The sequence below is a fragment of the Humibacter antri genome (genome assembly GCF_054777235.1).
Map to the genome: position 1 here is coordinate 1 of NZ_BAAHAW010000020.1, position 57671 is coordinate 57671.

Consider the following 57671-nt stretch of genomic DNA (forward strand, 5'->3'; position numbering starts at 1 on the left):
TGCCGGACGCGACAGGCCACTACCCCTCAGAGCCTGCCCCAAGGAGCACGAACAACGTAACGGGCAAAACCATCCTGAAACGCAGGAACGGCGGCCATGCAATGGCCGCCGTTCCCAGTGTTTTCTAGGTGAGTAGCGGGAGCGGGACTTGAACCCGCGACACCACGATTATGAGCCGTGTGCTCTAACCACCTGAGCTATCCCGCCGCAGACTCCGTGCCGACTGAGACAGCCGTTGCACCGAGCTGGAGCCCCGAGTCAGGATTGAACTGACGACCCCTTCCTTACCATGGAAGTGCTCTACCACTGAGCTATCGGGGCGCACCGAAAGACGCGAGGTCCGATCGGCAACCGTTCGAGAATACCATCATCGGGCAGCCGGTTCGGCCACGTGCGGGTCCGTGGTAGCGGCGTCGATCACGCGGTGCAACGCGGCACGAAGCGCCTCCAACTCGGACAGCTCGAGGCCGAGACGCTCCACGATCTGCGGCGGAACATCCAGTGCCTTCTCCCGCAGTCGGCGCCCCTTGTCTGTGAGGGTGACGCGCAGCATCCGCTCGTCATTCGGGTCGCGCTCGCGCTTCACCAGACCGGATGCCTCCAGCCGCTTGAGCAACGGAGACAACGTCGCCGGCTCCAGTTGCAGGGCACGACCGATCGCACCGACGGTGCGCGGGCTCTCCTCCCACAAGGCCAGCATCACGAGGTATTGCGGATGCGTCAGCCCGAGCGGCTCCAGCACCGGCCGATACAGCGCGATAACGCTACGGGATGCCACGGCGAGCGCGAAGCACACCTGGTTGCCGAGCTTCAACAGGTCGTCGGGAGCGAGCACGACGTCGGGCGCGACGGATGCCTCGGCATCTACCCAGTGGCTCGCTTCGCTTGCACCTTTTGCCATACAGCACCTCCGGCACCCCATGTTACGCTTACCCTAATTGTTAGTACCCTAATGATTAGGCAATGCTGAGTGAAGAGAGTGTCATGGCACGCGGGTTCTGGGGCTGGTACGAGCGGTTCAATGCCGTCGTCCGCACGTTCACCGGCCCCGCGCAGCTCGGCGCCGGGCATCCGGAGGGTCCCGACGTGCGGCGCGCAGACTCGCCCTGCCCGCTGTGCGGGGCGCCCATGACGGCGCACTCGGTGCTGCGATCGCACGACCAGCGCACGGCCAGCCGACTGGTGTGTCCGGCGGCCGGCGCGGCCTGAGACGGAGAGGGCGGGTTTCGACACGCGCCTTCGACGCTGCTCAACCCGCGGGAGTGATCCAGCGCGGCTCAACCGACGGGAACGGTCCAGCGCTGCCCAACCGACGGGGACGGTCCAGCGCTGCCCAACCGACGGGAACGGTCCAGCGCTGCCCAACCGACGGGAATGATCCAGCGCTGCCCAACCGACGGGAATGGACCAGCGCGGCTCAACCGGTGAGTTGGGCTGGCGATGCGGAGATCGGGACGCGGATGCCCGGCAGCACGATCGCCGCGAACTGCGGGCCCGAGACACGCACTCGTACTCCCCCGTCGTCCTCCTCGGCGGGCGCATCCACCTCGAGTGCGACATCGCCGAATACGACCCGCGCCTGTTCCCAGCCTGCTGCCGACTCGTAAGACAGCCGTACATCCGCCGAGGCGCGCGCCGCGACGACGAGCACCGATTCGTCGGCGTGTTCGCGCACGAACACCAGCACGTCGTCGCCGACATGCAGCCAGCGGAACCCGCCGTCGTTCAGTGCCGGGTGCTCTCGCCGCAGCCGGATCAGCTCGCGGTACAGCCGGTGCGCTTCCTGCGCGTGCGCCGCCGTCGCACCCGTCGCGGCGTCGACGCGCGGATCGCGGGCCGCGTCGTCGAGCAGCTGCCACGGCATGGGCATCCTGGATGCCTCGCCGTCCTCCGCGGTCAGGCCGAACTCGTCACCGGCCCACACCACCGGGATGCCGGGCATCGTCATCGACAGGCCCAACGCGACCGGCACCGCACCGGGCAACGCGTGCGTGCGGAAGCGCGGCACATCGTGAGTGTCCAACGCGTTCATCGTGGCCAGTCGCACGCGCCACGGGAAGGCCGCCGCGTACCGGGTGTGGGCATCCACCAGCTCGTGCCCCGTGTAAGAAGGGATGACCCCGACCGGCTGCCCGAAGTACGTCGATGCACTGTTCGGCTTCGACAGCCAGCCCCACACCGGCCGCGTGAAGTTGGTGTACGTCATGGCACCATGCCAGGCATCTCCCTGGAAGTCCGGCGCGGCGTCGTTCGACGACTCGCCCAGCAGAATCGTGTCGGGGTTCACCTCGACCATCGTGCGACGGATGATGCGCCGCACCTCCCCGTTGAAGTCGTCTTGCCGGTACCGGCCCGTCATGTTCGCGACATCGATGCGCCAGCCGTCGAGCGAGAACGGCGGCTTCAGCCAGTGCGCCACGACCGAGTCCGCCCCCTCGATGAACCGGCGGCGCAGCTCCTGCGACCCCCAGTTCAGCTTGGGCAGGCTGGGCACGCCGAGCCACGACACGTACGCGGTGTGCTCGTCGTTCAGCCAGTAGAAGAAGTCGCTCTCGGGAGCATCCGGATGCCCGTGAGCCGCCCTGAACCACTCGTGCCCGTCTCCGCAGTGATTGGTGGTGAGGTCCCCGATCACCTTCAGCCCGCGTGCGTGCGCCGCGGCGGTGAATCGCACGAGGGCCTCGTCGCCGCCGAGGAGCGGGTCCACATGGTCGAAGGACGCCGCGTCGTAGCGGTGATTCGACCGCCCGGGGAACACGGGCGTGAGGTAGACGAGCGTGACGCCGAGGTCGGCGAGGTAGTCGAGCCGCCCTGCCGCACCGTCGAGGTCGCCACCGTAGAACTGCTGGGAGCGGCCGGGCGGAACGTCGTCCACCGGATCCGCCCAGCGCGCCGGGATGGCCCAGTCGGGTGCCTGGCGCAACCCGGCTGCCGCCGAGCGGGCGAAGCGGTCCGGGAACACCTGATAGAGCACACTGGAGCGCGCCCAGTCCGGCGGTGCGTCGTAGGCGACCAGACGGAAGTCGTCGACGTCCAGCGTCTCGGTGGTCCACAGGCCGGTGGCGTTCAGCCACACGCTCGAGCCATCGCCGCGAGTGATGAGGAATCGGTAGCCGTGCACCGGATTCTCCACGTCGATCGGCGCTTCCCACCAGTCCCAGCCGGAGCCGCCGCCGACGCGTGCAGCCGTGCGCTCAGCGCCGCCCAGCAGCGCGGCATCCGTGAACCGCGGCTCATGATCGGGATTCGATCGCGTGCGCACCGCTCGCACCGGTCCGAACGCGTGCGGGATGCGCACCCGCACCCGTATGGTGTCGCCGAGGTGCGGCGCCGGATTCGAGACGTACAACGGCGATCCGTCGTGGTGGGGCTGCATGGCTCGACAGTACTGTGCGCGGGCACCTGCCTCTGCTCTGCAGCGAGCCGCGTCACCGCGCCCGCGAACCGAGGATCCGAACACGAAGCGGAGCGCGCGGTCAGGGCCGGCCGGGCCCCGTAGAGCCTCGCACGATAAGCCTCGTGGCCAGTTCCTCACGTGGCGCATGGCCGTCGGAGCCGCTGCCCATCCGCCCGATCCTCAGCAGCATCCGCAACGCCGATGCCGCCATCTCGGCGATCGGCTGCTGCACCGTGGTCATCGGCGGAGATGCCCAGCCCGCTTCGGGCAAGTCGTCGAAACCGACGACGCTCAGATCGTCGGGTATCGAGAGCCGCAGCTCGGCGGCTGCGTCGTACACACCGAGCGCCAGCGTCTCCGTGCAGGCGAACACCGCCGTCGGGCGGTCGGATGCGGACAACATCTGCAGTGCGGCCGCTCTGCCCGATGAGCGTTCCCACCCCGCATGCATGTGATGGGATGGCGCGAGGTCCAGGCCGGCTGCAGCCAGCACGGATCGAAAGCCATCGAGGCGCGCCCTGCTGTACTCGAACGAGTCGGAGACGTCGATGACCGCGATTCGGATATGGCCAAGTGCGAGGAGGTGCTCGGCCGCTGAGCGCCCGCCCTGCCAGTTCATCGCACCCACGCTGCCAACCCCGGGTGGAGGCGATGACATCGGATCGAGCAGAACCACCGGCCGACCGGCATCCGACAGTCGCCGCCACTGGTCGCGCGTCGGTTCGACGACCGCCAGAATCGCCCCGTACGACGAACGGCGCAGCACCCTGTCGACCCAATCGGACTCGTCACGCACCAGGGTGATCACGACGTCGAGATCCGCTTCACTGGCGGCACCCTCCACACCGGTCAGGGCGCGGTTCGTCCAGGAGCTCTCCCCCGATGCCAGCACGAAATCGACGAGTCCGGAGTCGTGCCTTGAGATCGGACCCGAGGCTGCGCTCTTGGGGTGCGTGTAACCGAGCTCCTCAGCGACGCGCAGTATGCGCTGCCTGGTCGCCGGTGCGACATCCGTACCTCCGCGCAGCGCCTTCGAAGCCGTCGGGATGCTCGTACCCGCTCGCTCGGCGATTGCGGACAACGTCGGCCGTTTCGCGTCGTCATCAACGGCGACGACGGATCTCTTGGCAGCCACGATGCCATCGTAGAGCACTGTTTGCGCAAATCTTCAGTATCCGAATATGTTGCATTCCCACACATATCGCGGCATGCTTCGGTAAGCACCGAAAACTGCGCGCCCGAATTGCGCAAACTTCTGCAAGCCCGAACGGCAACGTTCAACGACGAACACGCGGCGCGTGCCGCAAGGAGGAACCATGTCGACGTCGACACCCGCGAGCGCCTTCAGCCGGCGCGCATTTCTCTCTCTGGCCGGCGCAGGCGTCGCCACCGCAGCGCTCGCCGCGTGCAGCTCTGGCGGCTCCGGCTCATCCGGCGGAACGCTCAAGTTCTGGAACATGCCGTGGGGCGGTACGAAGTTCAACCCGCTGGACAAGAAGATCACGCTCGCGTACAAGCCGGCAAAGGGCCTGCCCTCCGCGACCTACCAGGAGATCCAGTGGTCGAACTTCAACCAGACCTTCTCGTCGGCGGTCGCCGCGAACACGGGCCCTGCTGTGAGCTCCGGCGGCGGCACGCAGGCGTTCCAGTTCGCGAAGCAGGGCAAGATCGCCTACGCCGACAACCTCATCGAGAGCTGGAAGTCCAACGGCCTCTACGACGACTTCCTGCCTGGACTGCTCGACGCGATGAAGACCGACAAGGGCTACGTCGCCATTCCGTACAACCTCGACATGCGGGTGCTCTGGTACAACAAGACGCTGCTCGACAAAGCCGGCGCCGAGGCACCGACCGATTGGCAGAGCTATCTGGATGCGGCAGCCGCGCTCAAGAAGATCGGGGTGTACGGGTTCAGCCTGAGCAGCAATTCGAGCGGTGGAAACAGCTTCCAAACCCTCACGGGCGTCATGATCAACAACGGAGGAGGCCTCTTCGACGAGGAGCAGAAGCCGAACTGCGTCACGAGCGCCAACATCGAAGCCCTCGACTGGGTGGTCGAGATGGTTCAGAAGGGGTACGTGGACCCGGGCAACCTCGGATACTCCAGCACCAACACCAACACGCAGTGGAGCAACCGCACGTGCGCGATGGGCATCGATGTGCCTGGCCTTCCGCAGAACGTGACAGGAGCCGTTCAGCAGGAGCTCGTGCTCGGTGACCCGCTGGTGAGCGCTGCGGGCAAGAAGGGGGCGCTCTACTTCCCGAACAACATCATGATGTACAAGAACACCCCCAGCCAGAAGGGCTCGGAGGCGTTCCTGACCTATTACTTCAAGCACATGTCCGAGCTGTGGACCCAGAACACGGGTATCGGCCTGCCTCCGCTGAAGTCGATCGCGCAGACCAGTGAATTCAAGTCGAACGCGTCCAACGTCAAGCTCGTGGATGTCTGGCAGCCGATCTGCAAGACGTGGGCGGCGCCCGGCGGCACGGCTCTGTTCGCGAACGTGACGCTCGTGGACAGCACGCCCGCGATGACCACGTTCGCGCAGTCCGTGCTCTCGCAGAAGTCCACGCCGAAGGAGGCGCTCAGCACACTGCAGTCGACCCTCATGTCGCAGCTGAAGAAGTGAGCGCATCCGGCCAACCGGCCAACCCGGTGCTCCCGGGGTTCTACCCGGACCCGTCGATCTGCCGGGTCGGCGACCGGTATCTGCTGGCGAACTCCACGTTCGAGTATCTGCCGGGCATCCCGATCCACGAGAGCACCGATCTTCTGTCGTGGCGGGCGATCGGATCCGCCGTCGTGCATCCGGAAGCCTTCGCTCTCGAGACGGCGAGCGATTCCGGCGGTCTCTACGCCCCGACGATCCGATTTCACGATGGCGTCTACTATCTGGTGGGCACCCAGGTCGACCGCGACCCTGATTCGCAGTTCATCCTCACCGCTATCGACCCCGCGGGCCCGTGGTCGGAGCCGTTGTGGGTGCGCGGCGCAGACGGGTTCGACCCATCCATCCTCTTCCACGGCGACACCGCATACTGGTCTGCCGCACGTCCCTCGCAACCGGCGGAGCACGAGGGCCAGACGGAGATCTGGCTGCGCCAGATCGACGTCGCAACCGGCCACCTGCTCGGCGACGAAACGGTGATCTGGCGGGGGTCGGCACGCAACGCAGTGTGGTCCGAGGGCCCCCACCTGTTCGAGCACGAGGGCTGGTTCTACCTGCTGACGGCCGAGGGCGGCACATACCGCGATCATGCGGTCGTCATCGCACGCTCCGAGACCATCACGGGACCGTACGAGGGATGCCCGCGCAACCCGATCCTCACGCACCGCCATCTCGGCAGCGCCTATCCAGTGCAGAACGTCGGCCACGCCGACTTCGTCGAACGGCTCGATGGAACCTGGGCGGCCGTCGTGCTGGGCGTGCGGGTCGACGAAGGCAGGCACCTGCTCGGACGTGAGACCTTCGTCGTCGACGTGACCTGGGAGGAGGGCTGGCCAGTGGTCAGCCCCGGCGCGGGCGTGCTCTGCGACGTCGGGGACCGAGCGGATGCCTGGACGCAGCATCCTGCCCGCATCGGCACGGCCCTCACCGTGCGCGGCGCGGCGGACTTCGCCGACGAGACGGCAGATGGAGTCATACTCGCCGTCACCACGGAAGAACCCGGGACAGCGCGGCGCCCGTCTGCGCTGTTCCATCGGCTGAAGCACCGGGCAGCACAGTTGAACGTGAAGTTCGGCGAGATCACGTCGGGCGCTGTCGCGGGACTGGCGCTACGCCAAAGCGACGCATACTCGATCCGCCTCGAGTCGGACGGCGCCTCGGTTCGGGTCGTCGAACGCATCGCCGGCGCGGAAGTCGAGCACGACTGCTGGACGCTCGCCGGTGCGGGCGAGCTGGACGTCGTCGCCGAGCTCGAACCGTCGCGTGTTCACTTTCGCGTCGGAGCACGCTCGTCGGCCGTTGTCGGCACCGCCGTACTCAGTTCCGAGGTTGCTGGCGGGTTCGTCGGCACCGTGTGGGGGCCATATGTGTCAGGCCCTCCGGGCGCCCGCGCTCTCGTGACCGGACTGAGCTACACCGGACGGGGCCATGGCGCCCCGCGCTCGACCGCGCCCGAGACATCCTGAACCGGCGGCTCGGTCCGGCAATCCGATGCCAGCCAGACCGAGCCGCCGTCATACGGTGGAACCATGACGGAGACCCTGGCACCGGCGGCGACGACAGAGACGGCACGGTCGGCGGGCAGCACCGGGCTCGAATGGTGGCGCACCGCCGTGATCTACCAGGTGTACCCGCGGTCGTTCGCCGACAGCAACGGAGACGGAGTCGGCGACCTGCCCGGCATCACCGCACACCTGCCGGCCCTGCACGATCTCGGCGTCGACGCGGTCTGGCTCTCCCCCTTCATGACCTCCCCGCAACGCGACGCCGGCTACGACGTCGCCGACTACTGCGACGTGGATCCCCTCTTCGGAACCCTCGACGACTTCGATCGGTTGCTCACGGCCGCACACGACCTCGGCCTGCGCGTCATCGTCGACCTGGTGCCCAACCACACGTCGTCCGACCACCGCTGGTTCCAGGAGGCGCTGGCATCCGCTCCCGGCGGCGAGGCGTGCAGTCGCTACTGGTTCCGCGACGGCGAAGGCGAAAACGGTGATCTCCCGCCGAACAACTGGGAGTCGGTCTTCGGCGGTCCCGCCTGGAGCCGCACCACGAACGCCGACGGAACGCCCGGCCAGTGGTACCTGCATCTGTTCGACGCGTCACAGCCCGACCTCAACTGGGAGAGCCCGTGGGTGTGGGAGCAGTTCCGCGGCATCCTGAGGTTCTGGCTGGATCGCGGCGTCGACGGGTTTCGCATCGACGTCGCGCACGGCATGGTCAAAGCGAAGGGCCTGCCCGACTACACGCCGGAGCAGCGCGGCGGATCGCTGAGCGGCGCAGGTGTCACGCTCGGGCCCGGCATCGACGACGAGGCAGCTGGTTCACCGATGTGGGCTCAGGAGGGCGGCCACGACATCTTCCGCGACTGGCACGAAGTGCTCGCGGAGTACGACGGTGATCGTGCACTGTGCGGAGAGGCATGGGTGAGCCCGCCCGCGAAGCTCGCGAGGTACGTGCGCCCCGATGAGATGCAGCAGACATTCAACTTCACCTACCTCGAGACGCCGTGGAATCCGGATGCCCTTCGCGAAGTGATCGCGGACTCTCTCGCGGCGTTCAATGGTGTCGGCGCACCGAGCACGTGGGTGCTCTCGAATCACGACGTGATCCGCCATCCCACTCGCTTCGGCCTCACCGAGGAGATCCCGCAGGGTTATGGAATCGGACCCGAGACGCCGTTCCGGCCCGATGAGAGGCTCGGTCTACAGCGCGCACGTGCCGCGACGACCGTGATGCTGGCATTGCCCGGTTCGGCGTACGTCTACCAGGGCGAGGAGCTGGGGCTCCCCGAGGTGATCGACCTGCCCGACTCCGCCAGACAGGACCCCACGTGGTTCCGCTCCGGCGGCGAGCACTATGGACGTGACGGATGCCGAGTGCCGATCCCGTGGACCGCCTCCGGGCTCTCGTACGGCTTCAGCGACAACGGGAAGAGCTGGCTGCCGCAGCCCGCCGAGTGGGCGACGATGGCGCGCGACGTCGAGAATGGCGAGCCCGACTCCACGCTCTCGCTGTACAAACTGCTGCTCGCCGAGCGCGAGCGACGCTCGCTCGGCAGCGGGAGCCTGGAATGGCTGGAGGGCTACGGCGACGACGTCGTGGCGTTCCGCAACGGAGACGTCACGGTTCTGGGCAACCTGGGGCAGGCATCCGTTCCGCTCCCGGTCGGCGAGGTGATCGTCGCGAGCAAACGGCTCGACGGTGCGGAGCTGCCCGCCGACACGGCAGTCTGGGTCGTGGGCCGAACCGCATCCGCCGGTTGAGTTCGGGTCCCAGACGCCGGTGCCGGCGAGACGCGCAGCGAGGGGACGGCAATGCGGCCGGGAGCGAAACCGATTGCGGGTTTCGACAAGCTCAACCCACGGGAATGGCCGAAGCCACGGGAGCGGCTCAACCTGCGGGAGTGGCTCAACCCACGCGAGCGGCTCAACCTGCGCGAGCGGCTCAACCCACGCGAGCGGCTCAACCTGCGCGAGCGGCTCAAGCTGCGGAGTGGCTCAAGCCACGGGAATGGCCGAAGCCACGGGAGCGGCTCAAGCTGCCGGAGCGGCTCAGCCGCCTGCGGACCGCTCAGCGGTCGACGACGCCGAGCTCGTCGAGAATCGGCTCGAGCTGCGCGAAGAGACCCGGCTCCGCCGCGATGGTCAGCGCGCGGCTCGCGGCCGCACCGTGCAGGCCGGCGACCTTCGCGCCCGCCTCCGTCGCGACCAGCGCACCGCCCGCGTGGTCCCAGGGCTTGAGGCCCTTCTCGTAGTAGGCATCCAACCGCCCGGCCGCGACGTTGCACAGGTCGAGGGAGGCCGCACCGATCCGGCGAATGTCGCGCACCCTCGGAATGAGCATGCTCACCGCCTCGGCCTGCAGCCCCCGCCGGCGGGAGTCGTACGAGAACCCGGTGCCCAGCAGGGCGAGTGACAACTGTTTTCCGGTGGCCACCTGCAGCCGCTTGCTCCCGAGGTAGGCGCCGCCGCCCGCGCTCGCCGTGTACACCTCGCCGTTGGCGGGATTGACGACAGCGGATGCCAGCGAGCGCCACGTATTCGGATCAGGGTCGCCCTCCACCGCGGCGATCGAGACGGCGTAGGCCGGAATGCCATAGAGGTAGTTGACCGTGCCGTCGATCGGGTCGACGATCCACGTCAGCCCGCTGGTGCTCGCGCTCGCGTCGCTCTCCTCGCCGAAGAAGCCATCGCCGGGGCGGGCGTCAGCTATGCGTCCCCTGATGAGGTCTTCGGACTCGCGGTCGGCCGCCGTGACGATGTCTTCGGGGGCCGTCTTCGTCGCTGCAACCTCGACCCCTTCCTCACGCCTGGCGCGGACGAGGTCGCCCGCCTCGCAGGCGATCGTGCGGGCAAGGTTCAGGAGCTCATAGATCGGGGAGGGCACCCTCCGATGCTAGATGGCGTCGCGAGCTGCGGCTTCTCAGACGGTTCAGCGCGGCCGCTCGGCCCTCGACCGGAGGATCCCTTTGGCGTGTCGCGCGCATCTGATCTATTCTCCTTTCGTCGAAGCTTTGTTCGACATATCCGTGAGGAGGTCTGCCGTGAGCATCACTCATACCACCGACATCGTCACCGTCTGGATCAATGAAGACGGCGTTCCGAGACGGATGTTCTGGGCCGGCCGCCGCTACCGGGTCACCGACACTCCCACTCGGCTCGGGCCCGAGCCCGGCGTTCCCCTGAGCCCGGCGATCACGCATCCGCCCACACCGCTGAAGGGGTGGCGCTTTCAGGGCACCAGCGACGACGACGACACCCGCGTGTTCGACGTGCGACTGGCTGATCCCGGCGTGTGGGAGCTGATCCGCGTCATCGATTGAGTGCGCACGGTCGCTCGGCGGCACGCATATGCTCGTCGCTGCTCGACGCCGCACCTCTGCACGTCTCCGCACCTCTGCACGTCTCCGCACCTCTGCACGTCTCCGCACCTCCGCACGTCTCCACACCTCTGCGCATCTCCGCGCCTCTGCACGTCTCCGCACGACTCGACATGCTCGGTCGACTCGGCCAGTCAGGCAAGCTCGGCCCTCGGCTCGGTCGCATCTATGTCAGCATGTGTTCGTGAGCACCGGGGCTGATGACTTCGCGCAGGATGCGGTCGACGCGGCGGAAATCGCCGCGTCGAGGCATCCGTCGGACAAGCCGATCTACCGAGCGACGCCGCAGGAGGCCATCGCCCGATACTTCACGAAGTACGCGGTGTTCCACGGCCGGGCGAGCCGCAGCGAGTTCTGGTGGGCCTACGCGCTGAACGTCGTGCTGTTCCTGCTCGCGGGCATCGGTGTCGAGATGGCGAACAGTCTGGCGGGACCATCCGCGCCCCGACCCACGACGGGGAGCACGGTCATCGGCATCGTGTTCGGGCTGTACGCGCTCGCCGTGATCGTGCCGACCATCGCAGTGATCGTGCGCCGGCTGCACGATGCGAACCTGGCTGGATGGTGGTTCCTGCTCACGCTCATTCCGTTCGCCGGGTCTGTGATCGGCGTGATCTTCGGCATCCTGCCGAAGCAAGGTAACGGCACGCGGTTCGACCGGGCCTGATCGGTCGCGGTGCGCCTGATCGATCTGGTGCTGGCTTGATCGGTCGCGGTACGGGCCTGATCGGCCACGGTGCAGGCCTGATCGGCCACGGTGCAGGCCTGAATGCTGACCCTGTCCGCCGCCGCTTCGTGCCGGAAGGTGCAGACCGCCGCACCGCCCCGAGTGCTATTGTCCCGAGCGTTTGCCGGTCTGCTGTTCCCACAGCTCGAGCTCGCGCGTCAGCGCCTTCGCCAGTTCGAAGACCTGCTCGGGCGGAATGCGAACTCGGGTCACGACTCGCGCGTTCACCGACCGCTGCGGTTCGCCGTCTTCGTCGAGGGTCTCGGTGGCCGGACCGCGCAGCGACGCGAAGTCGAGCACGAACACGCTGTCGGTGTGCCAGATGCTCGCGAAGTCCGCGAAACTGCCTGCTTCGACCTCGGCTGCGATGTCGAAGTTGATCTGCGTCGGAACGTTCCGCTGCTCGTCGGGCATGCCGCCCCCCTCACGATCCGTCGACCGCCGTTCGACCGTCGCTTGCGAGCCTATCCGGACATCCGGTCTGCATCGCTCGCGACGACCGTTGCCCCAGTCGGACGTCGGCGGTGCGCGTCATGACGGATACGTGACCGGGAACGCCGCATCATCGCCGCTGTGCTGCACGCGATTCTGCGCATCCACCATGATCACCTTCGGTCGCACCGCGGAGGCCTTCGAGAGCTTCACCGACCCGTACGCCATCACGATCACCCGGTCACCCACGCTCACAAGGCGTGCCGCCGCGCCGTTCGCGCCGATCACGCCAGAGCCGGGTTCGCCCTCGATGACGTACGTCTCGAACCGCGCTCCGTTGTCGATGTTGACCACGCTGACCTTCTCGCCCACGAGAATGCCGGATCCCGCAAGCAGGTCGGCATCCACCGTCAACGAACCGACGTAGTGCAGATCGGCCCTGGTCACCGTCGCGCGGTGAATCTTGGCACGGAGCACGGTGACTCGCACGGAGGGACTCCTCAGCGGTAGGGGGCGGGGTGCGTCAGTTTATCGGTTCGGTCGATCGGTGCCCCGTGTCCCCCGTTGTGGAGCAGGATGAGGCGAGCCCGACCTGCTGTGACTGCGCTCCGGGAGTCATACAGTCAAGACTGCAGACTGCAATGGCTGCGCCGGTGATGAGCGGAGGCATCGTGCTAGGTGCGGTTTCGAGTGGGACGAGACGATCTCCCCGAAGAGCAGTGATCGGATGTGCCACCGTCGTCGCACTGGCGGTGGCCGCGGGACTCAACGGCTGCACGACATCGCCGACACCGACGGCATCACCCCGATCCTCTGCGGCGGCCGAATCGACGCAGGCGAAGGGCATCGCCTCCATCGTGCGGACAGCCATGACGCAGCAGCACCTGAAGGCCGTGATCGTGCGGGTCACGGTGGGCGGCAAGGTGGTCACCACGCAGGCGTTCGGCGACTCCATGACCGGCGTGCCCGCGAAGACCGACATGCAGTTCCGCAATGGTGCCGTCGCCTTCGAATACGTGAGCAATCTGCTGCTGCAGTATGTCGACGAGCACAAGGTGACCCTGGACGACACGATCGACAAGTGGATGCCGCAGCTCCCGGATGCCGACAAGGTCACCCTCAAGATGCTCGCGAACCAGACATCCGGCTATCCCGACTTCGAGACGGACCCGGGGTGGACTGCGGCGTACAACACGAACCCGTTCCACCTCTTCACGTTCGACGAACGGATCAAGTACGCCTTCGACCGACCGTTGGAATTCGCGCCGGGGACCAACTGGAGCTACTCGCACACCAACTTCATGATCCTCGGTCACATCCTCGCCATGATCGGCGAGAAGCCGCTGGATCAGCTGCTCGAGCAGAAGGTGCTCGCCCCGATGGGTTTGAAGCACACCGTCGCGAACTCGACCGCGGTCTTCCCCGGTCCGACCCTGCACGCCTACAGCTCCGAGCGGCGGGTGCAACTGGGGGTACCGGCGGGCACACCGTTCTATGAGGAGTCGACGTACTGGAACCCCGCATGGGGGACGCCGGACGGGGCGGCCGAGACCACCGACATCACCGATATGACCACTACTGCTGTGGCGATCGGCACGGGCAAGCTGCTGTCGAAGAACAGCTTCCACGCCATGACCGACTCCAAGCTGATCGGTTTCGGTACGCACCTGCCGGTGTGCGGCGGCTCATGCTTCACGCAGGTCGACGGATACAACTACGGCCTCGGAGTGGTGCGCTCCGGACCGTGGATGCTGCAGAATCCGCTGCTCAGCGGGTATAGCGCCGCCGAGGCGTATCTGCCGTCGAAGAAGATCGCCATCGCCGTCGCCTGCACGTTCACGCCCGCCGCCTTCGACGATCAGGGGAACTATGCGAATGCCGCCGACACACTGTTCCGGCAGATCGGCGGGTACCTCGCACCGAACGATGCGCCGCCGATGAAGAAGTGATGGTGTTCCCGCCACGTGTTCGCAGCTGAGGGTCGACGACGGGGTCGGCAATCCGACGGCGGTCGCTCGCGGTCATCTAACGCTTCGGGCTTCTGACCTCCAGCCGGCTCGCGAGCTCGACGGTCGAGTCGCCGCCGACGCCGAGGTCGATCGTCGTGGCATCCTGCACCCAGTCGCGGGTTGCGGCGCTCCAGTAGCGCAGTTCGGCGGGGCCGAGGTTGAAGGAGACGGTGCGGGTTTCGCCCGCGTCGAGGGTGAGTCGCTGGAAGCCCCTGAGCTCGCGCACCGGTCGCGACGAAGTGCCGTGGCGCTGGTGGATGTAGAGCTGAACGACTTCGTCGGCGCGGCGATCGGAGGCGTTGGTGACCTCGACCGCCACGGTCACGGTGTCGCCGAGGGAGATCTCCGTGCGGTCGAGGCGGGGGGCGGAGTACGAGAAGTCGGCGTAACCGAGTCCATGACCGAACGGGTAGAGCGGCGTGGACGTTTCGTCCCAGTACCGCTTGTCCTGATCGTCGGGCGCGAACGTGCGCAGGTGCGCCGAGATCATCGGCACCTGACCGACGTGGCGCGGCCAGCTGAAGGGCAGGCGTGCGGCGGGCGAGACATCCCCGAAGAGAATGCGCGCGACGGCGTCGCCGCCCCGGGTTCCCGGGTACCAGACCTGTGCGATCGCCGGGATGTTCGCATCCGCCCAGCGCAGGTCGAGCGGGCGACCCGACATCACCAGCAGCACGATAGGGGTGCCGGTGGCGGCGATGCGCTGCAGCTGTTCCAGCTGCATGCCGGGCAGGTCCAGCGTCGACCGCGACGCGTTCTCGCCGATCTGGTTCTGCCGCTCCCCCGCGACCACGACGGCCACGTCGGCGGATGCCGCCAGGGCGACCGCGCGCTCGATCTCGGCATCGTCGTCGTAGTCGGCCGGGGTGGCCACCACCGTCGGATCCTGACGGTCGAACATCGACGGGAACACTCTCGCCGGGATGCCCGCGCCCGGCGCATGCTCGACCCGAATGCCGTCACCGACCCGATCGCGGATGCCCTCGAGGATGCTCACGGTCTCCTCGGTCTCGTGCACGAACACCCACGGGCCGAGGGTGTCGCGCTTGCTGTCGGCGAGCTGCCCGATCACCGCGATCGAGGCGAGCGCACGTTCGTCGAGCGGGAGCGCGGCATCCTCGTTCTTCAGCAGCACGATGCTGCGTTCGGCGACGACCTGCGCGAGGTCGCGATGAGCGGCATCCGACAGCACGGACTCGACAGCTGCTTCGTCGGCATACGGGCTCTCGAACAGCCCCAGCCGGAACTTCGCCGTGAGTACCCGGCGCACCGCGTCGTCGATCGCGGACTCCTCGACCAGGCCCTGCGCGACGGCGTCGGGCAGGGTGTCGAATGCCGGGTCGAACATGGTCATCTCCATGTCGAGACCGGCGGTGACGGCGCGTGCGGCGGCATCCGTCTGCGACGCCGCGAAGTGCTGTGTCGCAAGCGAGTTGACGGCGTTCGCGTCGGAGACCACGAACCCGTCGAACCCGAACTCGCCGCGCAGCACCTCGGTGAGCAGCCAGCGATTGCCGCTGGCCGGTACGCCGTTGAGGTCCATGTAGGCGCTCATGATGTTGGCTGCGCCGGCCTCGACAGCCGCCCGGAACGGCGGCAAGTACACGTTGTGCAGCTCGGAATCCGAGATCTCCGCATCGTCGTAGTCGCGCCCGCCGCGAGCGGCGCCGTATCCGGCGAAGTGCTTCGGGCCGGCGAGGATGCTCTCGGGCCCACGATCGCCCTGGAACCCCCGCACGTGCGCGGCAGCGACGGCCGCCCCGAGGAACGGGTCTTCGCCGGCGCCCTCGATGATGCGCCCCCATCGCGGGTCGCGTGCGATGTCGACCATGGGTGCGAACGCCCAGTGGATGCCGCTGGCCCGCGACTCGCGCGCCGCCACCGACTCCGCCTGCTCGATTCCATGCGGATCCCACGACGCCGCCTGCGCGATCGGCACCGGGAAGATCGTGCGCAGGCCGTGGATCACGTCGAATCCGAAGATCAGCGGGATGCCCAACCTGGTCTGCTCGACGGCCAGCCTCTGCAGCCGATTCGCCACCTCCGCCTTCGTCACGAACAACGCCGAGCCGGCCCGGCCCGCCGCGATCGCGGCCTCGACCAGCTGCGGCTGGCGCACGAATGCCTGGTGCTCGGCAGGTAGCGAGTCGATGTCGAAGTCGGCCGGCAGCTCGCCCAGCCCGCCGAAGTAGAAGTACTGGCTCAGCTGTCCGGCCTTCTCTTTGACGGTCATCCGCGCGACCAGGTCTTCGACCCGATCGTGGATGGGTGCTGCCGGGTCGAGGTAGAGCGGGTCCGTCATCGTCAGTACTCCTCGGTGAGTCGCGTCGGGTGCGAGCGCTGCTGGTTCCTGCGCCACGCATAGGGAAGTATCGCGTGATATCAGACGCTATCATCCATCCTGGCTGTCCATGCTTCTGTCCCGCTGGACGTCCGATTTACGGGCAGCCCTCGCGGACCATCGGTTCAAGGTGGGCGCCCTGCATTCTGGCGACGGGACACGGAGCGCGCCCCAGTGAGGTGCCCTGGGACGCATCAAGCCCAAGCTTCCATGCTGTGACCGACGGCGGCGCCGCGCGAACGCTGAACCGGTCAGCGCGCCTGGCTGTACGAATGAGTATGAGTGCCGCTGTTCAGTTCGACGGCCTCGCCGTGCGGCAGCCGGAGTTCGCCCGTGGTGTTCGGCGGAATCGACACGACGACCGTGACGACGTCACCGTCGCGCTGCCAGCCGCTCATCACCTCTCCGAACACGCTGCGATACCTCGCCTCGGCGTAGGTCAGTGTTCCGCCCGGCACTGGTGCGACGACAAACCGATTCTCTGAATCGACGCGGATGCCCGCGACGGTGTCGAACAACCACTGGCAGACGGAACCGGGCGAGTAGTGGTTGTGGCTCTCCTTGCCCTCCCAGTCCTCCCAGACCGTGGTCGCGCCGGCCTTCACCTCGGCGAGCCAGCTCGGCGCCTCGGTGTTCTCGAGCATCCGATAGGCGACATCCGAGCGTCCTGCCTCGGTGAGAACGGGGAGCACGAACGGCGTCGACAGAAAGCCCGTGCCGATCGTGAAGTGGCGATTCTCGACCGCCTGAACCAGCCGTGCCTCGAGCTGCTGACGAACTACGCCGTCGACGAGGCCGAGCGCCAGCGGACGCACGAGCTTCGCCTGGCGGTCGGTGTCGATCGTTCCGTCGGCGAGGAAGAGGTGGGCGTAGGCGTGCTTGGCACCGTCGGCGTACTCCATGAACAGCGCCGCGTCATCCGTCTTACCCAATGCGGTGGCGATCTCGGCAAGGTGCGCCATCGTGTAGTGCAGGTAGGCGGTGGCCTCCTCGGGCCGCGCCGGCTGGGAACGTGCGGTCACGGGGTCGTGGAACTCGGCGGGTTCGAGCCATTCGCCGAGGTGCAGGCCCTTCTCGTAGACGTAGCGGTTGTACGGGTTGGCTCGCGCCGCCTTCGCGTCCTTGTGGCCGGTGTGCTCGATCAGAAAGGTCGCATACGCGCGCATCATCGGGTAGAACTCGCGGAGGGCCTCCTCGTCTCCGTATCGCTTCCAGAACCGATACGGCACCAGCACGACGGCATCCGCCCACCCGACCGACCCACCCGATGCGTCGTACATCATTGCGACGCCGTTGTACGGCACAACGGCCGAGACCTTGCCGGAGACCGACTGGTTGTCGTGCAGGTCGCGCAGCCACTTGCGGTAGAAGCTCGCAACATCCATCAGGTAGGCGGCGGTGTCGAAGAACACCTGGGCGTCGCCGGTCCAGCCCAGCCGCTCACGGGTCGGACAGTCGGTGGGCACGTCGAGAAAGTTGCCCTTCATGCTCCACCGGGTGTTTTCGAGAAACCGATTCACGTCGGCGTTCGAGCATTCGAAGTCGCCGGTCTGCTCCATGTCGGAGTACACGGCGATGGCACGAAACTGCGACGGGTCGAACTGAACGTCGGTCTCGACGAGGGCGTAGCGGAAGCCGAAGACCGCGAACTCGGTCTTGTAGTGGTTCTCACCCTCGGCGCACGTGTAGACGACCTCCTGCTTCGGAGTCGGCTGAAGCTTTCCCCGGATGAGACGGGTCTGGTCGGTCAACAGCAACAGCTCGGTGGGGCGCCCGAATTCTCTCCCCGGCTTCTGCAACTGCATGTTCGACTGCGTGAACTCACCGGCCTCGTCGAGGATCTCGCCGAGCCGGAGCCTGATCTGCTGACCACGCGGCGCGGTGACGGTGAAGCCGACGAATCCCGCTATGTTCTGGCCGAAGTCCAGCACTCGCCTTCCCGAGGGCGTCGTGATCAAGACCGGGGTGAACACCTCCTGCTCGCGGGGCGTGACGTTGTCTGGCGCGGTCGGTACGAGCCCAGGGTCGGCCAAGCGCGCACGGCCCGAGTAGCTGGGCTCGAGGTTCGCGTCGTAGATCTCGCCGTCTTTGAGATCGGCGAATCGGACCGGCCCGTCGTTGCTCCACTCGAAGGAGTCGTCGCTGGCCACGACATCCCGGGAACCGTCCGCGTAGCTGATCTCGAGCTGGGCAAGCAGTTTGGTCCGCCGCCCGAAGACGTTGGTGGGACCGTAGGCGCCCACCGATCCGCGGTACCAGCCGTCGGCGAGCCGAAGCTCGAGGCGATTGTCGTCGGCCAGCAGGTCGGTCACGTCGTACGCCTGATACTGCAGCCGCTTGCGGTAGTCCGTGCTTCCCGGCGTGAGCCGGGCCTCCCCCACACGGTGCCCGTTGAGATGCGCGTCGTACAGTCCGCACGCGGTCACGTAGAGGCGGGCCCGACTGACGGATCCGCGAACATGGAACACGTTCCGAAAGCAGTCAACGGGATGCCGTCTGTTGCGCTTGAGCTCCACGTCACCGGCGATCCACCGGGCGGTCCAGTCGGCCGCCTCCAGAAGGCCGAGCTCGAACCACGAACCGGCCGGCTCGCCCTCGGCATCCACTTCGTCCCAGAGGATGACGACCCAGTCGACCCGATCGCGACTGGTCAGTTCGGCGCCTTCGTACGGGATGTGCACCATGGCGTGCGAGGGCACCTTCCCGGTGTCCCATACGGTCTCGCCATCCCGCATCGCCTGAAGGCGATAAGCGGTCTGAGTGATTCCCCCCTCGCAGTTCCACGACAGTCGCGGCCTCGCAATGCCGAGCCCGAGCGGGCGATCGAGGTAGTCGGTGCGGAGTCGGATGGCTCTCACGCGCATTGGTCCTTCGTCTCGATGCGGAGTCGCTCGCTCATGCGTAGTCTTCGATCCGCCATTCGTCGAGCCATTGAATGACCGGGGTGTCGCCGTCGAAACGGATCGGCAGCCAGACGTAGTCGGCCACTGCCGTGTTCTCGCCGTTCGCCAACGTCATGACGTCTGCGAGGTTCTCGCCGCCGGGCGGGCGAGGAGTGCCCTGCATTCTCGCGGCGATGGCGTCGAAGACGTTCGGCAGGCCGTCCGGCAGCTGAGGCAGCCAGCGGTCGGCGAGGGCGATGTACAGATCGTGCTTGTGGGGATGTTTGAACACCGAACTGATCTGCGATCGGAACGACGTTCGCGAGGGGTCGGACGGATGCGCGTCGCGGAGGACCGTCCACGGGCCGTTGAAGGTCTCGGCTGTCGCGAACTCCGACGGATTCGGGAAATACCCCGTCGTGCTCGAGGTCACCAGATAGTGCGATCCGTTGCGCGTGAAGTAGGCGGGCGCCTCGCGATTGAAGGGCGGGCCCGAGTGCGGGAAGTGGCTGCTGAACACACCCGTCACATCGGTGTAGTCGTCCGTGAGCTCGGCGCAGACGACCTCCGTGTGCACCTTCTCGAAGTAGTAGTAGGCCTTCTTGGTTCGCGGGTCGACGACGAGGTCGAAGTCGCCGGCATCCATTCCGAGCGGGCGAAGACCCGAGCGCACGATCTCGTACGGGCCCAGCAGCGAATCGGCGGTGAGCACCGTCGACGCCTGCGTCTGCTTGCCGTCGTCCATGATCTTGAGCCAGCACACGTACTTGTTCGTCATCTCGTTGAAGACGATGTGCGGCCGGTCCATCTTCTGTGCGGGATGCAGCGGTGAGGCGGGGTCATCGAGCGCGGGAGGGATGATCAGTCCGCGATCCTCCCAGTTGTAGAGGTCGGTCGAGGAGTACGCGCGAACTCCCCAGTGCCAGTTGCCGCTGCCGGGCGTCGTCTTCTCTTTGTTCTCGCCGTACCAATAGAACGCGCCGTCGTCGCCGACGATGATCGAGCCGCCGTGGGCGTGGATGCGGTTGCCGTTCGTGTCCAACCAGGTCTGCCCCGGGCGGATGGCCGTCTGGGGACGCACTTCGGTGGTCGTCATGACTCTTCCTTCGCTCGCTCTCACGCGTATTCGGGCACGGCGGCCGGGCTGACGACGATCGTGCGTTCGACATCCTCGAGTCCCTCGCATCGCGCGCGCACCGTCACCTCCCCGGCTCCGGTCGGCCGGATGATCGCCAGCGCACGCCCGTCGAACGTCTCGCACTCCGTCGCCGCGAACGGCTCCGCGCTGTCGGGGCGGGCACTGCCGAGAGCCTGCAGCACCCCTGCACCCTCCACTTCCACGCCGACGAGACGGTCGGCGTCGGTGACGAGCACACCCGCGGCATCCCGCAGCTCCACGGTCACGAAGGCGAGGTCGCCCGTGTCGTCGGAGACGGTGGTGCGATCCACCTCGACGCTCAACGATGCCGCGCCGGATGCCGACACAAGCGTCGTGCGCGCCACCTCTACGCCCGCGGTGCGCGCGATCGCGACCAGTTCGCCGGGCTCGTACGCGACATGGAAGCGCGCCTGAAAGGCACGCTCGTCGCCGTCGGTCACCCGGCCGACCGCGGCCCGGCCGACCGCGGCCCCGTTCAGCACCAGCTCTATCTCTTCGGTGTCGCTGTAGACATCCACCGTGACGTGTGTGCCATCCTCCACGCTCCACGTCCACGAGCCCAGCGAGTCGGTCCACGCCCAGCCGCTCACCGGCGCCGTGCGCCCGTAGGTCTCCGGCCGGTGCACGGCGATATACGGCTCGTGCCGCAGACCGTAGACCGTTTCGCGGTAGTACGAGATCGTGCGGCGGTTTCCGGTGATGTCGATGTCGCCGCACCACGCGGTGCGCCAGGGGTAGGGCGCCTCGAATTCGGCGGGCGCGTCGGCGTACCGGGGCCGGCCGATGCCGACCTCGCCGAGGTAGTCCCATCCCGTCCAGGTGAAGTCGCCGATGACGTGTCCGTTGCGGGTTACCAGATCCCAGAGCACGTCGATGTGCTGCGCGTAGGTCTCGGTGCCGACGATGACCTGATTCGGGAAGAGCTCGCGATCGGACTCGTAACGTGCGTCACCGTAGTTGAGGCCGACGACGTCGAGCACGCCGAACGACTCCGCGAGCTTCGCCGTCACCAGAGGCGACACCGTGACGCGATTCATCAGGTCGGCCGCCGCACCCATCGCATCGTTCACGCCGCCGCTCACGCTCTGGGCGCCGCGTTCGCGCATCATCGCCATGACATCCGTGATCGTGGCGACGAATCCGTTGAGCGCGTTCGTCACGAAGCGAGTGCGGTCAAGGCTGCGGATCTTCTCCGCGATCCGCCGGCCGATCTGCGAGCCGAGCGGGTTGCCGACCTCGGGAATCTCGTTTCCTATCGAATAGAACACGACGCTCGGATGGTTGTAGTCGCGTGCCACCATCGCCTCGACGTCGCGCTCCCACCAGTCCTCGAACGCCAGCGAATAGTCGAACGACGACTTGCTCTCGGTCCAGATGTCGAACGTCTCGTCCATGACGAGCATGCCCAGCCGGTCGCAGGCATCCAGCATCGCGCCGCTGATCGGGTTGTGCGCACTGCGGATGGCGTTGAACCCCGCCTGTTTCAGCAGCTCGACGCGCCGTTCGTCGGCGCGCGAGAACGCGGCAGCGCCGAGCGGTCCGTTGTCGTGGTGGATGCACGCGCCGCGCAGCTTCACGCTCGCTCCGTTGATGCGCAGCCCGTGCACGGGGTCGAGGCGCAGCGTGCGGATGCCGAACCTCTGCTCCCGCTCCTGAAGCGTTTCGCCGCTCTCCGTCAGGCGAAGACGCACGGTGTACAGAGTGGGTGCGTCGACGTTCCAGAGGTCGGGCGACGGCACATAGGTGCGCACGCGGGCGAGTTCGGTGCCACCGGAACGCAGTGTCACGGGCGCCGAGCCCACGGCGACGACCGTGCCGTCGGCATCCGTCACCTCCGCCTCCACCGACACGGTCCGCCGGCCGATGGATGCGTTCGCGACCTCGACCGCGATCTCGACGACGGCGCGTTCGTCGTCCACGTCGGGAGTGGAGACCCTGACGCCGTACGGAGTGATGTGCACGAGCTCATCGACGATGAGCGTCGCGCCACGGGTGATGCCGACGCCGGTGTACCAGCGGGAGTCGTCGTGCGCTCGTACCTCGACCCGCAGCACGTTGTCGGCGTCGTAGTCGAGGTGATCGTCCAGGGAGAGCACGAACGGCGTGTATCCGTACGGACGCTGGCCGACGCGCGCGTTGTTCACGAACACGACGGCATCGCGATAGGCGCCGTCGAGCTCGAGGGAAACGCGCTTGCCCGACCACTCGGCCGGAACGCGGAACTCCTTCGAGTACTCGAACGCCGCCGACCGCGGGTAGTACGCCGACTTGCCGAGACCGTCGACCGTGCGCTCCATGCCGATCAGGGCGTCGTGCGGCAGTCGCACCTTTACCGGAGTCTCCTGCGGCCCACCGAGCTGAGCGAAGATGCTGGTCTTCGGCCGCAGTGTCCAGTCGTCGTCGAATGCGATGCGTGTCACCGTTCTCCTTGCCTTTCATCCAGCGCCGCACCTGAACTGCGTGCCACCGATCCGAGCCATGCGAGGCTCGGCTTCGGTGCGCGCACGAACGTCTGGCGGTCGACGGCGACAAGGCCGAACGTCGGCTCCCAGTGGCCCCACTCGAAGTTGTCGAGCAGGCTCCAGTGCAGATAGCCCCGAACGTCGATCCCCTCGTCGATCGTGTTCGCGAGCTGACGCAGCGCCTCCGACGTGTAGGCGATGCGCCGCGTGTCGTCGCCGGTGGCGATGCCGTTCTCGGTCACCAGAATCGGCAGCCCGGTGACCGCCCACGCATGACGCACCGCGATACCGAGCGCATCAGGCCGATACGCGGCACCCGTAAGCGTGTTGTCGGGATGTTTCGGGTGCGGCACGACCCCGTTCGCGTCCACCTTCTGCGAGCTGTACGACTGCACACCGACGAAGTGGTCGCCGTCGGATGCCGCGAGATAGACATCCTCACCGCCCCACTGCACTTCGGCGAGCTTCGCCTCGTTGCCGGGCGTCGCCTCCAGTGCCTGGTTCGCGATCGACCACCCGACCTTCGCCGACGTGTTGCGACGCAGCACCTCGCGCGCTGCGTGGTGAGCCGCGATGAAGGGTGCCGCGAATTCCGGCCCGGGGATCGGCATGTTGGCGACGAGACCCTCGTTGATGTTCTCGTCGCCCTCGACGGTCGGGCTCACCCACTGGTCGAGCTTTCCCTCTCGTGCCGCCTTCTGCAGCATGTCCATCAGCGCGAGCATGTTCGGCTCGTTGATGGTGACCACCCATTCGACGCCATCGAGAATGGAGCAGACACGCTCGACGTATGCCGCGAACCGTTCGGTGGCATCCTGAGCGCCCCAGCCGCCGGCGGCGGCGAACCAGGCCGGCACGGAGAAGTGGTGAAGCGTCACGACCGGGGTCAATCCGAACTCGAACGCGGTGTCGATCATCCGTCGGTAGTGTGCGAGTTCCGCCAGAGAGAACTGGCCGGGTCGTGGTTCGATGCGTGCCCACTCGATGCTGAAGCGATACGCCGTGAGGCCGGCATCCGCGAGCAGCTTCATGTCTTCGCGATAGCGGTGGTAGCTGTCGACGGCGTCGCCACTGAAGTCGGATCCGGGGATGCTCCCCTCACGCGCCCACCAGTCGCTGTTGGTGTTGTTGCCCTCGGTCTGGTGCGCGGAGGTGGCCGCTCCCCAGAGGAAGTCTTCGCTGAATCGAGGCATTCGTCATTCCTTGAGTCGTCAACACACCGGTTGCCGATGCATCAGCCGTCCGTGCATCAGTTGTCATCGCACTTGTTGTCATCGCACCGACTTCACCGTGAAGAAGATGATGTTGCCGCCGATGAGCGCTGCGCCGGCGGCGACCAGGTAGAGCAGAAAGTAGTTGCCGACCGCTGCCGTGCCTCCGATCAGCAGGATGGACGGCGCGAGCAGCGGCGCGATGGTCTGCGGAATCGACGTCGAAAACTGGTTGATCGCGACGTACCGGCCCGACTGGGTCTGCCGTTCGGGAAGCACGCTCAGGTAGATGGCCTGGTCCACAGCACTGAAGACGCCCAGGCCGAGATTCGCCAGCGCACTGCCCACCAGGATCACTGTGAGGCCGGGCGCGAAGGCCATCAGCACCCCGCCCGCAGCGAACAGCAGCGCCGAGATGAGGAGCGGCATCCTCCGGCGTGCGATCTTGTCACTCAACCAGCCGCCGGCGGCAGCACCGCCCGCGGTGGCGATGACACCGAGAAGGCCCGCGATCACCACGATGCCGCCCAGCTTGTCTGGGGCGAGGCCCAGCTTGCTGCCGAAGAAGTACGTGGTGAACGTCGTGGCCAGCGTCAGACCGAAGTTGAACATGAACCGACCGAGCCAGTTCCACGAGAAGTCGGCGTACTTGCGCACGTTGTAGCCGTAGCTTTTCAGCAACTCGATCGCTCGCGTCTTCGGGGCCGGCTCCGTCGTGCGGGTGTCGGGCTCTTTGATGACGATGACGAACACGAAGATCAGTGCCGCGCCGATCACCCCAGGCACGAGGAACAGCAGAATCGAGTTGAACGCGAGAGCGGCGGCGATGGCCGTTCCCATGACCGAGGCGATCATCGTCGCGACTCCGCTGAGCCCTGACACTTTGCCTCGTTGCGAGTCGGGGAGCCGGTCGGCAAGAGAATTCGTCAATTGCAGACCGCCGACGCCGAGCCCGATCGTCACGATGATCCAGCCGATGAACAGCATGGCGAAGCTCGAGGAGAATGCGCACACCGCGAGTCCGACCAGGCCGACGATGGTCAGCGCGATCAGCCAGGGCCGCCTGCGACCGATCCGGGTGCGGGTGCGGTCGCTGAGCATGCCGGCGATCGGCCCGAGCAACACCACCATGAGCGCGCCAATCCCGGTGATGTAGCCGAGCGACGTCTCGTTGCCCGGGGCGACGCGGGTGAGTTGCACCGAAAGCGAGTAGCCGAGCGGGGCGACGAGCGCGAGGAACGATCCGAACTGTGCCAGCACGATCAGCCAGATGTACTGGGCGCTGACCTTCTCGAGGTCGTCGCCGTTCGCTTGGGCACCCGCGGTCGTGTCGTGCGCGAGGTGCCCCGCGGTCGCGTCGTTCTCATCGAACGCGTCGCCGATCGCGGACGCGGTGTTCATCTCGGCCGAGGTCGCAGACTCTGTCGGGGCGGGGTTGTCTGTCATCGGGACTCCTTCGTCGCGGATGCTGGGTGCCGGCTCCCGCAGGCTGCTGATGTCGCCGGGGTAACAGGTTGTGGAACGGGGGATTGGGCGAGTGATCCAACAGGTACTGCGTGATACCTGAGCACAACGTAGCAGATATCGCGTGATACTAGAAGCTGAGCCTGCGATGGCTTGAGACGGTGACATGGGAGCATGGCGAAATGGCGAAACCAGGACGACCCGCTACGGCTGCCGACGTCGCGGCGCATGCAGGGGTCTCCCGTGCCACGGTGAGTCACATCCTGAACGGCCGCGATGCGCGGTTCCCTCAGACGACTCGGGACAAGGTGCGCGCGTCGGCCGAGGCGCTCGACTACCGCCCGTCTCCCGCAGGGCGCAGCCTCGTGACCGGCCGCGGCGACACGATCGTCTTCCTCATGCCGAACACGACGATGGAATCCAACATTCAGGATGCCGTCGAGCGGCTCGCGCAGGTCACCGCGCACGTCGGGTCGAACGTGGTGCTGCGCTTGGCGGATGCCGACCCTGACACGACGGTGACGGCCATCCTTCGCCTGCGACCCCTCGGCGTCGTCGACCTCGGCTTCCTGCCGCGTGCGGCGCGGGAGCGTCTCGCACGGCAGGGCGTGCCGACGGTCCCCCGCTTGTCCTCCCATCTCGGCGAGGAGGACCCCGACGGGGTGATCGCTCGTCTTCAGGTACAGGAGCTGGTGAGAGAAGGCCCGCGACGAGTCGTCTACGCCGGCATCGCCGACAACCGCTCCGACCCGTTCGGTCCGCGTCGCTTCAACCTGGTCACGCAGATCTGTCGCGACCTCGCGCTCGAGCCACCCGAGTACCTGCACATCCCGCTCAACGTCGAGGGTGCGACCGCGGTGCTCGAGCCGCGCTGGGCCGAGGGGCCGCTCGGCGTCGCGTGCTACAACGACTCGGTGGCCATCAGCGTGCTGACCGCAGCGGCGGATCGAGGGCTGTCCGTACCGGAAGAGGTGTCGGCGGTCGGCAATGACGACACCGCTATCGGCCAGCTCTGGCGCCCTCGGCTGACCACGATCCGGGTAGACATCCGAGCCATCATCGATCGCGCCGCCGAGCAACTCCTCGGTGAGCTCGACCTCCCGGTGTCGCCGCTAGAGACAACGGGAAGCCCGCAGATCGAACTCGTCAGAGGAGACTCGACGTAAGCTGCGCGGCGGTCGTTCGTGCGCGCCCTTTGTGCCGCTGCGCTTCGGTTCTGTAATCACGTACGGCACACGCCGAGGCCCGGTTCGTTCGAGTTCTCGGCACTGATGTGGCAGGTGAGGGATTCGAACCCCCGAATGCTGAGCAGTCTGATTTACAGTCAGATCCCTTTGGCCGCTTGGGTAACCTGCCGGGGCGCTCCCGACCACGTGTGATCACCTGACCGAAGGCGCGAACTCAAGGATACCCACGCTCTCGCATCCGGTGAAATCGTCGGGGCCGTCCGCGTCAGGGCTTCGGTGTGTCTTCGGCCGCCCCGGTGTCGTCGGGGTCGACCGAGTCACCGGGAGGGGGAGTGTCTCGTGCCGGCAGCGGCGCGGGCGGCAGGGTGCCGGCATCCTTCGCACCCAACTCGGTGGCCTCCTGGATGACCGTCTCGGCAGAGTCGGATGCATCAGGGTCCGGTTCCGGAAGCGTGCCCCCGGCATCCGCGACCGCAGCCGCCGCGTCTTCGACCTGACGCTCGGCCCGACGGGAGCGCACGATGCCGGCGATGATGAGCGCGATCACACCAAGCAGCACGATGATGCCGGCCACGATCAGCCAGGGCGTCACGTCGGATCCGGTTGCGGCGAGGCCGCCGAAGTGTTCGGTCACGCCGCCAGCCTATGGGCGATTGAGGCGAGAGCCATGCAAGCTCGCTTGCACGGCCGACCCGATTGAGCCCGTGAACGGCAACGCCGCGATATGGGCGATTGAGGTGAGAGCTGTGCAAGCTCGCTTGCACAGCCGAACCGATTGAGCCCGCGCAGCCGACACTCCTCTCCATCGCGCTCCTCCCTTAAACTCGCAGGGACACGGAATCGATCGCGTGAGGAGCTTCAGGTCATGGCAGATTCGTCGTTCGACGTCGTCAGCAAGGTCGACAAGATGGAGGCCGACAACGCAGTCAACCAGGCGAGGAAAGAGGTCGACCAGCGCTACGACTTCAAGAACATCGGGGCATCGCTCGAGTGGAGCGGGGAGAAGATCCTGCTCAAGGCCAACTCCGAGGAGCGCGTCAAGGCCATTCTCGACGTGCTCGAGTCGAAGTTCATCAAGCGCGGGGTGTCGTTGAAGAGCCTGGATGCCGGTGAGCCCTACGCCAGCGGCAAGGAGTTCCGGCTCGAGGTGGCGCTGAAGCAGGGCATCGATCAGGATGCCGGCAAGAAGATCAACAAGCTGATCCGCGACGAGGCGCCGAAGTCGGTCAAGAGTCAGATCCAGGGCGACGAGGTGCGCGTCTCGTCGAAGAGCCGCGACGACCTGCAGGCCACGATCGCGCTGCTCAAGGCGGCCGACGTGGACGTCGACCTGCAGTTCGTGAACTTCCGCTGAGGCGAGCATCCGTGCCGCTGCCTTCCACGGACACCACCGTTCTGTACGCCTCCGCGGGGCCGGAAGCGCTGCGCGCCGGGGCCGTCGTTCTGCACCTTCAGCCATACGGCGATCAGCAGGAACTCGTGCTCCTCGACCGCACCCCGGCGCATCCGGTCGACCGCGCGTGGCCCGATCAGGGGCCTGACACCGGCTCGATCCTCGTCGGCGACCGTGAGGTGCCGCTCGTCGATGTGGTGGTCGGCGCGACCGACGGCACGACCCTGTTCGTCGGCGACGACGTTCCGGCGCGGCGCGGCGCGGCGGGCTGGGCGTTCGTCGTCGTGCACGTTCTGCAGGCGCCGAGCCGCATCGCAGTCGGCGACGAGGTTGTCGTGAGTGTGGATGCCGCGCATCGCCGCGAACTCTCCGTCGGACACACGTTGTGCCATCTGGCGTCCCTGGCGCTGAACGCCGCCCTCGCCGAGCGGTGGTCGAAACCCGTCAGAGCGGATGCCTTGGGCCGCCCGGACTTCGACCACGAGGCCATCCAGTCGTCGACGATCGTTCCGAACGGATCGGTCGACGTTTTCCGGCTCAACAAGTCGCTACGTCGTAAGGGGTTCGCGACCGACGGCCTCGCGGATGCGCTCGAGGCCGCCGAGGCGACAGCTTCGGAGGCGCTCCGGGCGTGGATCGCAACGGATGCACCGGTGCGGATCGAGCGGGACGGCGACGGCCTCGGCGATCCGCGATTCTGGGTATGCGACCTGCCGGTGGTGACCGGGGGTGCTCTTGCCGCCCCGGCCACGACGGCGCGGATCGCGTGCGGCGGCACCCATGTGGCGTCGCTGAGGGAGCTGGGCGAGGCATCCGTCGTGCTGGAGCAGGGCGACGATGCCGGCACGCCGACGCTGACCATGAGGTGCGCTGCGCGGCCGAGCTGAAAGCGATCTCGTGACGTGTACGCCCGGCACCGCCGCGGCTACTGCGGGGTGCACGTATGAGTCGTCCCGGCCACAGCGCTCACGGCAAGAGCCGTTGCATACGGCGACGTCCACGTACCCAGTTGGGAACGGACCCCCACCGTGTAGGTGGCTCCGAGCAGCCCTCCCAGGATCGACCCCTGGTACGTCGAGGTGTAGACCGTGCCCGTGCCCATGGTCGGAGTGGTGGTGACCGTGACACCGGTGAGCAGTGTTCCGAGCACGGAACCGGACGACGCTCCGTAGCCTGCGGCCGACGAGGCCGGTGTACCGGAGGCGAACTGCCAGGTGACGGTGATGACGGGTGTCACGCCGAGGAGCCCGGGGTTGTACGTGCAGCCTGTGATCGTCGGCTTCTGCAGAGTCATCGCCGTGAACGCGGCGCTCGCGTTCTCGGATGCCCGCCAGCTCTCGTCCGTCTGAGTGGGCTGCAGCGCAGCGCCGCACAGCACCGCGGTAAGCGCAAGGAACGCGGCGACGGCCCGGCCGACCGGCCCGCGAGCCACCCGCATCCGCTCAGCCATGACGACGCCTCCGCGCGAGCCCCACCACAGCGAAACCCCCCGCCACCGCAGCGGCGCCGAGCAGTGCAGCACCAAGCGGGGAACGACCGCCGGTGGCCGCGAGCTCGCTGCTGCCGGCCTCATCCGCTCCCGAGGCGTCGACCGTGAGACGCAGCCGCACTTGCCCCGACGTGGCCGCAGGCGTGTCCGCCGCCAGAGTGACCCTGGCCTGCACCCACACGTTCGCGGGAATCGGATGCGACGGGTCGGTCAACGCGCCCGCCTCGCCTCTCAGCGCATCCGTCGGGGTGGTCGGCAGGATGACGCGCTCCGCGCCTGCGCAGGCCGTGCCAGCCCACCCCACACTGCAACCGACCAGCTCCACGTCAACGGGTATTCGTGTGGCACCCGAGCCCAGTGAGCCGCTCGCCGTGAGAACGCCCACGAGCCGGCCAACGGGCATCCGGCGCAGGGTGACGCCGACGTTCCACAGCGCGGTCGCACCGGGCGTCAGGGTGTGTATGGTGCCGGGCGGGTCGCTGGTCAGCACCAGAGGCGGAAGGTCTCCCGCCGCGGACTCGCCGATGGCGGGTTCGGGTCGCAACAGCCCGAAGCCCACCACGGCGACGATGACGGCAGCGGCGAGCACGACACAGTACGACGCCGCTCCGATGACCCTGGGCGTTGCCGTCATCGCTCAGGGACCATCCACGTCAGGGCGATCCTCGGCCGCGTCATCACGCGGCCAGAGCACCCACACGACCAGCGCGGCGACGGCCATCGTGATGCCGCCGAGCACGAACGGATTGCCGAGCCAGACGACGACGTAGGCGAGCCCCGGCATCGACCACAGCACCAGCTTCACGGTGCGCACGACATAGGGTTCAGCGTCGGGCTGCCGATTCGCGTCGCCCTTGAGCACCAGCTCCGTCGTGCCACCAGGACCGGGTCGTGCGCTGACGATCCGGTGCGTGATGGGGAGTTCGCCGCGTCTGGCGACCGTGACAACCTGGCCGACAAGGGCATCCTGTGCCGGAATCTGCTTGACGACGGCGAGGGATCCGGTAGGGATCTGCGGCGCCATCGACCCCGTCTTGAACATGATCAGGCTGACGTTGAAGACCAGCGCGATCACCACGAGAAGGATGCACAACGACCCGAGCACGGCGGCGATGTTCAGCAGCGTCGTGCGCACGATGGCGACGACTCGGGCCGTGCCCGACGGCCGTGCCGATCGTGTTCGATCGGCTGTGATCGTCAACTCGACTGGGCGGCGAACTGCCACGTCGCTGCGCCGGTCTGGCCCTGTTGCAGCCCCGAGCCGGCGGTCACGATCACGCACACCTGTACGGCCGTTCCCGCGCTCGTGGTCGGACTGCCGACCGCAAGCGGAAAGGTGACGGATGCCGGCACGGTGCCCACCGCGGTTCCCGCCGCGACGAGTGTCGTTCCGGTGGCCGAGGCGTTGCACGTTCCGGCCGCGGCCAGCTGCACCATGCTGTACGTCAGGCTCGTGACAGTGCCCGTGGTTCCGCCGGACTGCACGGTCACTGTGGCGCCCGACGTCGTGCCGGCCCCGAGCCGCACCCAGTACGCGGCATAGGTCGTGTCGTTCGGCGACAGGTTGGAGACGCCGGCGCTGAACGCCAGCGTCGCGCCCGGCGCGCTCGGATGCGCCGCATACGTGGTGCCGTCGGCCGAGCCTTCGACCTTGAACGTGCCCGCCTGGAACGTTCCGGTGGCGTACTCCGACGCGTTCCATGCCGCGAGGGTGACCGCCGCCCCGACGCCGAGTACGACGCCGCCGGCCAGAATCGCCCGAATGATCCCCTTGCGCTTACGTGTCACAGCCATGCGTGGACACTCCCCCCGAAGTGCGCATCACCCGGATCACCGGCCGCCCCGAACGGCCACCGGGCGCTGCATCCACACCCTTTCTACCCCATCGCGGAAGCTCTTGTCAGCCCGCAGTCCGAAGCCAGCGGGAGAGCCTCGCGTATGCTGCCTGCCGAATCGGACGCCGGGAGAGCAGGATGTCGTGCAGCGCACCCTCGAAGCGGGCGATGGTCACAAGAGCCCCCAGCTTCGTCACCCGCTCGGCGACCCGATCGACGTCGAGCACCGTGTCGGCGCCGCACATCGCATCGCTCCACACCGGCGAGATCAGGGATCGAGCGGACAGTAAGGTGAGCACCGGGATGTCGAGCCCCAGCCCGCGCGCCACCTGCGCATGCCCGGCGAGCACCGCCCGCAGCCACGCTGGGTGCAGGGGGAACCCGCGCTGCGGTCGCCACCTCTTGTCGTAGGTCCACTCGCCCAGCTCGTCCGCAGCGACCGATCGCGTGTAGAAGCCGAGGTCGACGACCGGCAGCCGTCCCTCAGGTGCGACACGGGCCTGAAGCTCGATGAGCGGTTGCAGCAGGCCGCGCCCTGCGGATCCGGTCTGGAACTCCAGCCACGGACTGTTCAGCACGAGCGCTGCCGCCGCGTCAGGGTGGCGGGCCGCCCACAGGCTGAGCGTGAGTCCGCCGGTCGAGTGCCCCATCAATATCAGGGGGCGCGACGGATGCCCGCCACCGGCATCCGTGCGCCCCATCACAGCCAGCGCCGCCGCGATGTCTTCGTCGTACGTCTGCAGATCGGTGACGAATCCCGGCGCCTGCCCCGGCCTCAGGCTTCGTCCGTATCTGCGCAGGTCGAGCGCGTAGAACCGCGCGCCCTGCCGCCACCAGAACTCTGCGAGCTCGGTCTGGAAGAAGTAGTCCGACCATCCGTGCAGATAGAGCACGTCCGTACCCGCGGCCGGAAGCCACGGCTCGAGTCGGGGCGCGCGACGGTACCGCACCACTGTCGCCACCACATCGGAGCCGGCCTCGGCACCGAGCGGAAGGGTGCGCTGCTCGAACCTCCGGCCGAGCACGTCCGGCTGCCAGTCCCCCATGGCGCCAGCCTATGGGCGACTGAGGCGAGAGCAGCGCGCGCTCGCGCGCGGGGCCGAGCCGATGGAGCCCGTGAGCGGCAACGCCGCGATATGGGCGATTGAGGTGAGAGCCATGCAAGCCCGCTTGCATGGCCGAGCCGATTGAGCCCGTGAGCGGCAAAGCCGCGATATGGCGCCCTTCCGACCGCCCTCCATACCATTGCGCCACGTACGTGCGATCGCGCCGCTTCTGGTGGCGCGACCACGGTGATCTGGCGCAGTACCTGGTGTGCGGCTACGGCCGGGGCTGGTTGGAGACGCGCACCATCTCTTCGCGGGGCACGACCTTGATGCGGGCGCGGCCCTGCGGCGCGCCGAGCGCCTGCTCGAATGCGTCGAGGTTGTGCCAGCCGTCGAGATTCGTGAACTCGACACCGCGGGCAGCCATCAGGTCGATGATCGACTCCTCCGACGGATCGGCCGGCGTCCACCAATTGCCGAGGTCGTTGATGAGGTGCGACACCGTCTCCATCGCATCGGACTTGGTGTGCCCGATGAGGCCGACCGGCCCGCGCTTGATCCAGCCTGTCGCGTAGACGCCGTAGAACTGGGTGTTGTCCTTCGCGTGGAGCACCTGGCCCTCGTGGTTCGGAATGACGCCGTGTCGCTTGTCGAACGGAACGCCCGGCAGCGGCGACCCGAAATACCCGACAGCACGGTATGCGGCCTGCACCGGCACGTCACGGAGCTCGCCCGTGCCCACGACACCGCCCTGCCCGTCTGGCGCGGTGCGCTCGTAGCGCAGAGCCGCCACCCGGCCGTTCCCGTCGTCGACGAGTTCGACCGGCCGGGCGTAGAAGTGCAGGTGAAGCCGGCGGGATGCCTGCCCCACCTCGCGCTGACGCCATTGCTGCAGCACCCGGTCGATCACCAGCACCTGCTTGTTGCCGGCGATCGCCTCGCGGTCGTGATCGTCGTAGTCGAAGTCCTCGTCGTACAGGATCATGTCGACATCGCGCAGCTCGCCCAGCTCGCGCAGCTCCAGCGGCGTGAACTTCACCGATGTGGGTCCGCGACGACCGAACACGTGCACGTCGGTGACGGGCGAGGCAGTCAGGCCCTCGTAGACATTGGCGGGGATCTCGGTGGGGAGCAGGTCGTCGGGATGTTTCGCCAGGATGCGCGAGACATCCAGAGCCACGTTGCCGTTGCCGACAACGGCCACCGACGGCGCGTCCAGCGGCCAGGTGCGCGGGTAGTCGGGGTGCCCGTCGTACCAGCTGACGAACTCGGCCGCTCCGTACGATCCCTCGAGATCGATGCCGGGGATGTTCAGGTCGGCGTCGTGCACCGCTCCGGTGGCGAAGATGACGGCGTTGTAGTGCTGCTTGAGGTCGTCGAGCGTGATGTCGGTGCCGAATCGCACATTGCCGAAGATGCGGATGTCGCCGCGGTCGAGCACCTCGCGGAGCGCCGTGATGATGCCCTTGATGCGCGGGTGATCGGGGGCGACGCCGTAGCGCACCAGGCCGTACGGGGCGGGCAGCTGGTCGAAAAGATCGATCGACACGTCGAACTCGCGCTCCGCCTTCAGCAGGATGTCGGCGGCGTAGATTCCGGCCGGTCCCGCGCCGACGATCGCCAGCCGGAGTTTGGTCATGGCGTGCTGCCTTTCTGCCGTGCGGAGCTTGTCTGCGTGGAGGGCGCTACTGGCGTGCATGGGACGCATCCGTTCCGCGTGAGTCGAGAGCGCTCTGCCCTAGCTGGACCGCTCGACGATCGTATCGGCGAAGCGGGTGAGCGCCCGCTTCACCGGGCCCTGTGGCAGCGGGGCGATCGCCTCGACCGCCTCGCGCGCCCAGCGGTGAGCCTCGTCGAGCGTCTCCTGCGTGACCTGATGCCCGCGCAGTGCCGCGACCGCCTCGCTCACGTCTTTCGTCTCGGGCGCGCCGAGCACCTCGGTGTCGAGACGTTCGAGCAGGGCGGATGCCTCGTCATCCGTCTGCGCCAGCGCGCGAAGCTTGAGAACGGGCAACGTGGCGACACCCGCGCGCAGGTCGGTTCCGGGCGTCTTGCCCGTCTCGTCGCCCTTGCCGGAGAGATCGATCACGTCGTCGATGAGCTGGAAGCCGACGCCCACCTTCTCGCCGAACTCCATGACCGGGGCGATGTACTCCTCGGGCGCGCCCGAGAACATGACTCCCATCTGCGCGGCGGCGGCGATGAGCGAGCCGGTCTTGTCGGCGAGCACCTGAATGTAGTGCTCGAGCGGATCGTCGCCCTCGTTCGGGCCGATGGTCTCGTGCAACTGGCCGAGGCAGAGCCGTTCGAACGTGTCGGCCTGCAGCCGGATGGCGCCCTCTCCGAGGCTCGCCACAAGCTGGCTGGCCCTGGCGAACAGCAGGTCGCCGGTGAGCACGGCCACCGAGTTGCCCCACACGTGCTGTGCGCTCGGCACACCCCGTCTGGTCTGCGCCTCGTCCATCACGTCGTCGTGATACAACGACGCGAGATGCGTGATCTCGACGGCCTGAGCAGCGATGATCACCTCGCGGGTGGCGCCCCCTCCGAGCTGAGCGGTCAGCAGCGTGAGCATCGGCCGAACCCGCTTGCCGCCGGCATTCAGCAGATAGCGGGCGGTGACATCTGCAATCTCATCCGCGTAGCGCACCTGCTCGCGCAGCCCCTGCTCGACGAGTTCCAGCCCATCGTCGATGCGCGCGGCGAAGCGCTTGTCCGCGCCGGAAGCGAAGATGCGGTCGCTCAGTCCGAGCTGACTCGTGAGGGTCGTCCCGCGGCGCGCGAGCGGCAGCGACGGCACTACCGGTCACCCCGCCGGCCGACGAAGGCGCGGTGCAGCGCGACGATTCCGAATGTGAGGTTGCGGAACGCGACGCGCTCGAAGCCTGCACCGCTGATCCTGTGCGCCAGTGCCTGCTGCGCGGGCCAGTCCCTGATGGACTCCATGAGGTAGGCGTATGCGACCGGGTTCGACGACGCAAGCCGCGCGAATACGGGCATCCCGTATTCCAGGTACGCGTAGTACGCGGCACGGATGACGGATGCCGGCGGCCGCGAGAACTCACAGACGACGAGCCTGCCGCCCGGCTTCGTCACCCGGAAGAACTCGCGCAGCGCGGCATCCGGATCGACGATGTTGCGCAGCCCGAACGAGATCGTCACAGCGTCGAAGCTGTTGTCGTCGAACGGCAGCTGCGTGGCATCGGCCTGAACGAACTCGATGTTCGGGTTGCCCGCATGACGCCGCTCACCGACCGCGATCATTCCGGGCGAGAAGTCCGCTGCGACCACGCGGGCACCAGAACGGGCCAGCGACGCGCTGGAGGTTCCGGTGCCGGCGGCGACGTCGAGCACGAGCTGGCCGGGCCGCGGATCGACGGCGCGCGTCGTGGCGATGCGCCACAGTGCGTCGATGCCCACGGTCGACACGGCGTTCATGCGGTCGTATCCGACCGAGACCTCATCGAACATCGCCGCGACGTCCGACGGCTGCTTGCTCAGGTCGGCCCTACTCACTCGGTCAAGCTTACGGGCGATTGAGGGGAGAGCCACGCGAGCTTGCTCGCGAGGCCGACCCGATTGAGCCCGTGAGGGGCGCAGCCGCGATAGAGGCGATTGAGGGGAGAGTGCCGCGAGCTTGCTCGCGGGACCGACCCGATTGAGCCTCTGAACGGCGCAGCCGTGATACGGGCGATTGAGGGGAGCGCCACGCGAGCTTGCTCGCGAGGCCGACCCGATTGCGCGCTGGAGCCAGGAGCGAAGGCCCGGTGGGCCTTCGCCGCGACGCCAGCGCCGCGCGGGCCGTGCTCGCGCGGTCGTGTGCATGCGAATGCGCGCTCCGCGTCAGGCAGCAGGGGTGCGCGCTCACCGCGCGAAGATACCCCTCAGGGCACCGACGTACGCTAGAGCGGTGACCGTAATCGCGACCCCGACATACGCGAGCAGAGTACAGGCGTTGACGGTCGAGACCACCCCGCTCGACGACGTCAGACACCTCATCCCCTTCACCGACTCGCATGCCCCGCTCGTGTGGCTGCGCAAGGGAGAAGGGATCGCCGGCGTCGGCGAAGCGCTGCGACTCGAGTTCCGCGGACCCGCCCGCATCTCTCAGGCGTCGGCCGCATGGAAGCAGATCGCGTCCCTGTCTGCGGTCAGCGACCCGATGCGGATGCCGGGCACCGGCCTCGTCGCGTTCGGCACGTTCGCGTTCGACGACGACAGCACGGTGACCAGCGTGCTGGTGGTGCCAGAAGTGGTCATCGGGCGACGCGACGGTCGTTCCTGGATCACGCGCATCCGTCGCTCCGACGGGCACGTGATGCCGGCGGCACCGCATCCCCAGCCGTTCGGCGCCGAGTACCGGCTCACCATGCTTCCCGGCGCGCTCACGCGGGAGGCGTACAAGCGTGCTGTCGGCGTCGCCGTGGAACGCATCCATCGTGGCGACGTGGAGAAGGTCGTGCTCGCACGCGACCTCCGGGCGCACCTGCCGGTCGAGTCCGACGTGCGTCGCGCCCTGGTCGAACTGGCTCTCGGCTATCCGCAATGCTGGACGTATGCCGTCGACGGCATGCTCGGCTCGAGCCCGGAGACCCTCGTGCGCGTGCACCACGGAACGTTCGACGCTCGCGTGCTGGCCGGCACGAGCGGGCGTGGACGCGACGCTGAATCGGACCACGACTCGGCGGCCGCGCTTCTGAGAAGCGCGAAGGACCTGCAGGAGCACGCCGTCGCAGTGCGAAGCGTCACGCGGGCGCTGACTCAGCACACTTCGGCGCTCGAGATGAGCATCGAGCCGTTCACACTGAAGCTTCCCAACCTGTGGCACCTCGCGACCGACGTCTCGGGAACGCTCAGCGACGGCTCCGGTTCGCTCGACCTGGTGGCGGCGCTGCATCCCACCGCTGCAGTCGCGGGAACGCCGACGGATGCAGCCGTGCGGCTCATCCGCGAGCTCGAGCCGTTCGACCGCGAGCGCTACGCGGGGCCGGTCGGCTGGATCGGCGCGGACGGCGACGGCGAATGGGCGATCGCCCTGCGCGGCGCACAGGTCGCGCCCTCTGGCGACATCACCGCATATGCCGGCTGCGGCATCATGGCGGACTCGGTTCCGGAACGCGAACTGGCGGAGACGAGCTTGAAGTTCCGCCCCATCACCGAGGCGTTCCAGTAGCGCGCTGGAACTCGGCGCGAGGGCCATTTCCGGCCGTCGCCGCGAGGCGGGCGCCGATCGCCGTCAACCGATGCGAGCGAGCGGAACCTCCACAATGCTCGTTCCGGCCGGCGGCGCAGAAAGCGCCTGGTCTAATTCGCCGCGCGTCTGCACCAGACTGTAGTCCCACCCGTACGCCTCGGCGAGCGCCGCAACGTCGACGCGCTGAGGGGTGGTGAGCACGCGCCGCATCGCGTCGGCGGGAGCGGTCGTCGCCACTTCGAGCGAGTCGAAGATGGTACCGCCGCCGTCGTTGCCGACCACCACCTGAATCGTCGGGCGCCGCTCCCCGTCACCGAACAGAAGCGACCCCGCATCGTGCAGCAGCGCCAGATCGCCGAGCAGCACCCGGGTGGCGCCCATCGCGTGCTCCTGCGCATCTTCGCATCGCGCAGGCTGCGCGGCCAGCGCGATGCCGAGCGCCGTGGCGATCGTGCCGTCGATGCCGGCCAGCCCGCGGTTCGCATGCACGCGGATCTTCTTGCCGGGCACGACGGCATCCAGATCGCGGATCAGCCGCGAAGCCCCCAGCACCAGCCGATCGTGCGGCCAGGTGAATCGCCACAGCGCCTCGACGAGCATGCGTCGGGTGACCGGCGCGCGCACCGCGGCCAGTTCCGTCTTGGCGAACGCGAGCCGTTGCTCCGGCGAGTGCGAGCGGCCCGCCTCGACATCGGGCACGACGTGGTCTGCGGATGCCCGCACATCCTCCTCGAGCATCGCACGGCTCGCGAAGACCCAGCGCCCGACCCAGGCACGGGCATCGTCATCGGGTGAGTCCACCCGCACGGATGCCACGACGCGCGCCGACCGCGCAGGGTCGTAGACCTCCTCGCCCACGGGCGCGACGACGACCGCCTCGACGTCGTCCCGCTTCAGGAGCGCCGGCACCTCGCGGCTGAGGGTCGGATGCCCGAACACTATGGCCCGCTGAACCCGCCCGCCGAATTCCGGGTCGCGCAGCAGGCGACGGTAGGCCACGACGAGGTTCGGGCCGAAACGGGCTCCGCTGGACGCCTCCGCGACCAGCGGCCATCCGCCCGCCCTGGCCAGCTCTTCGGCGGCCGGCCCGGCAGCGTTTCCGGCGATCACGATGGTGCGGGGCCCCGCGGTCAGCGTGAGCTGCGGGCGGTCCGAAGCCGCAGGATGCGCACGGACGGGGCGCTGTACTTCGACGAGAGCGTCCTCACCGGCCTGGCGCAACTCGGATGCGAATCCGGAGAGGTCGGGCACGGCGACCGAGAGCGGCTCGCGGACCGCGATGTTCAGGTGCACCGGGCCGGTCTCGTCGAGCGCCGCAGACCACGCCTGGCGCGCCAGACGAGTGTAAGCATCCGTCTCGCCGTCGGAACCGGTCGGCGCTCCCACGTCGAGCGCGCGGCGCACGGCTGCTCCGTACATGCCCGCCTGCACCGTCGTCTGGTTGGAACGGATGCCCCGCAGTTCGCTCGGGCGGTCGGCGGTGAGCACGAGCATGGGCAGGTTCGAGTGGTGCGCTTCGAGAACGGCGGGGAGCAGGTTCGCCGTGGCGGTACCGCTGGTCGTGACAATCGCGACCGGATACCCGGTCTCAGCAGCGATACCCAGCGCGAGGAAGCCGCTCACGCGCTCGTCGATGCGCACGTGCAGTTCGATGGCACCGACGCGTTCCAGTTCGGCGGCCACGAGCGCCAGAGCCTGCGACCTCGAGCCCGGGCTGAGAACGATGTGCCTGAGCCCTTCGCGCACGAGCTGGGTCAGCAGGGCGAGCGCGGCGTCCGTTGCGGGGTTTCCTGTTCGCGGCACCACGTCGTCGGCGACGCTCTCGGAAGCGGGCGAAACCCTGCCCTGAAGCCGGGACCCGCGCCGATCCGCGGGGTCAGGCATCCCGGCGGCCGTCGGAGTCGCCGGACTTCTTCTTCGGCGTGTCGTCGAGGTCGGAGAGTTCCTGCTCCAGGCGGCGGATGCGGTCCTTCTGCCGACGGTCGCGCTCCAGGTTCCTGAGGAACTCGGGGTCGTCGTCGGGGGCGATCGTGCGTGTGCGTCCGGCGTTCGCGCGCCGCGGCCGGCCGACCGCGAACCAGAGCACACCGCCGATCACGGCGAATACGACGACGATCGGAATCCACGCCGCCTTCGGCACTCCGCGCACACGCTCACGCTCGGCCATCGCGCAATCCACGATCGAATAGATGTAGAACAACGCGGCGATGACTCCGACGATGAGCCACACGCGAATCATGTGGCCATGTTAACCCGCGCACCTCAGGGGTGACCCTGAGAGGTCCCGCCGAGAAGGCACGACTCCGGCTCGGGGTGTCTGCACTTCGCGGCGCCGAGGTGGGGTCATCACCCGGCTTCAGCGCGCAGCCGGCTCCCAGGGCCCTCACCTGGCGAGATCCCTACACTTGAACGGTGAAACACATTCCGGCATGGCTGACATACACCGTGCTGCGGCTGCTCTTCGTGGCCGTTCCACTGGCGGTGCTGCTTGTTCTCCTGCCGATCGACCTGTGGTACGTCTCAGCGATCGCCGCCGTCGTCATCGGATTCTGCTTGTCGTACCTCTTCCTTCGAGGCCCGCGCCAGGCCGTCGCCGGGCAGCTCGCCACCGCGGGAAAGCGGGATCGGCGCGTGGCGAAGCCCAGCGCCGACGACGAGGTCGAAGACGCAGCGGTCGACGCGACCGAAGAAGCCCCGCGCAAGCGGCAGTAGAGGCTGTCGCTAACGAGACCAGGCGTCACCATCGCCCTCAGCCCTCAGCCCTCAGCCCTCAGCCCTCAGCCCTCAGCCCTCAGCCCTCAGCCCAAACGTGGCATACACGATCCGCGTAAGACAAGCCCTACCGCTGCCAGCGCAACACGCTCCACTAGGCGGGGGCTCCGCCGCCGCCGAACGCAACCACGCACCCCGCCGACCGCGGTCGCGCCGCCGCTAGCGCGGCGCGCAATTCAGCGGTCGCGCCGCCGCTAGCGCGGCGCGCAAGATCACAGCGGTGACCACGCCAGTGCTGCGGCGAGGAACGCTGCATAGACGAGTGCGCTGATCGACGTGAGTTGAAGCGCGGTGATGAGTTCGCGCGGGGTGCGCCCGAAGAGCGCGATGATCACAGCGGGCAGCGCGGCGATCAGGGTGAAGAAGCCCAGCCACCCGAGCGAGTACAAGAGGCTGATCATGGCCAGGATGACGAATGGCACCAGCACGAAGATCGCGTAGAGCGCTCGCGACCAGGATCGGCCGACAAGCACCGACAGCGTGCGCTTGCCGGCCTGCTTGTCAGCGTCGATGTCTCGCAGGTTGTTCACCATGAGCACGGCGCACGCGAGCAGGCCGACCCCGACCGAGCCGAACCACGCCACCTGCGACACGTTCAGCACTTGCACGAACATCGTGCCCGCGGTGGCGACGAGTCCGAAGAACACGAAGACGAACACCTCGCCGAGTCCGTAGTAGCCGTATGGATGCTTGCCACCTGTGTAGAACCAGCCGGCCACGATCGCCGCGGCACCGACGATGAGCAGCCACCACTGGTGGGAGGCGATCACGAGCAGCAGCCCGGCGACGGCGGCCAGTCCGAAGAACACCAGTGCGACGACGAGCACGGCTCGCGGGCTCGCCTTCCCTGAGCCGGTGAGGCGGCTGGGGCCGACGCGGTAGGCATCCGTTCCGCGAACGCCGTCGGAGTAGTCGTTCGCGTAGTTCACGCCGATCTGCAGGCAGAGCGCGACGGCGAGGCAGAGCAGGGCGCGGATCCAGTGCACGACGCCGGGGTTGCTGGCATCCACGGCGGCACCGGTGCCGACCAGCACGGGAGCGATCGCCAGCGGCAGCGTGCGCAGCCGCGCCCCGCCGACCCAGTCGCGGAAGGTCGCGGGCGCGACAGCACCCCGTTTGCCGGCCGGATGCCCGCCCTTGCGCTTCGACTTCGACTTGTTCCGCGCGCTGCTACTCACAAGGGGGAATGATATCGACCGGAGTCATGCGCATCCGGTGCAGCCGGTGCCCGCGATCCCAGGTGTGCGCTCGGGCGGAGACACGCCGAGCCGGAGCGGGCTCTGTGCCGGAACGGCGGTGTGTCGCGCTGAATCTCCGTGTGAGCGCTCACCTCTTCGAGGCGACCAGCCTGGCGATCGCGACACGGTCGGGCTTGCCGGAGGCGAGCAGCGGCATCCTATCGAGTGGCACGACGTGGGCCGGCGCCGCGGCGTGGCCCAGCTCGGACTGCACGAATGCGCGCAACTCACCGACCTCCGTCTGCGGATGCCCCGCCACGGCGACCACAGGAACCTCTCCCCATTCCGCACTCGTCGCTGCGACCACCACGGCCTCCTCCAACCCGGGGCGCCGGCGCACGAGAAGCTCGACGGCATCCAGAGAGACCTTCTCGCCGCCCGAGATGATCACGTTGTCGGCCCGGCCCGTGACGGCGAGACATCCGCTCGCGTCAACCGTCCCGAGGTCGCCTGTGCGGTACCACCGGATGCCGTTCGCGGTGCGGAACGCGGCATCCGTGCGCCCCCGATCGATCGCGCCCGTGTCGTCCAGGTAGCCCTCGGCGAGCACGGGCCCGCTCAGCTCGATCTGCCCGTCCGCCTCGCGCGCGCGAACGGTGCCGATCGGCACGCCGTCGTACACGCATCCGCCGCCGGTCTCGCTCGAGCCGTACGTGCGCACGATGCGAAGTCCGGCATCCAACGCGCGGTCCCGCAGCCCAGGCTGCAACGCCTGGCCGCCGATGAGCAGCGCATCGAAGCGGCGCAGAGTCGCAAACATCCCATGGTCGCCGCCGGCCGCGGCACTCGTCGCGGCCTCGAGCAGCCGGGCGAGCTGCACGGGGACGAGCGAGACGAAGCGCTGGTCGGAGTCCAGCTCATCGGCTGCTGCACAGAAGGCGACGGGATCGAAGTGCCCTGGCCGGAGGATGATCGGCTCGGTTCCGGCCACGATCGAACGCACCAGAACGTTGGCCCCTGCGATGTAGTGCGCCGGCAGGGCCAGCACCCAGCGCGCGACTCCGGGTTCCTGGCCGCCGATCGCGCCTGCGGATGCCGCGGCGCTCGCCAGCAGCGCGTCCGCGCTGAGCGCCACCCGTTTCGGTGCGCCGGTCGAACCGGAGGTCTCGACCACGAGGGAAACGTTGCGGGGAACCGAACCGGGGGCGCATGCGGCGGAGGCACCGGAATCCGTCCCCGGCGTGCGGCCGGCACTTCCCGCGTCGCGCTGCCGGGGAAGCACGGCGGGCCCGTCCCCGGTGAGTGCAGCACGCAGTGCGACATGCACCGCGTGCGGCTCGCCCGCGTCGATGACGATCAGCGAGCGGCTCACGCCTCCACGCTAGCCCGCTCCGCCGTGCCCGCGCGCAGAACCGAACGTCGTCGACGATCAGAACTGCCAGGGGAATGGCGACCAGTCGGGGTCGCGCTTCTGCAGGAAGGCGTCCCGGCCCTCGACCGCTTCGTCGGTGCCGTATGCGAGCCGGGTGGCCTCGCCTGCGAAGACCTGCTGGCCGACGAGTCCGTCGTCGACGGCGTTGAACGCGAACTTGAGCATGCGGATGCTCGTGGGCGACTTGCCGAGAATGATCCGCGCCCACTCGATGGCCGTGGTCTCGAGCTCTGCGTGCGGCACGACCGCGTTGACCGCTCCCATCTCGTACGCACGCTGTGCCGAGTACTCCTGGGCGAGGAAGAACACCTCGCGAGCGAGCTTCTGCCCGATCTGCCTGGCGTAGTAGGCGCTGCCATAGCCGGCGTCGAAGGAGCCGACGTCGGCATCCGTCTGCTTGAACCGTGCGTGCTCGGCGCTCGCGATGGTGAGGTCGCTCACCGCGTGCAGCGAGTGGCCGCCGCCTGCCGCCCACCCGGGTACGACGGCGATCACCACCTTGGGCATGAACCGGATGAGCCTTTGCACCTCGAGGATGTGCAGACGGCCCAGCGCCGAGTGGGTCCCGGGCGCGCCGGCCGCGACGGAGGCCTCGGACGCCGGTTCGTACTTGTACCCGTCGCGGCCACGAATGCGCTGGTCGCCGCCGGAACAGAACGCCCAGCCGCCGTCCTTCGGACTCGGACCGTTGCCCGTCAACAGCACCACGCCGACGCGCGGGTTCTGGCGCGCGTCATCGAGAGCCGTGTAGAGCTCGTCCACGGTGTGCGGACGGAACGCGTTGCGCACCTCGGGCCGGTCGAAGGCGATTCGCGCGATGCGTCCGTCGTTCGAGAGGTGGTAGGTGATGTCAGTGAAGTGGTCGGCGATGGGTGCCTCGGCCCACTCATCCGCGTCGAACAGCTCCGAGATCTGCTGGCTCATGACTCACAGCCTAGGGACGCGCAGCCTCCGAGGCGGAGCCGCTGTCCAGCCACTCCCGCGCCGCGACGACGAGCGCCTGCACGCCGGTCTCCAGCGTCGGGTGGATGAGTGGGGCGAAGTGCGGCGAGTGGTTCGACGGCACGTCGGCATCCGTCGTTCCGTTCGCCAAGGCGGTCGTGAAGAGCCGTGGATCCATGCCCCCGAGCAGCCAGTACACGATCGGCGCCTGCGCAGCGGTCGCGAGCGCACCGACATCTTCGCTGCCGGTCACCGCCCCCGGATCGAGCACCCGTTCAGCTCCGAGGGCCGCACGGAACGCGTCCATCGTGCGCGCTGTCGCCTCCTCGTCGTTGTGCAGAAGCGGGAAGGAGTCGGTGACGGTCACGTCGGGGTCGCGCTCTGCTCCGGAAGCCGCGGCCTCCGCCTCGGCGATTCGCCTCACCGAGGCGACCACGCGGTCTCGCACAGCGGTGTCATACGTGCGGATGTTGATGCCGAGCGTGGCATCCGGCGGGATGATGTTGACCTTCGTTCCGGCGTGCATCGTGCCGACCGTGACGACCGCGGTCTGTCCGCCGGCGACCTCGCGCGACACGATGGTCTGCAACCGGAGCACGGTCGCCGCTGCCATGACGACGGGGTCGACGGTGGATTCGGGCCGCGAACCGTGACCGCCCTTGCCGTGCAGCGTGACGAGCAGGTCGTCCGTCGCCGCGAATGCGGGACCGGCATGTGCACCGACCATCCCGGCAGGAGCAGGCGCAACGTGCTGGCCGAGCACGATGTCGGGCCTCGGCACGCGGTCGTAGAGGCCGTCGGCGATCATCTCGAGCGCGCCGGACCCCAGCTCCTCGGCCGGCTGAAACAGGAAGACGACGGTGCCGCGCCACTGAGGGCGCGAGCCGGCGAGCACCTCGGCCGCGCCCAGAAGGCACGTCACGTGCACATCGTGGCCGCACGCGTGCATGACGGAGACCTCGTTGCCGTCCGGATCGACACCCCGCTCGGCACTCGCATAGTCGAGCCCGGTCTCCTCGGCGACGGGAAGAGCATCCATGTCGGCGCGCAGCAGCACCACAGGGCCGTCGCCGTTCTTCAGCACGCCGACGACTCCGGTGCGTCCCACGCCCACGATGACCTCGATGCCGAGGTCGCGCAGGCCGTCGGCGGCGATCTTCGCCGTTCGATGCTCCTGATACGACAGCTCAGGATGCCTGTGCAGATCCTTGTAGGTCGCTTCCAGATCGATCGCCATCGAGAGTCCTCTCACGTCGGGCACCGACGTCGATGCGACGCCGACGGAGCAAGTCTGCACCGGATGACGTCGCGGACGCACCGCCCTACCCTCCCCAGGGGGCACAACTCGGCACGCGCCCACAGTGAGGCGCGCTCGCGGCGCCGACCGCGAGTGGGCGGATATCGTGCCTGCACATCCGCAACAGGGCGTATGAGAATGGAGGTGTGTTCGTGTCGATCGATGCCCTGGCGACGGTGATCAGCTTCGCCGGCCTCCTGGTCGCGCTCGCCGGCGGATTCGGCTGGACGATCCGGCGCATGGACGCACAGTTCGCTCGAGTAGACGCCAAGATCGACCGAGTCGACGAACGACTGGGCAACAAGATCGACGAGGTCGACGAAAGACTCGGCAACAAGATCGACGAGGTCGACCAAAGACTCGGCAACAAGATCGACGACGTCGACCAACGACTCAGCAACAAGATCGATGAGGTCGACCATCGACTCAACGCGAAGATCGAGGAATTCGGGAAGCGACTCGACGCGAAGATCGATGAACAGGGGCGGGTGCTCGGTGCGAAGATCGAGGCCCAGACGCGCGAGATCACGGAGGTCAAGATCGCCGTTGCCCGCCTGGAGGGGCCGCGGCCGCACCTCGTCCCGGCACGCTGACACCTCGATGCCACACTGAGAGCATGTCAGCTGTGCACGCGCCTCTGCCCGCCGCCGATCTTCCACCGGTCGCCGACGTGCTGGCGGATGCCCGAGTCGTCGCACTTCCGATGGTCACCCGGTTCCGTGGGATCACCACGCGTGAGGCACTCCTCACCCAGGGGCCGCGCGGCTGGACGGAGTTCTCGCCGTTCGTGGAGTACGGCGACGGGGAGGCGTCGGCCTGGCTGGCCGCGGCGATCGATTTCGGCTGGGGCGAAGACGCGGAACCCGTGCGCGAATCGGTGCGCGTCAACGCGACCGTCCCGGCGGTGGCCGCCGACGACGTGGCATCCGTGCTCACCCGATTTCCGGGTTGCCGCACCGCCAAGGTGAAGGTCGCCGAGCCCGGGCAGCGGCTGGCGGACGATGTCACACGCGTCGCGGCCGTGCGCGAGGTGCTGGGTGTCGAGGGCCGCATCCGGGTCGACGCGAACGGCCTCTGGAACGTCGACGAGGCGGAGCATGCGATTCACGCGCTCGCGCAGTACGACCTCGAGTATGTGGAACAGCCGTGCGCGAGTGTCGAGGAACTTGCCGAGGTGCGCCGCCGCGTCAAATACATGGGCATCCCGATCGCGGCGGACGAGAGCGTTCGCAAGGCGTCCGACCCGCTCGCCGTGGCTCGGGCAGGCGCGGCGGACGTGCTGATCGTGAAGGCGCAGCCGCTGGGCGGCATCCGCGCGGCGCTGGGAGTCATCCGCCTCGCCGGGCTCCCCGTCGCGGTGTCGAGCGCGATCGACACGTCGGTCGGGCTCGCCATGGGGGCCATGCTCGCGGCATCCGTTCCGCACTTGGACTACGACTGCGGCCTCGGCACGGCCGCGCTGCTCGGAGCGGATGTCACGCGTGAGCCGCTCACCCCGGTCGACGGCGCGATCCCGGTGCGCCGGGTCGACGCGGACGATCTGCTGCTTTCAGAGCATGCCGCGGACGCCGATCGTCGCGACTGGTGGTTCGCCCGCGTCGAGCGTTGTCACGCCCGCCTCGCCGCGAGTTCTCGCTGAGCCTTCGACTCGCCTTCGACTCGCCTCGCTCGCTCGCTCGCCGAGAGACCTGACCTGACGCCTACGAGAGGCCGCTATAGGAGTGCAGGCCGTGGAAGAACACGTTCACCACGCCGAAGTTGAACATCACGGCGCTGAAGCCGATGATCGCCAGCCACGAGGAACGGGTGCCGCGCCAGCCGCGCGTCGCACGGGCGTGGATGTAGCCGGCGTAGATGACCCAGACGATGAACGTCCAGACCTCCTTGGTGTCCCAGGTCCAGTAGGCTCCCCAGGCCTTCTCGGCCCAGATCGCGCCGGCGATCAGCGTGAACGTCCAGCAGATGAAGCCGACGATCGTCACACGGTAGGCCAGGTTCTCCAGCGTCGACGACCCGGGGAGCGTTCCGAGGAACCGCAGATTCGTCGGCTGCTCGAGCTGCACGCGGTGCTCCCGGCGCACCTGGAGCAACTGCGCCACCGAGAGGCCGAAACTGAGGGCGAAGAACGACGTGCCGAGCATCGCGACCATGATGTGGATGACCAGCCAGTACGACTGCAGCGCCGGCGGCAGCGGTACAACCGGCACGTAATACACGGTCGTGGCGAGCATGAGCACGAGGCAGACGAAGCCGAGCACGAACGTGCCGAGATAGCGCAGGTCGGACCAGAGGTTCACCACGAGGAAGATGCCCACGATGATCAGCGTCGCTGTCATCGAGAATTCCCACATGTTCGCCCACGGCACGCGGCCGGCGGCGAGACCCCGCAGGACGTCGGCGCACAGGTGCAGCGCCCAGGCGATCATGGTCACGACCATCGCCACGCGGAGGCTGGTCGACTTCACCCGCCCGTGACGGGTGTCGTCTTCGAGACCAGAGGTCAGGCGCGTGCCCGCTCCGGTGCCGCCTCGGCCTCCTCCGGCGCCGATCGCCGGAGGAGCGACCGCGACCGCGGTGGCCGTCGCCTGACCGGATGCCCCTGATCCCGCCACTGCGGCCGTGTCGCTCTGCACACCCCCGGCCTCCACGAACACGAGGTCCTCGGTGGGTGCGCTACGGCGCGACGCCGCGCTTCGCACCTCGCCCGGGATCGTGGCCCGGGCACTGCGTCTGGCCAGGTCGAGCGCGAACGCGATGAACGCGATGACATAGAGGCCCATGGCCACATGGATGAAGATCTGCGAGAACGTATCGAGCACGATGTGATGAATCCTACGTCTGTTGGCGGCTCGCCCGGACAGTTGAACGACCGGTCAGCTGGGCGACATGACGATCGGCGAGCGATGCAACGGCATCATCGAGGCGCGGGTCCTCACCTCTGGCGAGACCCGCATACTCCAGACGCAGCGAGCCGTCCGGAAGAGTGATGGCCTTCATCCACAGTCTGCGCCGCGGAACGAAGAGCGAGGTCAGGAGTCCGCCGAGCACGAGAGCGGCGAACAGCAGCACCCACCCCTCAGTCGGGTCGTGGTGGATGTCGAGACTGACGAAACGCTTGACCCCGTCGAACGTCAGGGTGCCGAGACCGTTCGGCAGCGAAACAGTCTGACCGGGCGTGAGCTGAAGGCCCTTGGCCGCGGCGCCCGGTCCTGCGATCTCTTTCAGCTTGTCGATGTCGAGCGCGTACACCGACACCGGGACTCCCTTGTCGAGTCCGAGGTTCCCCTGGTAGACCGACAGGTCGAGCATCGGCTTACGCAGGTCCGGGAAGCTGGAGGTGTACGCCCCTGACGAGAGCTTCTCCGCGGTCGGATAGAACAGCCCGATCATGCCGAGCTGCTGTTTCAGCCCGTCCGGCACCTTGACGACGCCCTGCGACATCATGTTCGCCGACTGCTCGGGAAACGGAACCACGTCGTGGAACACGGCCTTGCCGCTCGGGTCGCGCACCGTGATCACCGGAGCGTAGCCGTTGCCGAGCAGGTAGACATCCGTTGCGCCGATGCCCAGCGGCTCGTTCACCTTGATGGTGCGTTCGGTGGTCTTGCCGTTCTCGGTCGCCTCGACGTACGCCGTATAGTCCAGCGGTGCGCCCAGCGCGTTCTTGTTCGTGGTGTCGTACGTGACGTTGAGGCCTGTGACCTTCAGCGAATACGGCGCCATCGTTCCGGTGTTCAGGAACCGCCCCGGGTTGAACGAGTCGTAGTTGACGAGCGTGTTCACGAAGCTCTGGCCCTCGACGACCACGCGCTGACCGGTGTATCCGAAACCACCGCCGACGCCGACCGCGAGCAGGATGCCGACCAGGGCCGCGTGGAAGACGATGTTGCCGGTCTCGCGCAGGTATCCGCGCTCGGCCGACACCGATGCATCTTTCGCCGTCTCCAGCACGACCGTGCGATAGCCGGATGCCCGCAGCAGCTTTCGCGCGGACGCGACCGCCGCCAGCCTGGCCGTCGCCGCATCCGCTGCGGTGCCGTCCGAGGCGAGGCCCTGCAACACCCGCACCCGGAATCCGGCCATGCGCTGCAGGCGCGCCGGGGTGCGAGGCGGCTTCGCCCGCAGAGCCTCGATGTGGTGCTTGATGCGCGGAACGACGCAGCCGACCAACGAGACGAACAGCAGCAGGTAGATGGCCGAGAACCACACCGAGGTGTAGGTGTCGAAGACCTGCAGCTTGTCCAGGATGGGATACAGCGTCGGATGCGCCAGCTTGTACTGCACCACGCCGTTCGGGTCGGACGAGTGCTGCGGTACGAGGGAGCCCGGCACGGCCGCCACGGCGAGCAGCAGCAGGAGGAACAATGCCGTGCGCATGCTGGTGAGCTGGCGCCAGATCCAACGCAGCCAGCCGACGAAGCCCAGCTTGGGCTGATTCAGGGGGCCGGCATCCGCATCGTCGGTGTCGACGTGCCCATCCGGCCGGCTGTCTCGGCGCGCCTGTCTGCGGTCGGCTGTCGCCTGCTCGCCGTCGGTCGTCGAGTTGGTCTCCGTCGCGGTCGTATCGGCCGGGGGGTCCAGCAGCGTCTCGGTGCCGCCGGTTCCTGAACCGTCAGAGTGCTGTTCCAAAGCTCGGAATCACCCCCGCCAATGCGATGACCCACTGGTTCCAGACGCCGGAGACCATGAGGATGCCGATGGCGATGAGCAGTGCACCGCCGACGATGTTGATCACGCGGATATGCGTGCGAAGGAAGGCAACGGCGCCGGATGCCCAGCTCAGGCCGAGTGCGATCAGCACGAACGGCACGCCGAGGCCGAGCGCGTAGAACAAGGCGAGCACCGCCCCCTGCCATGCGGACCCGCCTGAGTAGCTCATGGTCGTGATCGCGGCGAGCGTCGGACCGGTGCACGGGCTCCAGCCGATCGCGAAGATGACGCCGAGCAGCGGGGCGCCGCCGAGACCGGTGAGCGGGCGCCACTGCGGCTTGAACGTGCGCTGCAGGAAGGTGAACTGGCCAACGAACACCAGGCCGAGCACGATCAGGATCAGGCCGGCGATGCGCGTGATGAGGTCGCGCCACTGGATCATCCAGAAGCCCAGCGCGCCGAACACGAACCCGGTCAGCACGAAGACGGCCGCGAACCCGAGCACGAACAACGCGACGCCGAGCACGAGGCGGCCCTGGCCCGACCGCTCTGCGGTGCGGGTGACGGTCGAACCGGTGCCGGCCACGGAAGCGACGGTCGCGGTGCCGACCGGTGCACCGCGCGTGGCACCCGCGGCCGCCGCCGCAGCAGACGTCTGCCCGGTGAACCCGCCGATGTAGGCGAGGTATCCGGGGACGAGCGGCAGGATGCACGGAGAGGCGAATGAGATCAGCCCGGCCAGGAGTGCAACGGGAACGGTCAGCAGCAGCGGCGCCGACAGTACGAAGTTCTCGATGCCGCCCATCACTGACCCTGAAGCGCGGAGTCGATCAGGGTGGTGAGCGTGGACGGCTGCGCCGCGATGTCACCGGCGATGCGCGCGGCGATGCGGCCCTGCTTGTCGATCACGAACGTGGTCGGGGTGGCGTTGGGGCGCATCGCCCCGCTGAACGCGAGCTGCACCGCTCCGCCGTCGGCATCGAGGACCGACGGGTAGTCCACCTTGAACGCTGCATCGAACGCCTTCGTGGTCGCGGCGTCGTCTCGCGTGTTCACCCCGATGAACCGCACGCCTTTCGGCTGATACTTCGCGGCGATCTTCGTGAGGTCGGATGCCTCGGCGCGGCAGGGCGGGCATCCTGCGTACCAGAAGTTCACGACGAGCACGTCGCCGCGAGCGGACTTCGACGAGAAGGTCGTACCGTCTTCGGTCGTGCCCGAGAAGTCGATCGGCTCACTGCGATCGCCCGGTTTCAGCTCGGTCACGCCGCTGCCTGCGATGAAGTTCTTGTCGACGCCCGACGTGTACTGCTTCGCCAGCTCGTCGTTGCTGCACCCGGCCAGCAGTGCACCGACGGCGAGCGCAGCGGTCACTGCGGCGAGCGCACGGCGGCGCCCGCCCTTCTTGACGGCGTCTCTCACACGGCACCCACATCGGTGGAGTCGGCGGCGAGGGCGGAGGCCGGATCGGAGTATGCGACCTCGACCAGTTGGCCGTTGCGACGTTCGAAGCTGGTGATGCTGGAGAGCGAGCATCGACGCTCACGCGGGTCGTGCACGAACCGTTCACCGGCGACCGAGAGGTGCGCGACCCAGATCGGCAGCTGGTGGCCCACCAGCACCACATCGGAACCGGTCGAGTCTGCGCGGTGTGCAGCGGCCTCGGCCCGGTCAAAGGCGTTGTGGATGGCCGCGAGCATCCGCTCCTCGATCGAGCGGTACGGCTCACCCCAGCTGGGACGCAACGGGTTGACCATCCACGGCCAGTTGATCGGGTTGCGCAGGGCACGCGACATCACGGTGCCCTCGAAGCGGTTCGCGCCCTCGATGAGGCGGGCATCCGTCTCGGTGGCGAGTCCGTATGCCTGCGCGATCGGAGCGGCGGACTCCTGCGTGCGTTGCAGAGGGGATGCGATCACCGTGGCGACCGGACGGTCACGGGCGACGAGATCGTCGGCCGCCGACTGCGCCATGGTGCGGCCGAGTTCGGAGAGGTGGAAGCCCGACATCCTGCCATAGAGGATGCCGTCGGGATTGTGCACCTCGCCGTGTCGCACGAGATGCACCTGGGAAGCCGCCACCCTGCCAGTGTACGGACGGATGAGTGGTGAATTCGCTGAGCGCGGGAGCTGAGAGCGACGGTCCGGTGGACCGTCGCCGCGACGCCGGCGCCGAGTCGGCTGTGCCGGCTCGGTAGTGTCGACGCCATAAGCGTGGCTGAGCAGGCGCGTGTCGAGGAGGCCCGGATGCCGCAAGCGACCTGGAACGACGTGCGCGCACTGGCGCTGTCGTTCCCCGACACCGACGAGACGACCAGCTGGGGCCACGCGTTCTGGCGGGTGCACGGCAAGGGCTTCGTGTGGGAGCGGCCGCTGCGCAGGCCCGACCTGCAGCACCTCGAACTGGATGAGCAGCCCGGGCCCGTGCTCGGCGCGAAGGTGGACGACGAGCCCACGAAGTTCGCTCTGGCCGAGGACGATCCTGAGGTGTTCTTCACGACGCCGCACTTCGACGGGTTCGCCGCGGTGCTGGTCTGGCTCGACCGGGTCTCCTCACGCAGGCTGAACGAGGTCGTGACGGATGCGTGGCTGGCGGCCGCGCCGACAAAGCTGGCCCGCCAGTGGCTGGCGGAGCATCAGGACTGAGCAAGTTCCCCAACTGCCTCCGCCCGTTTCGACTGCAGAAGTGGCTCTTAACGTCGCCCGGAAGAGCCACTTCTGCAGTTGAAGCCGACCTCGGTGCGCGAGCTTGTGCCGCGACCGGCAGGCCACGCTCCCGTAGAATCTCTGGGTGACTTCCCGCGTACTCGTCAAGAACCTCGCCGCCCGTGAAGACGGCCCCGTGACCGTCTCCGGATGGGTCGAGACGGTGCGCGATCAGAAGAAGGTGCAGTTCGTCATCCTGCGCGACGAGTCCGGCGACGTGCAGCTCGTGCACCCGCGCACTGCTGCCCCTTCCGCCGAGGTGGTGGAGGCATCCGGAGACGTGCCCGTCGGGGTGAGCGTGACAGATGACGTCGCCGAGACGATCTCGTCGCTCACGCTCGGCTCGTTCGTGACCGTGACAGGTCAGCTGAAGCACGACGAGCGGGTGAAGCTGGGCGGTATCGAAGTGAAGCTCGACGCGCTCACGGTCGAGACGTATGCGCATCCGGAGATGCCGATCGCCTCCGACTCCAGCCTGGACAAGCGCCTGGACTGGCGGTTCATCGACCTGCGGCAGCCGAAGAACAATCTGATCTTCCGCATCCAGACCACGCTCGAGCACGCCTGGCGCACCTGGTGGATCGACAACGGCTTCGTCGAGGTGCACACGCCGACGTTCATGGCGACGCCCGCCGAGTCGCGCGCGGAGCTGTTCCAGCTCGAGTACTTCGATCTCGGCACCGGGTACCTGGCGCAGAGCCCGCAGCACTTCAAGCAGATGGCGCAGGCCGCCGGGTTCGGCAAGGTGTTCGCCATCACGCCGGTGTTCCGCGCCGACCCGTCGTTCACGTCGCGGCACGCCACGGAGTTCACCACCGTCGACGCCGAGATGAGCTGGATCGACTCGCACGACGACGTGATGGCGATGCAGGAGCAGCTGCTGGTCGCCGGGCTGAGCGCGGTCAAGGAGAAGCACGGCGACGAGATCCGCGAATCCTTCGGCGTCGAGGTCGAGGTGCCGACCGTTCCGTTCCCGCGCATCCCGCTCGCCGACGCGTTGGAGATCGTGAAGGAACGCGGCTACACCGTGCCGCGAGCCGATGGCGATATGGACCCCGAAGGCGAGCGGCAGATCTCCGCCTACGTCAAGGAGAAGTACGGGCACGACTTCGTGTTCCTCACCGACTACCCGCTGAGCATCCGGCCGTTCTACCACATGGTCGACGAGGCGACGGGGCTCACGAAGAGCTATGACCTCATCATGAGCGGCGTCGAGATCACCACCGGCGCCCAGCGCGAGCACCGCATCGACGTGCTGGAGGCTCAGGCCGTGCAGAAGGGCCTCGACCTGGAAGGTCTCGAGTCGTACCTGGACTTCTTCCGCTACGGCATTCCGCCGCACGGTGGCTTCGGCATGGGCCTCGCCCGGGTGCTGATGCTGCTGCTCGGCGAGCAGTCGATCCGCGAGACGACCTACCTGTTCCGCGGTCCGACGCGGCTCACGCCGTAAGCACACCACCGGGCCACCCCGCACGCACCAGGCGCCTAGCGCCCCGCACCCGCCGGCGATTGCGCCAGTTATTGGCGATTGCGCCACATGCTCTGGCGCAATCGCCGATAGATGGCGCAATCGGAAGCCCGCCCCGGGTCCGAGACTCAAGAGGGCTGGTCGGTCGGGCTAGACGAACTCATCGGGGTCGTAGTACGTGACCGTGGATGCCCGCGCGCCCGGCATCAGCAGGTCGCCCCACTCCTGGCGCGCCGCGTCGGTGTCGAAGCTCACGTCGACGCGCTCACGCCACCTGCCATCCGCCATCTGCTGCATCGTGGCCTCCCAGGTCACGCCCGGCGTTCGCTTGGCCTGCAGCCGCAGATGGATCCCGATGCCGGGGCCGCGCTCGAGCAGGACCAGCAGCGCCCGGTACACGGATGCCCGCGCCACCTCCTGGAACCACGGCCGAAGGCTGTGCGCGAGAACGTCCGCGCTCCACAGGATCGTCGTCGGAAAGCCGGTGCGCGATCGATAGATGTCCACGGCGATCACGCCGGGAACCCGTCGCAGCGTGATGCGCAGATGCTCGCGCACGCCACTGTCGTCGGCAGTGGCATGGAACGAGATCGGAACCGCGGGTCGCGAGATGTCGAATCCGACGCGCCGGGCCGCGTAGTCGGTGATGACCTGCGCGCCCGCGAAGAACGGCCGGACATCGTCGATGTACGCGGCCACTTCAGGGGCCGGCGGATCGGTCTCGATCGACCCGGCCGTCTCCGCGTAGCTCGGCGAGTGGTGCGTCACCGCTATGTTGTATCCGCGCGGGAGCGGCGGCCCCGCTTTCACGGTGAGCCACTCGGCGGCCTGCCGCGTTCCGTTGCCGATGGTGACCTCGCCCACCCGCTCCGCGTCGGCGGCGGCCGCCGCCGGCACTCGCCGATCGCCGACGATGGGGTTCTCGCGTCCATCGAGGCGCGGCACCGTGTCGAGCACGTGCTCGAGGGAGAGCACCTTCGTCGTGTGCGGCAGCCGGTGGCGCCCGATCGGAGCACCCGAGGTCACGAGGTGCGTGACGGTGAACCCGGCGCGGTCAGAGAGCTCGGCCACCTGCGCGGCGACCATGCCGCCGAGACTGAAACCGGCGACCAGCACCGGCTCCCCGGCGCGGATGCCCGCCAGTCGCATCGTCTCTAGCGCTGCGCGGGTGAGGGTCGTCTCGCGCATCGACAGGGCGACGATGTCGGCGGTGAGGTCGTTCGGCGCGGTGCCGGCGCGTGGATGCCACGTCTGCGTGCTCGGGAACTGCACGAGCCAGCGGCGGCCGGGGCGGGCATCCGTCGACTCGTCCGCGTCCGCGTCCGCGACGGGCGTGCCGGCGACCGGGTCGTCGATCGCGACGACCCGGATGACCGCGACATCCGCTCGGTCGTCCAGATCGGGGTCGCCGAGGTCGTCGATCTCGCGCTGCGAGATGAACAGCTCACGCAGTCCGCCGACGCGGGTGCGACGTATGGCCGTGAGGGCGAGCCCTGGCAGGCCGAGCACGTCGGGGTACGGGCCGAGCGTGAGGCCGGAGAAGTGCCGCGGCGTGTTCCAGCTCGCGGCGACGGGCCGGAACGTGCCCGCCTGCCGGGGGTCCCGCCACCAGTCCAGAAAGTCGGCTCGCTGAGGGAACGCCACACGCAGGTACTCCTCGAACGGGATCACCGAGACGTCGTGTCCGTCGTCGAAGAAGCCGCGATTGCGGCCCAGCCCGATCAGTTTCGCTTCCAGGCCTGGCACGTCGAACACGGCAAGGTATGGTCGCGCCCGCAGCAGCGGAACGACGATGCCGGCGATCGAGACCAGGATCGCGAGGGGTGCGAACAGGAATCCGGCGGTGCGCGCGGTGAGCCCGATCGCCCTCGGAAGCGTGGAGACCCAGACGTCGTTGAAGACCAGCGCCCGCGTCGCCTTCGTCAGGGGCGGCCTCAGCTGGAACGGATACGGCCTGCGCGAGAACCCGCGCGCCAGATACCAGAGCCAGTCGACGACGGTGAGCACGATCCACACGGCGCCGCGCACCAGCCACACGACGGCGCCGAGCACGAGAAGCCCGAGACCGATCGCGAGCAGCACCGCGGATGCCATGCTCACCGCGATCGACATGCCCACCCACCCGAGAGGGCCGCGTGGTCGTCGCAGCCAGGGCGGCAGCTGCGGAGCGGGGGCCTGCTCCACGTCAGGGCGGGGTGCGGTCACTCGCGACCCACCACCGCTGCGGGTGCTCCGCCCGCGAGCGGGACATCCGGATTCATGCGCACCAGCATAGGGACAGCAGCGGTCGCCACCGTCCTGCCCTGCGGACGAGGGGGCCGAGGCGCATCCCGACCGCGACGTCTCCGAGACCGCCTAGCATCGACGTATGCCGACGCTGACCGAGATGGTGCGCATCCCTGCCGGCGACTACCTGATGGGGTCGGACCGGTTCTACGCCGACGAAGGGCCCGTGCACCGGGTACGAGTGGCGGAGTTCGAGCTCGACCGGCATCCGGTCACGAACGCGCAGTTCGCCGAATTCGTCGCCGACACCGGTTACGTCACGATCGCCGAGCGCCCGCTCGACCCCGCCGAGTTCCCGGGAGCGGATCCGGCCGATCTCGTTCCCGGCGCGCTCGTCTTCACGCCGACCTCTGGCCCGGTGAACCTGTCCGACTGGCGGCAGTGGTGGGCCTGGGGCGCCGGCGCGAGCTGGCGGCATCCATTCGGTGCCGATTCGTCGATCGAGGCTCTTCGGGAGCATCCGGTGGTGCAGGTGGCGTACCAGGATGCCCGTGCCTACGCGGCCTGGGCGGGGCGGCGGCTGCCCACCGAGGAGGAGTGGGAGTATGCGGCGCGCGGCGGCTCGGTCGACGGACTCACCTACGCCTGGGGCGACGAGCCGCGCGTGAACGACCGGATCATGGCGAACACCTGGCAGGGCCGCTTTCCGTATCTGAACACCGGGGCGGACGGCTGGGTCGGCACGTCGCCGGTGGGGACCTTTCCGAAGAACGGTTACGGTCTCGTGGACATGATCGGCAACGTGTGGGAGTGGACGTCGACGCCGTACTCCCCACGGCACGACGTCGCAGCGTCGCGATCGCTCGGACTCACCGACGTGAGCGCGACGAGCAGCGGGCACGAGCAGGGCCGGCCCGAGCACGTTGGAGGCGCTCAAGCCGGCGAGGCCGGCTGCACGTGCGGCCCGCAGGACGACCGCCGAGCAGGCGCGGATACGGGTACCGGCGCGCTGCGCCGAACCCTCAAAGGCGGTTCGCACCTCTGCGCCCCGGAGTATTGCCTGCGCTACCGGCCGGCGGCTCGCTCGCCCGAGACTGAGGACTCGTCGACCACGCACATCGGGTTCCGTTGCGCGCGGGAGCTATGAGCCAAGGCCACTTCTGGCCTTGGCCGCGACGCTCCCTGTCGCACGGCCGTCACACCGCGAACGGCGCGC

Annotated in this window: 50 protein-coding genes and 3 tRNA genes; 17 read left to right on the top strand and 36 right to left on the bottom strand. The window is 68.0% G+C overall.

What is annotated here, in order from left to right:
* Positions 1-133 precede the first annotated feature (133 nt).
* From ACYVDK_RS08810 to ACYVDK_RS08820, 3 genes are all read right to left on the bottom strand, one after another.
* Positions 134-207, bottom strand: a tRNA-Met gene (locus ACYVDK_RS08810).
* Positions 208-246: 39 nt separating this feature from the next.
* Positions 247-321 (bottom strand) — tRNA-Thr (locus ACYVDK_RS08815).
* A 46-nt stretch (positions 322-367) separates the two neighbouring features.
* Positions 368-901: a MarR family winged helix-turn-helix transcriptional regulator gene (locus ACYVDK_RS08820; protein WP_460520778.1), complete on the bottom strand. Its 534-nt coding sequence runs from the start codon at positions 899-901 to the stop codon at positions 368-370.
* Positions 902-984: 83 nt separating this feature from the next.
* On the opposite strand from ACYVDK_RS08820, the gene ACYVDK_RS08825 reads away from it, so the two are divergent.
* Positions 985-1209 carry a hypothetical protein gene (locus tag ACYVDK_RS08825; protein WP_460520780.1) on the top strand — a complete coding sequence of 75 codons (225 nt, stop codon included), beginning with the start codon at positions 985-987 and terminating at the stop codon, positions 1207-1209.
* Positions 1210-1417: 208 nt separating this feature from the next.
* On the opposite strand, the gene ACYVDK_RS08830 is transcribed toward ACYVDK_RS08825, so the two are convergent.
* Together ACYVDK_RS08830 and ACYVDK_RS08835 are read right to left on the bottom strand one after the other, a co-directional pair.
* Entirely contained in the window at positions 1418-3376 is a 1959-nt protein-coding gene (locus ACYVDK_RS08830; protein WP_460520782.1) for a glycoside hydrolase family 13 protein, read from the bottom strand.
* Between the two features lie 100 nt (positions 3377-3476).
* Positions 3477-4532, bottom strand: a complete 1056-nt coding sequence (locus ACYVDK_RS08835) for a LacI family DNA-binding transcriptional regulator (RefSeq protein WP_460520784.1) — start codon at positions 4530-4532, stop codon at positions 3477-3479.
* A gap of 181 nt (positions 4533-4713) precedes the next feature.
* Here ACYVDK_RS08835 and ACYVDK_RS08840 point away from each other — a divergent pair, with 181 nt between their 5' ends.
* The 3 genes from ACYVDK_RS08840 to ACYVDK_RS08850 all read left to right on the top strand — a co-directional run bounded on the left by ACYVDK_RS08840 (position 4714) and on the right by ACYVDK_RS08850 (position 9338).
* Complete coding sequence (locus tag ACYVDK_RS08840; protein WP_460520786.1) at positions 4714-6030, top strand: ABC transporter substrate-binding protein; 1317 nt, start codon at positions 4714-4716, stop codon at positions 6028-6030.
* The gene (locus ACYVDK_RS08845) at positions 6027-7535 is read left to right on the top strand and encodes a glycoside hydrolase family 43 protein (RefSeq protein WP_460520788.1); all 1509 of its coding nucleotides are present in this window, start codon (positions 6027-6029) and stop codon (positions 7533-7535) included. The genes ACYVDK_RS08840 and ACYVDK_RS08845 overlap by 4 nt, the downstream gene beginning before the upstream one ends.
* A gap of 63 nt (positions 7536-7598) precedes the next feature.
* Positions 7599-9338, top strand: coding sequence for a glycoside hydrolase family 13 protein (locus ACYVDK_RS08850; protein WP_460520790.1), 1740 nt, complete (start codon positions 7599-7601; stop codon positions 9336-9338).
* Between the two features lie 307 nt (positions 9339-9645).
* On the opposite strand, the gene ACYVDK_RS08855 is transcribed toward ACYVDK_RS08850, so the two are convergent.
* The gene (locus ACYVDK_RS08855) at positions 9646-10461 is read right to left on the bottom strand and encodes an inositol monophosphatase family protein (RefSeq protein WP_460520792.1); all 816 of its coding nucleotides are present in this window, start codon (positions 10459-10461) and stop codon (positions 9646-9648) included.
* 157 nt (positions 10462-10618) lie between these two features.
* On the opposite strand from ACYVDK_RS08855, the gene ACYVDK_RS08860 reads away from it, so the two are divergent.
* Both ACYVDK_RS08860 and ACYVDK_RS08865 read left to right on the top strand, forming a co-directional pair.
* A complete protein-coding gene (locus ACYVDK_RS08860; protein ID WP_460520794.1) occupies positions 10619-10897 on the top strand; it encodes a DUF6504 family protein in 279 nt (92 codons plus the stop codon).
* A gap of 241 nt (positions 10898-11138) precedes the next feature.
* Positions 11139-11621, top strand: coding sequence for a DUF805 domain-containing protein (locus tag ACYVDK_RS08865; RefSeq protein WP_460520796.1), 483 nt, complete (start codon positions 11139-11141; stop codon positions 11619-11621).
* A 165-nt stretch (positions 11622-11786) separates the two neighbouring features.
* Here the strand turns inward: ACYVDK_RS08865 and ACYVDK_RS08870 are convergent, their stop codons facing one another.
* Together ACYVDK_RS08870 and panD are read right to left on the bottom strand one after the other, a co-directional pair.
* Positions 11787-12095 (bottom strand): DUF3467 domain-containing protein, encoded by a 309-nt coding sequence (locus tag ACYVDK_RS08870; RefSeq protein ID WP_460520798.1) that lies wholly within the window; start codon positions 12093-12095, stop codon positions 11787-11789.
* A gap of 117 nt (positions 12096-12212) precedes the next feature.
* A complete protein-coding gene (panD, locus tag ACYVDK_RS08875; protein ID WP_460520799.1) occupies positions 12213-12602 on the bottom strand; it encodes an aspartate 1-decarboxylase in 390 nt (129 codons plus the stop codon).
* Between the two features lie 230 nt (positions 12603-12832).
* Here panD and ACYVDK_RS08880 point away from each other — a divergent pair, with 230 nt between their 5' ends.
* Complete coding sequence (locus ACYVDK_RS08880) at positions 12833-14062, top strand: serine hydrolase domain-containing protein (RefSeq protein WP_460520801.1); 1230 nt, start codon at positions 12833-12835, stop codon at positions 14060-14062.
* Between the two features lie 76 nt (positions 14063-14138).
* Here ACYVDK_RS08880 and ACYVDK_RS08885 read toward each other — a convergent pair whose 3' ends face one another.
* The 6 genes from ACYVDK_RS08885 to ACYVDK_RS08910 all read right to left on the bottom strand — a co-directional run bounded on the left by ACYVDK_RS08885 (position 14139) and on the right by ACYVDK_RS08910 (position 25623).
* Positions 14139-16424, bottom strand: a complete 2286-nt coding sequence (locus tag ACYVDK_RS08885) for a glycoside hydrolase family 3 protein (protein ID WP_460520803.1) — start codon at positions 16422-16424, stop codon at positions 14139-14141.
* A 290-nt stretch (positions 16425-16714) separates the two neighbouring features.
* A complete protein-coding gene (locus ACYVDK_RS08890) occupies positions 16715-19321 on the bottom strand; it encodes a family 78 glycoside hydrolase catalytic domain (RefSeq protein WP_460520805.1) in 2607 nt (868 codons plus the stop codon).
* Between the two features lie 37 nt (positions 19322-19358).
* Positions 19359-20441, bottom strand: coding sequence for a glycoside hydrolase family protein (locus ACYVDK_RS08895; RefSeq protein ID WP_460520807.1), 1083 nt, complete (start codon positions 20439-20441; stop codon positions 19359-19361).
* 20 nt (positions 20442-20461) lie between these two features.
* Complete coding sequence (locus ACYVDK_RS08900; protein WP_460520809.1) at positions 20462-22924, bottom strand: glycoside hydrolase family 2 TIM barrel-domain containing protein; 2463 nt, start codon at positions 22922-22924, stop codon at positions 20462-20464.
* Entirely contained in the window at positions 22921-24159 is a 1239-nt protein-coding gene (locus ACYVDK_RS08905) for a glycoside hydrolase family 1 protein (protein WP_460520811.1), read from the bottom strand. Before ACYVDK_RS08905 ends, ACYVDK_RS08900 begins: the two co-directional genes overlap by 4 nt.
* 78 nt (positions 24160-24237) lie before the next feature.
* On the bottom strand, positions 24238-25623 hold the full coding sequence (locus tag ACYVDK_RS08910; RefSeq protein ID WP_460520813.1) for an MFS transporter: 1386 nt from the start codon (positions 25621-25623) through the stop codon (positions 24238-24240).
* Positions 25624-25823: 200 nt separating this feature from the next.
* Between ACYVDK_RS08910 and ACYVDK_RS08915 the strand changes: the two genes are divergently transcribed.
* Positions 25824-26807: a LacI family DNA-binding transcriptional regulator gene (locus ACYVDK_RS08915; protein WP_460520815.1), complete on the top strand. Its 984-nt coding sequence runs from the start codon at positions 25824-25826 to the stop codon at positions 26805-26807.
* Between the two features lie 108 nt (positions 26808-26915).
* Here ACYVDK_RS08915 and ACYVDK_RS08920 read toward each other — a convergent pair.
* Positions 26916-26997, bottom strand: a tRNA-Tyr gene (locus ACYVDK_RS08920).
* 96 nt (positions 26998-27093) lie between these two features.
* Positions 27094-27462 carry an LPXTG cell wall anchor domain-containing protein gene (locus ACYVDK_RS08925; protein ID WP_460520817.1) on the bottom strand — a complete coding sequence of 123 codons (369 nt, stop codon included), beginning with the start codon at positions 27460-27462 and terminating at the stop codon, positions 27094-27096.
* 231 nt (positions 27463-27693) lie between these two features.
* On the opposite strand from ACYVDK_RS08925, the gene ACYVDK_RS08930 reads away from it, so the two are divergent.
* Together ACYVDK_RS08930 and ACYVDK_RS08935 are read left to right on the top strand one after the other, a co-directional pair.
* Positions 27694-28182 carry a YajQ family nucleotide-binding protein gene (locus ACYVDK_RS08930; RefSeq protein ID WP_460520819.1) on the top strand — a complete coding sequence of 163 codons (489 nt, stop codon included), beginning with the start codon at positions 27694-27696 and terminating at the stop codon, positions 28180-28182.
* Positions 28183-28193: 11 nt separating this feature from the next.
* Positions 28194-29108 (top strand): metal-dependent hydrolase, encoded by a 915-nt coding sequence (locus tag ACYVDK_RS08935; RefSeq protein WP_460520821.1) that lies wholly within the window; start codon positions 28194-28196, stop codon positions 29106-29108.
* A gap of 38 nt (positions 29109-29146) precedes the next feature.
* On the opposite strand, the gene ACYVDK_RS08940 is transcribed toward ACYVDK_RS08935, so the two are convergent.
* The 8 genes from ACYVDK_RS08940 to ACYVDK_RS08975 form a co-directional block, all read right to left on the bottom strand.
* Positions 29147-29671 carry a hypothetical protein gene (locus ACYVDK_RS08940; protein WP_460520823.1) on the bottom strand — a complete coding sequence of 175 codons (525 nt, stop codon included), beginning with the start codon at positions 29669-29671 and terminating at the stop codon, positions 29147-29149.
* Positions 29664-30344 (bottom strand): LPXTG cell wall anchor domain-containing protein, encoded by a 681-nt coding sequence (locus tag ACYVDK_RS08945; RefSeq protein WP_460520825.1) that lies wholly within the window; start codon positions 30342-30344, stop codon positions 29664-29666. Before ACYVDK_RS08945 ends, ACYVDK_RS08940 begins: the two co-directional genes overlap by 8 nt.
* Positions 30345-30347: 3 nt before the next feature.
* A complete protein-coding gene (locus ACYVDK_RS08950) occupies positions 30348-30911 on the bottom strand; it encodes a signal peptidase I (RefSeq protein WP_460520827.1) in 564 nt (187 codons plus the stop codon).
* Positions 30908-31504, bottom strand: coding sequence for a SipW-dependent-type signal peptide-containing protein (locus ACYVDK_RS08955; protein WP_460520829.1), 597 nt, complete (start codon positions 31502-31504; stop codon positions 30908-30910). The genes ACYVDK_RS08950 and ACYVDK_RS08955 overlap by 4 nt, the downstream gene beginning before the upstream one ends.
* 106 nt (positions 31505-31610) lie before the next feature.
* Positions 31611-32591: an alpha/beta hydrolase gene (locus ACYVDK_RS08960; protein WP_460520830.1), complete on the bottom strand. Its 981-nt coding sequence runs from the start codon at positions 32589-32591 to the stop codon at positions 31611-31613.
* Between the two features lie 274 nt (positions 32592-32865).
* Positions 32866-34230 (bottom strand): ferredoxin--NADP reductase domain-containing protein, encoded by a 1365-nt coding sequence (locus ACYVDK_RS08965; RefSeq protein WP_460520832.1) that lies wholly within the window; start codon positions 34228-34230, stop codon positions 32866-32868.
* A 99-nt stretch (positions 34231-34329) separates the two neighbouring features.
* Complete coding sequence (locus ACYVDK_RS08970; protein WP_460520834.1) at positions 34330-35391, bottom strand: polyprenyl synthetase family protein; 1062 nt, start codon at positions 35389-35391, stop codon at positions 34330-34332.
* Positions 35391-36062 carry a class I SAM-dependent methyltransferase gene (locus ACYVDK_RS08975; RefSeq protein WP_460520931.1) on the bottom strand — a complete coding sequence of 224 codons (672 nt, stop codon included), beginning with the start codon at positions 36060-36062 and terminating at the stop codon, positions 35391-35393. Before ACYVDK_RS08975 ends, ACYVDK_RS08970 begins: the two co-directional genes overlap by 1 nt.
* Positions 36063-36501: 439 nt before the next feature.
* On the opposite strand from ACYVDK_RS08975, the gene ACYVDK_RS08980 reads away from it, so the two are divergent.
* Positions 36502-37764: an isochorismate synthase gene (locus tag ACYVDK_RS08980; RefSeq protein ID WP_460520836.1), complete on the top strand. Its 1263-nt coding sequence runs from the start codon at positions 36502-36504 to the stop codon at positions 37762-37764.
* Positions 37765-37827: 63 nt separating this feature from the next.
* On the opposite strand, the gene menD is transcribed toward ACYVDK_RS08980, so the two are convergent.
* Complete coding sequence (menD, locus tag ACYVDK_RS08985) at positions 37828-39669, bottom strand: 2-succinyl-5-enolpyruvyl-6-hydroxy-3-cyclohexene-1-carboxylate synthase (protein WP_460520838.1); 1842 nt, start codon at positions 39667-39669, stop codon at positions 37828-37830.
* Positions 39662-40024 (bottom strand): PLD nuclease N-terminal domain-containing protein, encoded by a 363-nt coding sequence (locus ACYVDK_RS08990; protein ID WP_460520840.1) that lies wholly within the window; start codon positions 40022-40024, stop codon positions 39662-39664. The genes menD and ACYVDK_RS08990 overlap by 8 nt, the downstream gene beginning before the upstream one ends.
* Positions 40025-40197: 173 nt before the next feature.
* Between ACYVDK_RS08990 and ACYVDK_RS08995 the strand changes: the two genes are divergently transcribed.
* Positions 40198-40497 (top strand): DUF4229 domain-containing protein, encoded by a 300-nt coding sequence (locus ACYVDK_RS08995; RefSeq protein ID WP_460520841.1) that lies wholly within the window; start codon positions 40198-40200, stop codon positions 40495-40497.
* 272 nt (positions 40498-40769) lie between these two features.
* On the opposite strand, the gene ACYVDK_RS09000 is transcribed toward ACYVDK_RS08995, so the two are convergent.
* The 4 genes from ACYVDK_RS09000 to ACYVDK_RS09015 all read right to left on the bottom strand — a co-directional run bounded on the left by ACYVDK_RS09000 (position 40770) and on the right by ACYVDK_RS09015 (position 45346).
* Positions 40770-41735 carry a prenyltransferase gene (locus ACYVDK_RS09000; RefSeq protein ID WP_460520843.1) on the bottom strand — a complete coding sequence of 322 codons (966 nt, stop codon included), beginning with the start codon at positions 41733-41735 and terminating at the stop codon, positions 40770-40772.
* Between the two features lie 148 nt (positions 41736-41883).
* Complete coding sequence (locus tag ACYVDK_RS09005) at positions 41884-43107, bottom strand: AMP-binding protein (RefSeq protein WP_460520845.1); 1224 nt, start codon at positions 43105-43107, stop codon at positions 41884-41886.
* Between the two features lie 57 nt (positions 43108-43164).
* Positions 43165-44091: a 1,4-dihydroxy-2-naphthoyl-CoA synthase gene (locus ACYVDK_RS09010; protein WP_460520847.1), complete on the bottom strand. Its 927-nt coding sequence runs from the start codon at positions 44089-44091 to the stop codon at positions 43165-43167.
* 10 nt (positions 44092-44101) lie between these two features.
* Positions 44102-45346 (bottom strand): zinc-binding metallopeptidase family protein, encoded by a 1245-nt coding sequence (locus ACYVDK_RS09015; protein WP_460520849.1) that lies wholly within the window; start codon positions 45344-45346, stop codon positions 44102-44104.
* Positions 45347-45558: 212 nt separating this feature from the next.
* On the opposite strand from ACYVDK_RS09015, the gene ACYVDK_RS09020 reads away from it, so the two are divergent.
* Together ACYVDK_RS09020 and ACYVDK_RS09025 are read left to right on the top strand one after the other, a co-directional pair.
* Positions 45559-45999 carry a hypothetical protein gene (locus tag ACYVDK_RS09020; protein ID WP_460520851.1) on the top strand — a complete coding sequence of 147 codons (441 nt, stop codon included), beginning with the start codon at positions 45559-45561 and terminating at the stop codon, positions 45997-45999.
* 23 nt (positions 46000-46022) lie between these two features.
* Positions 46023-47045 (top strand): o-succinylbenzoate synthase, encoded by a 1023-nt coding sequence (locus ACYVDK_RS09025; protein ID WP_460520853.1) that lies wholly within the window; start codon positions 46023-46025, stop codon positions 47043-47045.
* A gap of 61 nt (positions 47046-47106) precedes the next feature.
* Here ACYVDK_RS09025 and ccsB read toward each other — a convergent pair whose 3' ends face one another.
* From ccsB to ACYVDK_RS09050, 5 genes are read right to left on the bottom strand one after another with little or no spacing between them, the layout of a single operon-like run.
* Positions 47107-48186, bottom strand: a complete 1080-nt coding sequence (gene ccsB, locus ACYVDK_RS09030) for a c-type cytochrome biogenesis protein CcsB (protein WP_460520933.1) — start codon at positions 48184-48186, stop codon at positions 47107-47109.
* A 52-nt stretch (positions 48187-48238) separates the two neighbouring features.
* Positions 48239-50035 (bottom strand): cytochrome c biogenesis protein ResB, encoded by a 1797-nt coding sequence (gene resB / locus ACYVDK_RS09035; protein WP_460520855.1) that lies wholly within the window; start codon positions 50033-50035, stop codon positions 48239-48241.
* A complete protein-coding gene (locus tag ACYVDK_RS09040) occupies positions 50019-50861 on the bottom strand; it encodes a cytochrome c biogenesis CcdA family protein (protein ID WP_460520857.1) in 843 nt (280 codons plus the stop codon). Before ACYVDK_RS09040 ends, resB begins: the two co-directional genes overlap by 17 nt.
* Positions 50861-51478: a TlpA family protein disulfide reductase gene (locus ACYVDK_RS09045; protein ID WP_460520859.1), complete on the bottom strand. Its 618-nt coding sequence runs from the start codon at positions 51476-51478 to the stop codon at positions 50861-50863. The genes ACYVDK_RS09040 and ACYVDK_RS09045 overlap by 1 nt, the downstream gene beginning before the upstream one ends.
* Entirely contained in the window at positions 51475-52137 is a 663-nt protein-coding gene (locus ACYVDK_RS09050; RefSeq protein WP_460520861.1) for a histidine phosphatase family protein, read from the bottom strand. Before ACYVDK_RS09050 ends, ACYVDK_RS09045 begins: the two co-directional genes overlap by 4 nt.
* Before the next feature lie 165 nt (positions 52138-52302).
* On the opposite strand from ACYVDK_RS09050, the gene ACYVDK_RS09055 reads away from it, so the two are divergent.
* The gene (locus ACYVDK_RS09055; RefSeq protein ID WP_460520863.1) at positions 52303-52701 is read left to right on the top strand and encodes an MmcQ/YjbR family DNA-binding protein; all 399 of its coding nucleotides are present in this window, start codon (positions 52303-52305) and stop codon (positions 52699-52701) included.
* Positions 52702-52846: 145 nt separating this feature from the next.
* Positions 52847-54211: an aspartate--tRNA ligase gene (gene aspS / locus ACYVDK_RS09060; protein ID WP_460520865.1), complete on the top strand. Its 1365-nt coding sequence runs from the start codon at positions 52847-52849 to the stop codon at positions 54209-54211.
* A gap of 168 nt (positions 54212-54379) precedes the next feature.
* Here aspS and ACYVDK_RS09065 read toward each other — a convergent pair whose 3' ends face one another.
* Positions 54380-56434: a hypothetical protein gene (locus tag ACYVDK_RS09065; RefSeq protein ID WP_460520867.1), complete on the bottom strand. Its 2055-nt coding sequence runs from the start codon at positions 56432-56434 to the stop codon at positions 54380-54382.
* Between the two features lie 163 nt (positions 56435-56597).
* Here ACYVDK_RS09065 and ACYVDK_RS09070 point away from each other — a divergent pair, with 163 nt between their 5' ends.
* Complete coding sequence (locus tag ACYVDK_RS09070) at positions 56598-57602, top strand: formylglycine-generating enzyme family protein (RefSeq protein ID WP_460520869.1); 1005 nt, start codon at positions 56598-56600, stop codon at positions 57600-57602.
* The last annotated feature ends 69 nt before the right edge of the window (positions 57603-57671 follow it).

What these genes read in the sequence shown, in the direction of transcription:
- ACYVDK_RS08820 (WP_460520778.1), bottom strand. Translation starts at nt 901, where the DNA reads ATGGCAAAAGGTGCAAGCGAAGCGAGCCACTGGGTAGATGCCGAGGCA.
- ACYVDK_RS08825 (WP_460520780.1), top strand. Translation starts at nt 985, where the DNA reads ATGGCACGCGGGTTCTGGGGCTGGTACGAGCGGTTCAATGCCGTCGTC.
- ACYVDK_RS08830 (WP_460520782.1), bottom strand. Translation starts at nt 3,376, where the DNA reads ATGCAGCCCCACCACGACGGATCGCCGTTGTACGTCTCGAATCCGGCG.
- ACYVDK_RS08840 (WP_460520786.1), top strand. Translation starts at nt 4,714, where the DNA reads ATGTCGACGTCGACACCCGCGAGCGCCTTCAGCCGGCGCGCATTTCTC.
- ACYVDK_RS08850 (WP_460520790.1), top strand. Translation starts at nt 7,599, where the DNA reads ATGACGGAGACCCTGGCACCGGCGGCGACGACAGAGACGGCACGGTCG.
- ACYVDK_RS08870 (WP_460520798.1), bottom strand. Translation starts at nt 12,095, where the DNA reads ATGCCCGACGAGCAGCGGAACGTTCCGACGCAGATCAACTTCGACATC.
- ACYVDK_RS08885 (WP_460520803.1), bottom strand. Translation starts at nt 16,424, where the DNA reads ATGACGGACCCGCTCTACCTCGACCCGGCAGCACCCATCCACGATCGG.
- ACYVDK_RS08895 (WP_460520807.1), bottom strand. Translation starts at nt 20,441, where the DNA reads ATGACGACCACCGAAGTGCGTCCCCAGACGGCCATCCGCCCGGGGCAG.
- ACYVDK_RS08905 (WP_460520811.1), bottom strand. Translation starts at nt 24,159, where the DNA reads ATGCCTCGATTCAGCGAAGACTTCCTCTGGGGAGCGGCCACCTCCGCG.
- ACYVDK_RS08910 (WP_460520813.1), bottom strand. Translation starts at nt 25,623, where the DNA reads ATGACAGACAACCCCGCCCCGACAGAGTCTGCGACCTCGGCCGAGATG.
- ACYVDK_RS08915 (WP_460520815.1), top strand. Translation starts at nt 25,824, where the DNA reads ATGGCGAAACCAGGACGACCCGCTACGGCTGCCGACGTCGCGGCGCAT.
- ACYVDK_RS08930 (WP_460520819.1), top strand. Translation starts at nt 27,694, where the DNA reads ATGGCAGATTCGTCGTTCGACGTCGTCAGCAAGGTCGACAAGATGGAG.
- ACYVDK_RS08940 (WP_460520823.1), bottom strand. Translation starts at nt 29,671, where the DNA reads ATGGCTGAGCGGATGCGGGTGGCTCGCGGGCCGGTCGGCCGGGCCGTC.
- ACYVDK_RS08945 (WP_460520825.1), bottom strand. Translation starts at nt 30,344, where the DNA reads ATGACGGCAACGCCCAGGGTCATCGGAGCGGCGTCGTACTGTGTCGTG.
- ACYVDK_RS08955 (WP_460520829.1), bottom strand. Translation starts at nt 31,504, where the DNA reads ATGGCTGTGACACGTAAGCGCAAGGGGATCATTCGGGCGATTCTGGCC.
- ACYVDK_RS08960 (WP_460520830.1), bottom strand. Translation starts at nt 32,591, where the DNA reads ATGGGGGACTGGCAGCCGGACGTGCTCGGCCGGAGGTTCGAGCAGCGC.
- ACYVDK_RS08965 (WP_460520832.1), bottom strand. Translation starts at nt 34,230, where the DNA reads ATGACCAAACTCCGGCTGGCGATCGTCGGCGCGGGACCGGCCGGAATC.
- ACYVDK_RS08975 (WP_460520931.1), bottom strand. Translation starts at nt 36,062, where the DNA reads ATGTTCGATGAGGTCTCGGTCGGATACGACCGCATGAACGCCGTGTCG.
- menD (WP_460520838.1), bottom strand. Translation starts at nt 39,669, where the DNA reads ATGCCTGACCCCGCGGATCGGCGCGGGTCCCGGCTTCAGGGCAGGGTT.
- ACYVDK_RS08990 (WP_460520840.1), bottom strand. Translation starts at nt 40,024, where the DNA reads ATGATTCGCGTGTGGCTCATCGTCGGAGTCATCGCCGCGTTGTTCTAC.
- ACYVDK_RS09010 (WP_460520847.1), bottom strand. Translation starts at nt 44,091, where the DNA reads ATGAGCCAGCAGATCTCGGAGCTGTTCGACGCGGATGAGTGGGCCGAG.
- ACYVDK_RS09015 (WP_460520849.1), bottom strand. Translation starts at nt 45,346, where the DNA reads ATGGCGATCGATCTGGAAGCGACCTACAAGGATCTGCACAGGCATCCT.
- ACYVDK_RS09025 (WP_460520853.1), top strand. Translation starts at nt 46,023, where the DNA reads ATGTCAGCTGTGCACGCGCCTCTGCCCGCCGCCGATCTTCCACCGGTC.
- ccsB (WP_460520933.1), bottom strand. Translation starts at nt 48,186, where the DNA reads ATGGGCCTCTATGTCATCGCGTTCATCGCGTTCGCGCTCGACCTGGCC.
- ACYVDK_RS09040 (WP_460520857.1), bottom strand. Translation starts at nt 50,861, where the DNA reads ATGGGCGGCATCGAGAACTTCGTACTGTCGGCGCCGCTGCTGCTGACC.
- ACYVDK_RS09055 (WP_460520863.1), top strand. Translation starts at nt 52,303, where the DNA reads ATGCCGCAAGCGACCTGGAACGACGTGCGCGCACTGGCGCTGTCGTTC.
- ACYVDK_RS09070 (WP_460520869.1), top strand. Translation starts at nt 56,598, where the DNA reads ATGCCGACGCTGACCGAGATGGTGCGCATCCCTGCCGGCGACTACCTG.